The sequence below is a fragment of the Pseudomonas sp. LJDD11 genome (assembly GCF_024584215.1).
In the GTDB taxonomy this organism is placed as follows: domain Bacteria; phylum Pseudomonadota; class Gammaproteobacteria; order Pseudomonadales; family Pseudomonadaceae; genus Aquipseudomonas.
In genome coordinates, this window is record NZ_JANJFL010000002.1 from 267,193 (window position 1) to 322,683 (window position 55,491).

A 55,491-nucleotide genomic window follows, 5' to 3' on the forward strand; every position below is an offset into this window, starting at 1 on the left:
CTGGACTGTGCCGGTGGCTTTGGCGCAGTGATGATGGTTACCGCGACCTTCGGCATGGTCGCGGCGAGCAAGGCAGTGGACAAACTGGTAGCCGGGACCCGCCGGCCAGCGGAACGGGTCAAGCCAGCAAACTGTTGAAAAACTACCTGCGTTGCCATTGCTACGTTAAAAACAGGCTCACAATGCTCATTTACACCCGTAAACTCCGCTTGCTCGCCTGTTTTTGCCTTGCACTGCCTGCCTCGCCTACGTTTTTCAACGGCTTGCTCGCCGAAGCCGCTCAGGACTGAGCAGCCAGTTCGCGCATGCGTTGCAGCACGGCGTTCAGGCCGTTGCTGCGCGACGGCGATAATTGACGACCAAGCCCCAGGCTGTCGAACCATTGCGCCACATCGACCTGGCGCAACTGCTCGGCGGACAGGCCGTTGACCCGCACCAGCAGCAGTGCCAACAGGCCGCGCAACAGCCGCGCATCGCTGCTGGCGCGAAACTGCCAGCGGCCTTCAGCGGCGTCAGCGAGCAACCAGACCTGGCTTTCGCAGCCGTGTACCCGATGCTGTTCGGACTTTTCCGCTTCGCTCAGTGCGCTCAGGCGTTCACCCCACTGCATCAGCAACCGGGCGCGTTGCTCCCAGCCCTGTAACTGGCTGAAAGCTTGCTGCGCCGCGACGGCTTCTGAACCCAGCGTCATGCCAGCAGCTCCAGCGACTGGTCCAGAGCACTGAACAGGCGCAGCAGGTCGTCCGAGTCGTTGTACAGCCCCAGCGACACCCGAATCGCGCCGGGCAGGCCGAGGTGTTTGAGCAGCGGCATAGCGCAGTGATGGCCGGCGCGCACGGCGATGCCCTGTTCGGTGAGCAGGTGGGCCAGGTCGGCGTTATGCACGCCCTCGACCACAAAGCTGACCAACGCCAGTTCAGGCGCGCCCAGCACGCGGACCCGATCGCGCTGCTGCAGGCCTTCAAGCAGACGTTTGTGCAATTGCGCTTCGTGGTCGGCGACCGCTCGCTGGTCGAGGCTGTCCAGGTAATCGAGCGTCGCCCCCAGCCCGATCACGCTGGCGATGGGCGGGGTTCCGGCTTCAAAGCCCAGCGGCGCGGCGCGAAACTCGGCATGCCGGTAGTCGGCGGTCAGTACCATCTCGCCGCCGAACTGCCAGTGGGCCAGCTTGGGCAGCGCTTCGTTACCCGCGTAGATCACGCCCAGGCCTTCGGGGCCATACAGCTTGTGGCTGGAGAAAACGTAGAAGTCGCAGCCCAGCGCCTGCACATCGTGGCGACCATGCACCACCCCTTGCGCGCCATCGACCACCGTCAGCGCCCCTTGGGCACGGGCCAGGGCCAGCAGGCGTGGCAGCGGTTGCCAGGCACCGAGCACATTGGAGAACTGGCTGACGGCCAGCAGGCGAGTGTTCGGGCCGATCAGCGCGCTGGCCGCGTCGAGATCGATCAGGCCGTGCGCATCAAGTGGCAGGATCACCAGTTTCAGATTGCGCCGCTGGGCCAGTTGTTGCCAGGGCAACAGGTTGGCGTGGTGCTCCAGGGCGCTGATAGCAATCTCGTCACCGGCGCTGAACACGCCTTCCAGGCCGTAGGCCAGCAGGTTGAGTGCCGAGGTTGCGCCGTGGGTAAAGATGATCTGCCCGCTCTCAGCGGCATTGAGCCAGTGGCTGACCTTGCTGCGCGAGGCTTCGAAGGCCTGGGTCGCGTGGGCACCAGGCAGGTGCTGGGCACGGTGTACGTTGGCCGCACCGTTGCAGTAGTAATGCATCAAGGCATCGAGCAATGCCTGGGGTTTTTGCGTGGTGGCAGCGCTGTCCAGATAGGTCTGGCCTTGCCGCTGCAGGGCGTCGATGGCAGGAAAGTCGGCGCGCCAGGGAGAAATCAGGGGCATTGGTCCGTCCGGCTTGTCAGGCGGGGCCAGGCCGCGGGGTTGCCCGCGCACCTGGACCCGTACACGGCATCAGTTGTGAGCGTGCAGTGCTTCGTTCAGCTCGATGGCCGACTTGTGGGTTTTGCATTCCACAGCGCCGGTTTGCGAGTTGCGACGGAACAGCAGGTCGGTCTGGCCAGCCAGATCGCGGGCCTTGACGGTGCTGACCAGTTCGTTGTTCTCATCGAGCAGCGCGACTTTGGTACCGGCAGTGATGTACAGGCCGGCTTCAACGGTGTTGCGGTCGCCCAGCGGGATGCCGATACCGGCGTTGGCACCGATCAGGCAGCCTTCGCCAACGCTGATGATGATATTGCCGCCACCGGACAGGGTGCCCATGGTCGAGCAGCCGCCGCCCAGGTCCGAGCCCTTGCCGACGAACACGCCAGCCGATACACGGCCTTCGATCATGCCCGGGCCTTCAGTGCCGCCGTTGAAATTGACGAAGCCTTCGTGCATCACGGTGGTGCCTTCACCAATGTAGGCACCCAGGCGCACCCGGGCGCTGTCGGCGATACGCACGCCGGCCGGCACCACGTAGTCAGTCATTTTCGGGAATTTGTCGACCGAGAAGACTTCCAGCAGCTCGCCTTTGAGGCGCGCTTCGAGTTGCCGCTCGCCCAGCTCGCCCAGATCGACTGCACCGGCGTTGGTCCAGGCGACGTTTGGCAGCAGCGGGAAAATACCGGCCAGGCTCAGGCCGTGCGGCTTGACCAGACGGTGCGACAGCAGATGCAGCTTCAGGTAGGCCTCAGGGGTCGAGGTCAGTGCGGCGTCTTCGGCCAGCAGGGTGGCGACCAGCGGCTTGTGGCTCTCGGCCAGACGGGTCAGCAGTGCGGCTTGTGCAGCATCGACAGGCTTGACCGCTTCGGCCAGCTTCGACGCCAGGTCGGTGTTGAATGCGATGGCCTGGTTACCGCCGCTGTAGCCCAGCAGTGGCGCGACTGCCGCGACCAGCTCGGCCGATGGCTTGAGCAGCGGCTGAGCGTAGAAGACTTCCAGCCAGTTGCCTTGACGATTCTGGGTGCCGACACCGAAGGCCAGGCTGAACAGAGTAGTGGACATGCATATTCCTCTTGAGTGATCAGGGGGTTGCCAGCAGCTCGTGGGCTTACTGCAACGCCGCCGCATACAGTTCGGGTTTGAAGCCAATCAGGGTTCGCTCGCCGAGATCGAGCACCGGGCGCTTGATCATCGACGGTTGCGCCAGCATCAGCTCGATGGCCTTGTTCTGGTCGAGGTCGGCTTTTTGCGCCTCCTCGAGCTTGCGAAACGTCGTACCGGCGCGGTTGAGCACCACTTGCCAACCGTGTTCGTCACACCATTGGCTCAGGTGTTCGCGGTCGATGCCCTGGGTCTTGTAGTCGTGAAAATCATGGCTCACGGCGTGTTGTTCTAGCCATGTACGGGCTTTTTTCATCGTGTCGCAGGCCTTGATGCCGTAAATGCGTACGATCTTGCTGTCGTTGGCGGTATTGGCCATTGCCGAAACTTCCCATGCATCGCTGAAAACAGCCGGTGATTATGCCATGCCCACACGTGCTGTGCCCGGCCTGTCTCGATATCTGTCGGACAATCACAGACAGAGGGGGCATATTCAGATGCCGGATTAAGGTACGTAGCGTCAGCGTACTATGCCGTTGAAAATCTCCGTGGCCTTACCGTCTTTCTTGATCGTGAGTTTGTTGTTCTGCGCCAGGGAATCTACTGCTTCCGAGCAGCCATCGACTGTGACGCTGCCGTCCACTGATTCCGTTGCTGTGCTGAAGCTCACCGCGTAGGTAGTGGCAGGACAAGCCCGGCCGCCTTCTCCAGTGGAGATAACCAGCACGTAACGGTCAGGGCCGAAGGCATAAGCTTTCTCTACTGTGACATAGGTCGAGAACTCGGGCTCTTCGAGCACTTGTTCAAGGATATTCATCACTCCGGCGCGAGACTGATAGTTGATGGCATCGGCGCCAGTGGTGAATGGGCCCACCTGATCGCCGGAGATTAGCACCGGTTGATAGGTGACGCTGGGAGCAGCAGGAGCCAGGCTGGCCGAGGGGGCCGGTTTCGTTACGAGTCCTGTCGATGTGGTGGGGCTGGTGCACTGGCCGTTTTCGCAGATCCGGTCGCCCTTACAATCAGTGTCTTTACCGCATTGTAAGGGCGCTTGGGCTGGGTGGCTGATCTTCTCGACAGGTTTGTCGCAGGCACTGAGGCAGAGGGCCAGGATGGAGAATGCAAAGACGCGCTTCATTAGCGAATTCCTTTTCATGAATGATGGCGCGGTAGTATCGCCAAACCTCTTGTGAAAGTCTTGGCCATTACCTTACGGGTATCCAGCGCATATCGTCCGGCGTGCGGGTGACAACCCACGGCACATTGCATGCCGTGGGGCAGGGCAGGCGTGTCAGCGGGTTACAAACGCCCGAATCCGCTCAGCGGCTTCGATGCACTCGGCCAGTGGTGCGACCAGGGCCAGGCGCACGCGGCCGGCGCCGGGGTTGAAGCCGTCCACTTCACGCGACAGGTACGAACCTGGCACTACAGTGACGTGCTGTTCAGCGTACAGGTCGCGGCAGAATGCGGCGTCGTCCTGGCCGACGCTGGGCCACAGGTAGAAGCTGCCGTCCGGGCGTTGCACGTCCATCACCGGGCTTAGAATGTCGAGCACGGCGTCGAATTTCTCACGGTACAGGTCGCGGTTGCTGCGCACGTGGTCTTCGTCGTTCCAGGCTGCGATGCTGGCCAGTTGGGTTTGTACCGGCATGGCGCAGCCGTGGTAGGTGCGATACAGCAAGAAGGCCTTGAGGATCTCGGCGTCGCCGGCCACAAAGCCGGAGCGCAGGCCTGGCAGGTTGGAGCGCTTGGACAGGCTGTGAAACACCACGCAGCGCTTGAAATCCTGGCGGCCCAGTTCGGCGCAGGCACTCAGCAGGCCGGGTGGCGGGCTTTGCTCGTCGAAGTACAGCTCGCTGTAGCATTCGTCGGCGGCGATCACGAAGTCGTACTGGTCGGCCAGGGCGATCAGTTTTTTCAGGGTTTCGAGCGGAATCAGTGCACCGGTGGGGTTGCCCGGCGAGCACAGGAACAGGATCTGGCAGCGCTGCCAGATGTGCGGGGCCACCGCGTCGAAATCCGGGTTGAAGCCGTTGTCGTTCAGGCACGGCAGGTAATGCGGCTGAGCGCCGGCCAGAAACGCCGCACCTTCGTAGATCTGGTAGAACGGGTTGGGGCTGACCACCAGGCCATCGGCTTCGCGGTTGACCACGGTCTGGGTGAAGGCAAACAGCGCCTCACGGGTGCCGTTGACCGGCAGTACGTGGCGGGCCGGGTCGATCCAGCCGGCGGGCACGCCAAAGCGTCGTTCGCACCAGTGGCCGATGGCTTCACGCAAGGCCGGCAGGCCCAGGGTGGTCGGGTACACCGCCATCTGGTCGAGATTGTCAGCCAGCGCCTTGGCCACGAACGCCGGCGATTTGTGTTTGGGCTCGCCGATCGACAGGGCGATGGGGCGCTTGTCGGGGTTGGGCGTCACGCTGCCGAGCAGGGCACGCAGCTTTTCGAACGGGTAGGGCTGAAGCTGTTGCATGGCGTTGTTCATGAGGCAAATGTCTCAAGGTGCAAGGCGCCCTGAGCCGGGCGCCGTAAATGGATAAATTCAGATACTCAGGCGAAACCCGCCGTCCGGTTCGCTGTTGACGTTCAACTGTTCGACAATGGCTTCCTGCAGGCGGGCACACAGTTGCGGGTCGGACAACGGCTGGTTGTCGGCATCGGTGATGAAAAACACGTCTTCGACCCGCTCGCCCAGGGTGGCAATCTTGGCGTTCTGCAGCGACAGGTCGAACTCCAGGAAGATCTTGCCAATCCGTGCCAGCAGTCCGGGGCGATCCGGGGCCAGCAGTTCCAGCACTGTGACCGGGCGCTGGGCGTCGTTATGGATGGTGACCTGCGGAGCAAAGCTGAAGTGCTTGAGCTGGCGCGGCACCCGGCGCTTGATGATGGTCGGGTAGTCGTCCGGGTTGCGCAGGGTCTCGGTCAGGCCCTGGCGAATTTCTTCGATGCGCTGCGGATTGTCGCCAATCGAGCCGCCATCGCTGTCGAGCACGATGTAGGTGTCGAGGGTGAACTGGCTGCTGGAGGTGATGATCCGTGCGTCATGAATGTTGAGGTTCAACTGGGCCATGGCGGCCACCGTTACAGCGAAGAAATCGTGCTGGTCGGCGGCGTAGATGAAGATCTGCGTCGCGCCCTCGAATTCACGTTGGGTGGTTTCCTTGATCAGCACCAGCGGGCCGCCGTTGACTGGCTGTTGCAGGATCGCATCGCTGTGCCAGGCCACGTCACCGGCGGTATGGCGCAGAAAGTAATCATCGCCCAGCCCTGACCAGAGCTGTTCCACATCGTCCGGGTCGGTGCCATTGCGCACCAGAATGTCCAGGGCGGCGGTCTGGGTGCGGCGAATCTGCTCTTCACGGTCCACCGGGTTTTCCAGGCCGCGGCGCAGTGCACGCTTGGTCTCGGTATACAGCTGGCGCAACAGGCTGGCTCGCCACGAGTTCCAGAGGGTCGGGTTGGTGGCATTGATATCGGCCACGGTCAGTACATACAGGTAATCCAGATGCACTTCATCACCGACAAACAGGGCGAAGTCGTGAATCACCTGCGGGTCGGACAGGTCCTTGCGTTGCGCGGTCGTCGACATGACCAGGTGGTTGCTCACCAGCCAGACAATCAGCCGCGTGTCCCACACCGGTAGCTGGTGGCGGTGGCCGAAGACTTCGGCGTCGACGGCGCCGAGCTCCGAGTGATCGCCACCGCGGCCTTTGCCGATATCGTGGTACAGCCCGGCCAGGTAGATCAGCTCCGGCTTGGGCAGGCGGGCCATGATCTTGCTGGCCAGCGGGAATTTCTCCGACACCTCGGTGTACTGCAACTTGCGCAGGTGTTTGATGAGGTTGAGGGTGTGGGCATCGACGGTATAAATATGAAACAGATCGTGTTGCATTTGCCCGACGATATGCCCGAATTCCGGCAGGTACAGGCCGAGGATGCCGTAACGGTTCATGCGTCGCAGATTGCGGTGGATGCCCGTCTCGCATTTGAACAGCTCGATGAACAGGCTGGTATTGCGAATATCGTTGCGGAACTCGTCGTCGATCAGGTAGCGGTGCTCACGCAGCAGGCGGATGGTATTGGCCCGCACGCCTTTGATCTCGGGGTTTTGTGCCATCAGCACGAAAATCTCGATGATCGCAAAAGGGGTGCGCTTGAAGACATTCGGACGCGTAGCTTCTATATAGCCATCATGGAGCTGGAAGCGTGAGTTCAGTGGCTGGGTGTTGCCGTCATCCTCACAGAGGATGACTTCCTCGAAGTGCTGGATGATCAGGTCGCTCAACTGGGCGATGCTCATCACCACCCGGTAATACTTCTGCATGAAGTTTTCGACGGCACGCTTGGAGTCGGTGTCCTGGTAGCCAAGCAGCTCAGCAATGGAGCGTTGATGGTCGAACAGCAGACGGTCTTCGGCGCGTCCGGCCAGCATGTGCAGGGCGTAGCGCACCTTCCAGAGAAACTCCTGCGAGGAGGCCAGCAACTGGTTCTCGCTTTCCAGCAGAAAGCCGGCACCGGCCATGGCCTGCAGGTTCAGGGTGCCGTACTGGCGACGGGCGACCCAGAGGATGGTCTGGATATCGCGCAGGCCACCCGGTGAACCCTTGACGTTGGGTTCGAGGTTATATTCCGTGTCGTTGTACTTGTGGTGGCGGGCGCGCTGCTCAGCCCGTTTGGCGAGGAAGAAATCCTTGCTCGGCCACAGGTGACCGGTGCTGGTGGCTTCGAGCATGTGCTCGCGCAAGCGTTCCGGGCCTGCAATGGTGCGGCTTTCCATCAGGTTGGTGATGACCGTCAGGTCGGCTTTGGCTTCGCTGGCGCACTCTTGCACCGAGCGCACGCTTTGCCCGACTTCCAGGCCGATATCCCACAGCAGGGTCAGAAACCGCTCGATGGAGTCGCGAAAGACTTCGTGATCGTCCTTGTCGAGCAGGATCAGCAGGTCGATATCGGAATAGGGGTGCAGCTCGCCGCGCCCGTAGCCGCCCACCGCCAGCAGGGCGATGTCGGCCTGAGGTTGCCATTGGAACTGGCTCCAGGCCTGTTGCAGGATGTTATCGACGAACCAGGCGCGGTCCTCGATCAGGCGACGGATCTCGCGGCCTTCGCGAAAGCGTTGGTCAAGCACCTCGCGCGCCTGGCGAATGGCCTTCTTGAACGCTGCGATGGGGCTGGACTTGAGGGCCAGTTCAGCCTGGAACTGGCCGCGGTCGAACAATTCGGGATCCACCTGCGGCATGGGCGTGGCTTTCCTTCGGGTCAGTGGTTGTCAGCCAGCGTTGGTACGGGCGATGGTGTCGTCGCTGCGCAGGGTGAAGATCTCGTAACCGTCAGCGGTGACGACCAGAGTGTGTTCCCACTGTGCCGAGAGCTTGCGGTCCTTGGTGATCGCAGTCCAGCCGTCGCCGAGGATCTTGGTTTCGGCGCGGCCCTGATTGATCATCGGCTCGATGGTGAAGGTCATGCCTTCCTTGAGCTCCATGCCGGTGCCGGCCTGGCCATAATGCAGCACCTGTGGCTCCTCGTGAAAGACCTTGCCGATGCCGTGGCCGCAGAACTCACGGACCACCGAAAAGCCGTTCTTTTCAGCGTGCTTCTGGATGACTTCACCGATATCGCCCAGCCGGGCGCCAGGACGGACGACCTCGATGCCTTTATACAGGCACTCCTGAGTGACGCGTGACAGGCGTTCGGCCCACTCGGGCACCTGGCCGACATGGAACATCTTGCTGGTGTCACCGTAATAGCCATCCTTGATGACGGTGATGTCGATGTTCAGGATGTCGCCGTTCTTGAGCGGTTTGTCGGCCGGAATGCCGTGGCACACCACATGGTTGATCGAGGTGCAGATCGATTTGGGAAAGCCTTTGTAGTTCAGCGGTGCCGGAATCGCTTGCTGAACGTTGACGATGTAATCGTGGCAGATGCGGTCCAGTGCCTCGGTGGTGACGCCGGCCTTCACGTGGGGCTCGATCATTTCCAGTACTTCGGCGGCCAGGCGGCCCGCGATGCGCATCTTTTCGATGTCTTCGTGATTTTTAATGCTGACAGTCATTCGGGCGCTCTCGGTAATGCACAAAGCGCCGATTCTAACAGACCGCCGGGCCTCTGGTGGCGATCCCCGGCACCGGATACGCAGGGCGATCAATCAGCCTGTAATAACTGTGGGTTTTGTTTGTCAGCTTTATGTGATATAAAGTGCGCCGCTTTGCAGGGGCTGCCCCTGGAGCATAAACCCACACACGTGTCGACACGATGACCTGGGTGCCGTTGGCAAAGCCGCCGGTTGGTCATTGGGATGCGTGGAGGCCTAACCCGACTTATCAAGGAACTATCATGTCCCAAGTCAATATGCGCGATATGCTGAAGGCCGGTGTGCACTTCGGCCACCAGACCCGTTACTGGAACCCGAAAATGGGCAAGTACATTTTCGGCGCGCGCAACAAGATTCACATCATCAACCTGGAAAAAACCCTGCCGATGTTCAACGACGCCCTGTCGTTCGTAGAGCGTCTGGCTAACGGCAAGAACAAGATCCTGTTCGTCGGCACCAAGCGTTCCGTTGGCAAGATCGTTGCTGAAGAAGCAGCACGCTGCGGTTCGCCGTACGTCGATCACCGCTGGTTGGGCGGCATGCTGACCAACTTCAAAACCATTCGTCAGTCGATCAAGCGTCTGCGCGAACTGGAAGTCCAGGCTGAAGACGGTACCTTCGCCAAGCTGACCAAGAAAGAAGCCCTGATGCGCAGCCGTGATCTGGAAAAACTGGATCGCAGCCTGGGTGGTATCAAGGACATGGGCGGCCTGCCTGATGCCCTGTTCGTTATCGACGTTGATCACGAGCGCATTGCAATCACCGAAGCCAACAAGCTGGGCATCCCGGTCATCGGCGTTGTCGATACCAACAGCAGCCCGGAAGGCGTTGACTACGTGATCCCAGGTAACGATGACGCCATTCGCGCCATCCAGCTGTACATGGGTTCGATGGCTGATGCCGTCATCCGTGGTCGCAACAACGTTGCTGGCGGCACCGAAGTCTACGAAGAAGCTCCGGCTGCTGCTGTAGAAGGCTGAGTAACCAACGCCAGGCGTTGACTCAGTACGCAAAAAAGGGGCTTGGCCCCCTTTTTGCCCCCTCGGAAAACATCGGCTGGGCCCGGCCTGGCTATGTTGTGCATTGCTTGCGCCAAGGTTGCATCTGCTGCTGCCAAGATGGTTTTTCAAGAATTTGAACGCCCGTGACTTCGGGTGGTGTGGTTAAAACCTATCCAAGAGGATTTTGAAATGGCAGAGATTACTGCGGCGCTGGTCAAAGAACTGCGTGAGCGTACCGGCGAAGGCATGATGGATTGCAAAAAGGCCCTGACCAAGGCCGGCGGCGACATCGAAAAGGCAATCGACGACATGCGCGCTTCCGGTGCCATCAAGGCTGCCAAGAAAGCTGGCAACGTTGCTGCTGAAGGCGCTATCGCCATCAAGGACGACGGTAAGTCCGCTGTCCTGCTGGAAGTCAACTCGCAGACCGACTTCCTGGCCCTGCAGGAAGACTTCAAGGCATTCGTTACTGCCAGCGTCGAAAAAGCCTTCGCAGAGAAGCTGACCACTGTCGAGCCACTGATCGAAGCTCAAGAAGCTGACCGTCTGGTACTGGTCGGCAAGACTGGCGAAAACGTCAACATTCGCCGTCTGGTCCGTGTTGAAGGTGACGTGCTGGGTGCTTACCTGCACGGCAACAAGATCGGCGTGGTTGTGGTCCTCAAGGGCGGCGACAGCGAGCTGGCCAAAGACATCGCCATGCACGTTGCGGCGACCAACCCTGAGTTCCTGCTGCCTTCGGAAGTTTCGGCTGAAGCGATCGAGCGCGAGAAGGGTGTCTTCCTGCAACTGAACGAAGACAAGATCAAGGGCAAGCCTGAGAACATCGTTGAAAACATGATCAAAGGCCGTATCTCCAAGTTCCTGGCTGAAGCCAGCCTGGTCGAGCAGCCTTTCGTCAAGAACCCGGAAGTCAAGGTTGGCGAGCTGGCCAAGAAAGCCGGTGCCGAGATCGTTTCCTTCACTTACTTCAAAGTGGGTGACGGCATCGAGAAGCCGGTTGATAACTTCGCTGAAGAAGTTGCCGCTCAAGTGGCTGCCAGCAAGAAGTAAGACGGTTTTCAACTGTCGTACTGCAGGCTGAAAAAGAGGCTGCCCGCTCATGCGTGCGGCCTCTTTTTCAAAAGAAACAGAGGAATTTTTGCTTGCAGGCATGGTCTGCAAGGCAGCTTTTTCTGGCGCCCCGGTAGCGTCAGACTAAAGTTGACGCAGGTCTTCAGGCCTGTATGGATTTCATAATCAAGTAATGCCGCAGGAGAGATTCGCAATGGCTCAGCAGGGCAGTGGTCATCAGGCTCGCTATAAACGCATTCTACTCAAACTTAGCGGCGAAGCCCTGATGGGCTCCGAGGATTTCGGCATCGATCCCAAGGTGCTCGACCGCATGGCGCTGGAAGTCGGCCAACTGGTCGGCATCGGTGTTCAGGTAGGGTTGGTGATTGGTGGTGGCAACCTGTTCCGTGGTGCTGCGCTGAGCGCGGCCGGCATGGATCGGGTGACAGGCGATCACATGGGCATGCTTGCCACCGTGATGAACGCGCTGGCCATGCGTGACGCCCTGGAGCGCGCCAATATCACTGCCATCGTGATGTCTTCCATTTCCATGACCGGCGTGACCGATCACTATGATCGGCGCAAGGCCATGCGTCACTTGAACGCCAAGGAAGTGGTGATCTTCGCAGCCGGCACCGGCAATCCGTTCTTCACCACTGACTCGGCCGCGTGCCTGCGGGCCATCGAAATCGATGCCGACGTTGTGCTCAAGGCAACCAAGGTGGATGGCGTGTACACCGCTGATCCGTTCAAGGACCCTAATGCCGAGAAGTTCGATCACCTGTCTTACGATGAGGTGCTCGATCGCAAACTGGGTGTGATGGATCTGACTGCAATCTGCCTGTGCCGCGACCACAAGATGCCGTTGCGTGTCTTCAATATGAACAAGCCCGGCGCCCTGCTCAATATTGTGCAAGGTGGCGCTGAAGGAACCCTGATCGAGGAAGTTCGATAATGATCAACGACATCAAGAAAGATGCCCAGGAACGTATGGGTAAGTCGCTCGAAGCGCTGGGTCGTAACCTGGCTTCGATCCGCACTGGCCGTGCACACCCCAGCATCCTCGACAGCGTCAAGGTGACTGCCTGGGGCAGCGAGATGCCACTTAACCAGGTTGCCGCAATCAGCGTCGAAGACGCGCGTACCCTGAAGATTGTCGCTCACGACAAGAATCTCAGCGCGGCCATCGAGAAGGCCATCCTGACCTCCGATCTGGGGCTGAACCCTAGCAGTGCCGGTACCACCATTCGTGTACCGATGCCTGCCCTGACCGAAGAGACCCGCAAGGGTTACACCAAGCAGGCGCGTGGTGTGGCAGAAGACGCCAAGGTTGCAGTGCGCAACGTGCGTCGTGATGCTCTGGCTGACCTGAAGAAACTGTCCAAAGACAAGGAAATCAGCGAAGACGAAGAGCGTCGTGCCGCCGATGAGCTGCAAAAGCTCACCGACAAATATGTCGCGGAAGTCGACAAGGCACTGGAAGCCAAAGAAAAAGACCTGATGGCCGTTTGAGGTCGGGGTTTTTTAATGGAAAAGACCAAGCAGGCGGCACTGTCTTCAGTGCCGCGCCATGTCGCGATCATCATGGATGGCAACAATCGCTGGGCGAAAAAACGCCTGCTGCCCGGTGTCGCCGGCCACAAGGCTGGTGTGGATGCGGTGCGCGCCGTGATCGAGGTGTGTGCCGAGGCCGGGGTCGAAGTGTTGACCCTGTTTGCGTTCTCCAGCGAGAACTGGCAGCGCCCGGCCGATGAGGTGGGTGCGCTGATGGAGTTGTTCCTCACAGCGCTGCGTCGTGAGACCCGGCGCTTGAACGAGAACGAAATCAGCTTGCGGATCATTGGTGATCGCAGCCGTTTTCATCCAGAGTTGCAGGCGGCCATGCGTGAGGCCGAGCAGGCTACCGCCGGCAGCAATCGCTTTGTGCTGCAGGTCGCTGCCAACTACGGCGGCCAGTGGGACATTGCCCAGGCTGCGCAGCGGCTGGCGCGCGAAGTGCAGGCAGGTCATCTGAAGCCTGAGGACGTCACGCCCGAGCTGTTGCAATCTTGCCTGTCTACCGGCGATCTGCCGTTGCCCGATCTGTGCATTCGCACCGGTGGCGAGCACCGGATCAGCAATTTTCTGCTTTGGCAGCTGGCCTATGCCGAGCTGTACTTCTCCGACCTTTTTTGGCCGGACTTCAAACACGACGCCATGCGCACTGCGCTGGCCGATTTTGCTTCGCGCCAGCGCCGCTTTGGTAAAACCAGCGAGCAGGTCGAAGCCGGAGCCCGTGCCTGATGCTCAAACAACGGATCATCACTGCGCTTATTCTGCTGCCGATTGCCCTGTGTGGGTTCTTTCTGCTTAAAGGTGCCAATTTCGCGCTGTTCATTGGTGCGGTTGTGGTGCTGGGCGGTTGGGAGTGGGCCAGGCTGGCAGGGTTTGCCAGTCAGTCGATGCGTATCGGTTATGCCGCGGCGATCGCTGTGCTGCTGTTTCTGCTTTATCTGTTGCCGGGCCTGGCGCCTTGGGTGCTCACCGCTGCGGTCATATGGTGGCTGGTGGCAACCTGGCTGGTGCTCACCTACCCGGTGTCCAGCGAGCATTGGGCCAGTGCACTGTGCAAGCTGGCCATCGGCCTGGCAATTCTGCTGCCGGCCTGGCAAGGTCTGGTGCTGATCAAGCAGTGGCCGCTGGGTAACTGGTTGATCCTGTCGGTTATGGTGCTGGTATGGGCGGCAGACATTGGTGCCTATTTCACTGGCAAGGCGATCGGCAAACGCAAGCTGGCGCCAAAAGTCAGTCCTGGCAAGAGCTGGGAGGGTGTTTATGGTGGCCTGGCGGTCAGTCTGATGATCACCTTCGTAGTGGGTGTCATGCGTGACTGGTCATTCGGTGAGTTTGTCGCGGGCTTGGCCGCTGCGGCGGTTATCGTGCTGATTTCCGTTGTTGGTGATCTGACCGAAAGCATGTTCAAGCGTCAGTCCGGGATCAAGGACAGCAGCAATCTGCTGCCGGGTCATGGCGGTGTGCTGGACCGTATCGATAGCCTGACAGCCGCAGTGCCGGTGTTCGCGGTGCTGTTGTGGATCGCTGATTGGGGTGTGATGTGAGCAAGGTGCAACAGGTAACGGTGCTTGGCGCGACCGGTTCGATTGGTCTGAGCACGCTGGATGTCATTGCTCGCCACCCTGGGTTGTTCAAGGTTTTCGCGCTGAGCGGTTTCACGCGACTGGATGAGCTGTTGAAGTTGTGCGTGCGCCATCAGCCACGCTATGCAGTGGTGCCGACGTTTGAAGCTGCCGGACGCCTGCAGGCCGCGCTGATCGGTGCTGGCCTCGGAACCCGAGTGCTGCTGGGTGAGGATGGGCTCTGCGAAGTGGCTGCGCACCCTGAAGTCGATGCGGTCATGGCCGCTATCGTGGGGGCCGCCGGCTTGCGCCCGACCCTGGCGGCGGTGGAGGCAGGCAAAAAAGTGCTGCTGGCCAACAAGGAGGCGCTGGTGATGTCCGGCGCCTTGTTCATGGAGGCCGTGCGCCGCAGTGGTGCGCTGCTGCTGCCGATCGACAGTGAGCACAATGCAATTTTCCAGTGCCTGCCCGGTGACTTTTCTCGCGGGTTGGGCGCAGTGGGTGTCCGGCGGATCCTGCTGACCGCTTCCGGTGGGCCGTTCCGGCAGACCCCGCTTGAGCAATTGCAGGCAGTAACGCCTGAGCAGGCTTGCGCACATCCTGTCTGGTCGATGGGGCGCAAGATCTCGGTCGACTCGGCCACCATGATGAACAAGGGCCTCGAACTTATCGAGGCCTGCTGGCTGTTCGATGCCCGGCCCGACCAGGTCGAAGTGGTCATTCATCCGCAAAGCGTGGTTCACTCGCTGGTCGATTACGTGGATGGTTCGGTGCTGGCTCAACTGGGCAATCCGGACATGCGTACCCCCATCGCCAATGCGCTGGCCTGGCCTGCGCGTATCGATTCGGGTGTCGAGCCGCTGGATCTGTTTCGTATCGGTCAGTTGAATTTCGAAGCGCCGGATGAACAGCGCTTTCCCTGTCTGCGCCTGGCGCGCCAGGCGGCGGAGGCGGGCGGTAGTGCGCCGGCGTTACTCAATGCGGTCAATGAGGTGGCCGTGGCCGCGTTTCTCGATCGGCGCATTGGCTATCTGGATATCGCGAGTATGATTGAGTCGGTCCTGAATCAGGAGCCGGTGGTCCCGGTCAATGAGCTGGAGACTGTTTTCGCCATGGATGCCCGGGCGCGGACCTTGGCTGCGCACTGGCTGGAACGCAATGGGCGATGAAATTTTCGGACGCTTGGGGTTTTGTGCGGCATCAGGGGCAAGCGACAGGCTTGCGATGATTGACTCACTGGCCGGCAAGCCGGTCCCCGGAGAAAGTTGATGAGCGCTTTGTACATGATCCTGGGGACTCTGATCGCCCTGGGTGTGTTGGTGACCTTCCACGAGTTCGGCCATTTCTGGGTGGCGCGTCGTTGCGGGGTCAAGGTTCTGCGGTTCTCGGTTGGCTTTGGTACGCCGCTGGTGCGGTGGCATGATCGTCATGGCACCGAGTTCGTCGTGGCCGCCATTCCGCTGGGCGGTTATGTGAAGATGCTCGACGAGCGCGAAGGGCATGTGCCGCCCGAGCTTGCCGGGCAGTCGTTCAATCGCAAGACGGTCTATCAGCGCATCGCCATTGTCATCGCCGGTCCTGCGGCCAACTTCATTCTCGCCATCGTGTTTTTCTGGGCGCTGGCCATGCTGGGCAGCCAGCAGGTTCGACCGGTCGTCGGTTCGGTCGAGCAAGGCAGTATCGCTCAGCAGGCCGGTTTGCAGGCCGGCCAGGAAATCGTTGCGGTTGACGGCAAGGCGACCAGCGGTTGGGCGGCGGTGAACCTGCAGCTGGTGCGTCGTCTGGGTGAAACCGGCACTGTCGATCTCAAGGTGCGTGACGAAAGTTCAGCTACCGAGACTTCTCGTCAGTTGGTGCTCAACGATTGGCTCAAGGGCGCCGAGGAGCCGGACCCGATCCGCTCGCTGGGGATCCAGCCGTGGCGCCCGGTGCTGTCACCAGTGCTGGCCGAACTCGACTCCAAAGGGCCAGCGCAGGCAGCCGGTCTGAAAACCGGTGATCGCCTGGTGGCGTTGAACGAGCAGCCGGTCAGTGAGTGGCAACAGGTGGTCGACTGGGTGCGTGAGCGACCCGGTGCGCAGATTTCCGTGCGTATCGAGCGCGATGGTGTGCAACTGGATATTCCCGTCACGCTGGCGACCCGTGGCGAGGCTGCGGCCGCGACCGGCTACCTCGGTGCCGGTGTGAAAGGCGGTGAATGGCCCGCGCACATGCTGCGTGAAGTCAGCTACGGGCCGCTGGAAGCGGTGGCCGAAGGCTTCAAACGCACCTGGAACATGAGTGTGCTGACCCTCGAATCCTTGAAGAAAATGTTGTTCGGGGAGCTATCGGTAAAAAACTTGAGTGGACCGATAACCATTGCTAAAGTGGCGGGCGCTTCAGCCCAGTCGGGCGTGGGTGACTTCCTGAATTTCCTGGCGTATCTGAGCATAAGCCTGGGGGTTCTCAATTTGCTGCCCATTCCAGTGTTGGATGGGGGGCATTTGCTGTTCTACCTGATCGAGTGGGCGCGTGGTCGCCCGTTGTCGGAAAGGGTACAGGGTTGGGGCGTTCAGATCGGTATCAGTCTGGTGGTGGGCGTTATGCTGCTCGCGCTGGTCAACGATCTGGGCCGACTCTGAAGCTTCGTTCCGTTACGAATCTGCCGCATCAGCGGCAGCTTGTTTATTGCCAGTTGGAATAAAAGGACTTCATGAAACGTCTGCTGCTAACTGCGGCTCTTGCCGCACTGATGATTGCTGAAGTTCACGCCGAGTCCTTCACCATCTCCGATATTCGTGTCAATGGCCTGCAGCGGGTATCCGCCGGCAGCGTCTTTGGTGCGCTGCCATTGAACGTCGGCGAGCACGCAGACGATGGTCGTCTGGTCGAAGCCACTCGTGCGCTGTTCAAGACCGGGTTCTTCCAGGACATCCAGTTGGGCCGCGAGGGCAACGTCCTGGTCATTACTGTAGTCGAGCGTCCGTCGGTAGCCAGTATCGAGATCGAAGGCAACAAGGCCATTTCCACTGAAGACCTCACCAAAGGCCTCAAGCAGTCAGGCCTGGCTGAAGGCGAGATCTTCCAGCGCGCCACCCTTGAGGGCGTGCGTAACGAGCTGCAGCGTCAGTATGTTGCCCAGGGCCGCTACTCGGCTGAAGTGAAGGCCGAAGTCGTGCCGCAGCCGCGTAACCGCGTGGGCCTGAAGATCAACATCGACGAAGGCACCGTTGCCGCTATCCAGCACATCAACGTGGTGGGCAATACGGTGTTCCCCGATCAGGACCTGATCGACCTGTTCGAGCTCAAGACCACCAACTGGCTGTCGTTCTTCAAGAACGATGACAAGTACGCCCGTGAGAAACTCTCCGGCGACCTGGAGCGCCTGCGCTCCTACTACCTGGACCGCGGCTATATCAACATGGATATCGCCTCGACCCAGGTCTCGATCACGCCTGACAAAAAGAGCGTTTACATCACGGTCAACGTCAACGAAGGCGAAAAGTACAGCGTCAACTCGGTCAAGCTCAGTGGCGACCTCAAGGTGCCCGAGGATCAGGTCAAGTCGCTGATGCTGGTGCAGCCTGGCCAGGTGTTCTCGCGCAAGGTCATGACCACGACTTCCGAACTGATCACCCGGCGTCTGGGTAACGAAGGCTACACCTTCGCCAACGTCAACGGCGTGCCGACGCCAAATGATCAGGATCACACCGTCGATATCACTTTCGTGGTCGATCCCGGCAAGCGTGCCTACGTCAACCGCATCAACTTCCGCGGCAACACCAAGTCGGCCGACGAAGTGCTGCGCCGTGAAATGCGCCAGATGGAAGGCGGCTGGGCTTCGACTTATTTGATCGATCAGTCCAAAACCCGCCTGGATCGTCTGGGCTTCTTCAAGGAAGTCAACGTCGAGACCCCGGCCGTGCCGGGCACCGACGACCAGGTCGATGTGAACTACACCGTTGAAGAGCAGGCCTCCGGCTCGATTACCGCCAGCGTCGGTTTCGCCCAGAGCGCCGGTCTGATCCTCGGTGGCTCGATCAGCCAGAACAACTTCCTCGGTACCGGTAACAAGGTCAGCATCGGCCTGACCCGCAGCGAATACCAGAGCCGTTATAACTTCAGCTATGTCGATCCGTACTGGACGCCCGATGGTGTGAGCCTGGGCTACAACGCCTTTTATCGCAGCACCAACTACGATGACCTCGACGTCGACGTGGCAAGCTATGCGGTAGACAGCTACGGTGCCGGTATCAGCCTGGGTTACCCGATCAGCGAAACCTCGCGTCTGACCTATGGCCTGAACGTGCAACAGGACAAGATCAAGACCGGTACCTACACCGTTGAAGAGATTTTCGACTTCATCGACCGTGAGGGCAGCAGCTTCCTGAACTTCAAGGCGTCTGTCGGCTGGTCCGAATCGACCCTCAACAAAGGCGTGTTGCCGACCCGTGGTCACTCGCAAAGCCTGGTGCTTGAGTCGACCCTGCCAGGTAGCGACCTGTCGTTCTTCAAGCTTGACTACCGCGGCCAGTACTTCTATCCGATCAGCGACACCTACACCCTGCGTCTGCACACCGAGCTGGGTTATGGCGACGGTTACGGTTCGACCAGTGGCCTGCCGTTCTACGAGAACTACTACGCCGGTGGCTTCAACTCGGTACGTGGCTTCAAGGACAGCACCCTTGGTCCGCGCAGTACACCGAGCCGCGGTGAGGCCGATGGTGGTCGCCCAGGTACCATCGCCGACCCGGATCAGGATCCGCTGCCATTTGGTGGCAACGTGCTGGTGCAGGGCGGTGTGGAGCTGATGTTCCCGCTGCCGTTCATCAAGGACCAGCGCTCCTTGCGCACTTCGCTGTTCTGGGACGTGGGTAACGTCTTCGACAGCAACTGCGATTCCAGCCGCACCCGAAACGGTGAGCGAGTCGAGTGCAATAACGTCGACTTCTCCGGCATGGCCAGTTCTGTTGGTGTCGGTGTGACCTGGATTACCGCGCTTGGCCCGCTGAGCTTCGCGCTGGCGATGCCGATCAAAAAACCGGACAACGATTCCGAAACCCAAGTGTTCCAATTTTCCCTGGGTCAGACCTTCTAAGGGTCTGGCTCCCGAAAACGATAACGAATTCTGTAGGAGTGTATCGTGCGTAAGTTGACTCAATTGGTACTGCTGGCCACCGTTCTTGTTGCAACCCCGGCGTTGGCAGACATGAAAATTGCCGTGCTGAACTATCAGATGGCTCTGCTGGAATCCGATGCGGCGAAGAAGTACGCCGTGGATGCCGAGAAGAAATTTGGCCCTCAGTTCACCAAACTGAAAAGCCTGGAAACCAGTGCCAAGGGTATCCAGGACCGTCTGGTCAGCGGCGGCGACAAGATGGCCCAGCCTGAGCGCGAGCGTCTTGAGCTGGAATTCAAGCAAAAGGCCCGTGACTACCAGTTCCAGTCCAAGGAACTGAGCGAAGCCAAAGCCGTTGCTGACCGCGAAATGCTCAAGCAACTGAAGCCTAAGCTGGATCAGGCTGTTGAAGAGGTTATCAAGAAGGGCGGTTTTGACCTGGTGTTCGAGCGTGGCGCCGTGATCGACGTCAAGCCTCAATACGACGTGACCCGCCAGGTCATCGAGCGTATGAACCAGCTGAAGTAACCATGAGCGCCTCCATCAAACTCGGCCGTCTGGCCGAGTTCCTGGACGCCACCTTGCGTGGCGACGGGGACAAGGACATCGCCGGACTCGCCACTCTGCAAGAGGCGGGCCCTGAGCAGGTCAGCTTTCTGGCCAACCCGCAATATCGCAAGTTTCTCAATGAGACCCAGGCCGGTGCCGTGCTGCTCAAACCAGCTGATGCCGAAGGCTATGCCGGCGATGCGTTGCTGGTGCCGGATCCGTATCTGGCTTATGCGCGCATTTCGCACCTGTTCGACCCCAAGCCAAAAGCTGCTGCCGGGATTCACCCGACGGCGGTTGTCGCTGATGATGCGCAGGTCGATCCGAGTGCAAGTATCGGCGCTTTTGCGGTGATCGAGAGCGGCGTGCAGATCGGCGCGAATGTTACGGTCGGTGCCCAATGCTTCATCGGTGCACGCAGTGTGATTGGCGAGAGCGGCTGGCTGGCGCCACGTGTCACGCTGTATCACGATGTGCGCATTGGTCAGCGAGTGGTCATTCAGTCCGGTGCCGTGCTGGGCGGCGAAGGCTTCGGTTTTGCCAATCAGAAGGGCGTCTGGCAGAAAATTGCCCAGATCGGCGGGGTGGTCATTGGTGACGATGTGGAAATCGGCGTCAACACGGCCATTGATCGCGGTGCGCTGGCCGATACCCGCATCGGTAACGGTGTGAAACTGGATAACCAGATTCAGATTGCCCACAACGTGCAGGTCGGTGACCACACCGCGATGGCGGCTTGTGTCGGTATCTCTGGCAGCACCAGGATCGGCAAGCATTGCATGCTCGCCGGTGGTGTGGGTCTGGTCGGACATATCGAGATTTGCGACGGCGTGTTCATCACCGGCATGACCATGGTGACTCACTCGATCACCGAGCCTGGCTCCTATTCGTCAGGTACGGCCATGCAGCCGGCAGCGGAGTGGCGCAAGAGTGCGGCACGACTGCGCAAGCTCGATGATATGGCTCGTCGACTGCAGAAACTGGAAAAGATCGTCGAAACGGTGACCTGCGACGCCGCTGGATCATCTGAAGGCTGATATCTTTTTCCCATCAGGCGAGTGCGGCCGCTGGACCGCCTCCCTGAGTTGTAGAAGAGCGCCGCAGTTGTGTGCGCTCTCACTCTTTACTACAGGCTTCCCCTCGAAATGATGGACATCAACGAAATACGCGAATATCTGCCTCATCGTTACCCTTTCCTGTTGGTGGATCGCGTGGCGGAGCTGGATCTTGAGGGCAAGACCATTCGCGCCTACAAGAACGTCAGTGTCAACGAGCCGTTCTTCAATGGTCACTTTCCCCAGCATCCGATCATGCCGGGCGTATTGATCATCGAGGCCATGGCTCAGGCTGCGGGTATCCTGGGTTTCAAAATGCTTGACGCCAAACCTGCTGATGGCACTCTCTATTACTTCGTGGGTTCGGACAAACTGCGTTTTCGCCAGCCAGTGGTGCCGGGCGACCAGTTGACGCTTGAGGCCAAATTCGTCAGCCGCAAGCGCCAGATCTGGAAGTTCGAGTGCCAGGCCTCGGTCGACGGCAAGTCGGTTTGCTCCGCCGAAATCATCTGTGCGGAACGCGAACTATGAGTTTGATTGACTCTCGCGCAATCATCGATCCGACGGCCGTACTGGCCGACAACGTTGAAGTCGGCCCTTGGTCGATCATCGGGGCCGGTGTGGAAATTGGCGAGGGTACTGTGATCGGCCCCCACGTGATTGTGCGTGGGCCGACGCGCATCGGTCGTCACAACCGTATCTACCAGTTCTCTTCCGTTGGTGAGGACACCCCTGACCTCAAGTACAAGGGCGAAGACACGCGCCTGGTGATCGGTGATCACAACGTGATTCGTGAGGGTGTGACCATTCATCGCGGCACCATTCAGGACCGCGCAGAGACCACGCTGGGTGATCACAACCTGATCATGGCCTATGCGCATATCGGTCATGACAGCGTGATCGGCAACCACTGCATTCTGGTCAACAACACTGCCCTGGCCGGTCATGTGCATGTTGATGACTGGGCGATCCTGTCCGGTTATACGTTGGTGCATCAGTACTGTCACATTGGCGCACACAGTTTTTCCGGGATGGGTACTGCGATTGGCAAGGACGTGCCGGCGTTCGTCACCGTGTTCGGCAACCCCGCCGAGGCACGTAGCATGAACTTTGAAGGCATGCGTCGGCGTGGGTTTTCCGAAGAGGCCATTCTGGCCCTGCGCAAGGCCTACAAGACGGTCTACCGCCAGAGCCTGACGGTCGAACAGGCGATTGCCGAGCTGGCTGAGCCGGCTGCGGCGTTTCCTGAAGTCGCGATCTTTCTCCAGTCGATTCAATCGTCCACCCGCGGCATCACCCGCTGATCATGGCCAGTCCATTGCGTATCGCTCTGGTCGCGGGCGAGGCGTCCGGCGATATTCTGGGTTCCGGCCTGATGCGGGCCATCAAGGAGCGTCATCCGGATGCGACCTTCATCGGCGTTGGCGGGCCGCTCATGGAGGCCGAGGGCATGACCTCGTACTTTCCCATGGAGCGCTTGTCGGTCATGGGGCTGGTTGAGGTGCTGGGTCGCTTGCGCGAGCTGCTTGGGCGGCGCAAAGAGCTGATCCAGACGCTGATCGCCGAGCAACCGGATGTGTTCATTGGCATCGATGCGCCGGACTTTACCCTCACCATCGAACTGAAGCTGCGTCAGGCCGGGATCAAGACCGTGCACTACGTCAGCCCGTCGGTCTGGGCCTGGCGTCAGAAGCGCGTGCTGAAGATTCGTGAAGGCTGCGACCTGATGTTGACCCTGCTGCCCTTCGAGGCACGTTTCTACGAAGAAAAGGGCGTGCCGGTGCGCTTTGTCGGTCATCCGTTGGCCGATACCATCCCGCTTGAGGCTGACCGGGCTGCGGCGCGCGCCGAACTGGGCTTGGGTGACGGGCCGGTGGTGGCGTTGATGCCGGGCAGTCGGGGCGGCGAAGTCGGGCGCCTGGGCGCCTTGTTCTTCGATACCGCTGCGCGGCTGCTCGCTGAACGTCCTGATCTGCGTTTTGTCCTGCCTTGTGCCAGCCCGCAGCGTCGGGCGCAGGTCGAACAGTTGCTGCAAGGTCGTGATCTGCCGGTGACGCTGCTTAATGGCCGTTCTCATGTCGCTCTGGCCGCCTGTGACGCGGTGCTGATCGCGTCGGGCACTGCCACGCTCGAAGCGCTGCTGTACAAACGGCCGATGGTCGTGGCCTACCGCCTGGCTCCGCTGACTTTCTGGATTCTCAAGCGGCTGGTCAAGAGTCCTTACGTGTCGTTGCCCAACCTGTTGGCCGGTCGCCTGCTGGTTCCTGAGCTGTTACAGGATGCGGCAACTCCCGAGACGCTGGCTGGCCAGTTGCTGCCCCTGATCGACGCAGGGCTGGTGCAGACCGAAGGCTTTGACCAGATTCACCGCACCTTGCGCCGCGACGCCTCCAACCAGGCGGCACAAGCGGTGCTGGAACTGATAGGTCGTAACCCCGAGTGAGTGTGAACGCTATGCAGATGGGCCTTGATTTCACCCTGGTCGAAGAGCTGGTTGCCGGTGTCGATGAGGTGGGGCGTGGCCCGCTGTGTGGCCCGGTGGTCACCGCAGCGGTCATTCTGGATCCGGCGCGGCCGATCATTGGCCTTAACGACTCCAAGAAACTCACCCAGGCGCGCCGCGAACAGCTGTTCGACGAAATCTGCGAAAAGGCCCTCGCCTGGCATATCGCCCGCGCTGAGGTCGAGGAAATCGACCAGTTGAATATTCTCCATGCCACGATGCTGGCCATGCAACGCGCGGTCGAAGGGCTGAGCGTGACCCCGAAGCTGGCCTTGATCGATGGCAATCGCTGCCCGAAGCTGGCGGTGCCATCGGCGCCGGTGGTGCAGGGTGATGCCAAGGTGCCGGCCATTGCCGCGGCATCGATTCTCGCCAAGGTCAGTCGCGACCGGGAAATGGCCGCGCTGGAACTGATCTATCCCGGCTACGGGATGGGCGGGCACAAGGGCTACCCCACGCCTGTTCATCTGGAGGCGCTGGCGCGTCTGGGCCCTACGCCTATCCATCGGCGCTCGTTCGCACCGGTACGTGCTGCCTGGGAAGCGCGCGATGCCATAGCCCTGCAAGTGCCGGACGGTTTGCTTCAGCACTGACGTTTGCGTCTGGGCTGGGTACAATCCCGAGCTTCGTTTTACCTGTCTTCGCGCTATAGGATCTCCATGTCGGCTTCTTTCGTTCATCTGCGCCTGCACACCGAATACTCTCTGGTCGACGGTCTGGTGCGAGTCAAGCCACTGGTCAAAGCGTTGACCGGCATGAACATGCCTGCCGTTGCGGTCACTGACCAGAGCAACATGTGTTCGCTGGTCAAGTTCTACAAGGCCGCGCAAGGCGCGGGGATCAAGCCGATCTGCGGTGCCGACCTGTGGCTGGCCGGCAAGAACGCCGATGCGCCGCTCAGCCGTCTGAGCCTGCTGGTCATGAACCCGCAGGGCTATCGCAACCTTACCGAGCTGATCTCTCGCGGCTTCACCGAAGGGCAGAGCAACGGCCATGTCGTGGTTCAGCGCCAGTGGGTGGCTGAGGCCAGCGACGGCCTGATCGCCCTGTCGGCAGCCAAAGAGGGTGAGATCGGCATGGCGCTGCTCTCCGGTAATACTGATGAAGCCGATCAGTTGCTTAGCGAATGGATGGCGGTTTTTCCTGATCGGTTTTATATCGAGGTGCAGCGCACCAACCGGGTCAACGACGAAGAACACCTGCACGCTGCAGTGGCGCTGGCTGATAAACATGGCGCGCCGCTGGTGGCGACCAACGATGTACGCTTTATCAAGCAGTCAGACTTCGAGGCCCACGAGACCCGCGTGTGCATCGGAGAAGGCAGGGCGCTGGACGATCCGCGCCGTTCGCGCAATTACAGTGATCAGCAGTACCTCAAAAGCCCTGAGGAAATGGCCGAGCTGTTCAGCGATCTGCCCGAGGCCATTGAGAACACGGTCGAAATCGCCAAGCGCTGCAACATCGACGTCAAGCTGGGCACTCACTTTTTGCCCAACTTCCCGATTCCCGATGGCATGACCATCGATGAGTACTTTCGCAAGGTGTCGTTCGATGGCCTGGAAGAGCGTCTGGCCGTATTACTCCCGCCGGATTCTGAAAACTACCAGGCGCGCAAGCAGGTCTACATCGACCGGCTGAATTTCGAGCTGGACATCATCATCCAGATGGGCTTTCCCGGCTACTTCCTGATCGTTATGGACTTCATTCAGTGGGCCAAGAACAATGGTGTGCCGGTAGGTCCGGGCCGTGGTTCGGGTGCCGGCTCGCTGGTCGCCTACGTGCAGAAGATTACCGACCTCGACCCACTGGAATACGACCTGCTGTTCGAGCGGTTTCTTAACCCCGAGCGGGTTTCGATGCCCGACTTCGACGTCGACTTCTGCATGGACGGCCGCGACCGGGTAATCGACTATGTGGCCGAAAAATACGGCCGCAACGCAGTGAGCCAGATCATCACCTTCGGTTCGATGGCGGCCAAGGCGGTGGTGCGCGACGTGGCGCGGGTGCAGGGCAAGTCTTACGGCCTGGCTGACCGGCTGTCGAAGATGATCCCCTTCGAAGTCGGCATGACCCTGGAAAAGGCTTACGAGCAAGAAGAAATCTTGCGTGACTTCCTCAAGAACGATGAGGAAGGCGCAGAAATCTGGGAAATGGCGCTCAAGCTTGAGGGCGTGGTGCGTAACGTCGGCAAGCACGCCGGTGGCGTGGTCATCGCGCCAACCAAGCTGACCGACTTTGCGCCGATCTATTGTGATGAGGCCGGTGATGGCCTGGTAACCCAGTTCGACAAGGATGACGTCGAGTCGGCGGGCCTGGTGAAGTTCGACTTCCTTGGCCTGCGTACGCTGACCATCATCGACTGGGCGCTGGACACCATCAACCGCGACCGGCGCCGCGATGGCGAAGAGCCGCTCGATATTGCATTCATCCCGCTGGACGACAAGCCGACCTACGAGCTGCTGCAGCGCGCCGAGACCACGGCGGTGTTCCAGCTCGAGTCGCGGGGTATGAAAGAGCTGATCAAAAAGCTCAAGCCCGACTGCCTCGAAGACTTGATCGCACTGGTGGCGCTGTTCCGTCCGGGACCTTTGCAGTCCGGCATGGTTGACGACTTCATCAACCGCAAGCACGGCCGCGCCGAGCTGGCCTACCCGCACCCTGACTACCAGTACGAAGGCCTGCAGCCGGTGCTGGCACCGACCTACGGCATCATTCTGTATCAGGAACAGGTGATGCAGATCGCTCAGGTCATGGCTGGCTACACCCTCGGTGGCGCCGACATGTTGCGCCGCGCCATGGGTAAGAAAAAGCCCGAGGAAATGGCCAAGCAGCGCGGCGGTTTCATCGAGGGTTGCGCGGCGAACAATATCGACGCCGACCTGGCGGGTAACATTTTCGACCTGGTAGAGAAGTTTGCCGGTTACGGCTTCAACAAATCCCACTCGGCCGCCTATGGCCTGGTCTCTTACCAGACCGCCTGGCTGAAGATGCACTACCCGGCGCCATTCATGGCCGCGGTGCTGTCGGCCGATATGCACAACACCGACAAGGTCGTGACCCTGATCGAGGAAGTGCGCAGCATGAAGCTGCGCCTCGATGCGCCGGATGTGAACATCTCCGAATTCAAGTTCACCGTCAGCGACGATGGGCGCATTCTCTACGGCCTTGGGGCGATCAAGGGCGTGGGCGAGGGGCCGGTCGAGGCGATTACCGAGGCGCGCAAGGACGGGCCGTTCAAGGATCTGTTCGATTTCTGTGCGCGGGTCGACCTCAAACGGGTCAACAAGCGCACGCTCGACGGCTTGATTCGCAGTGGTGCGCTGGATCGTCTGGGTCCGTATTTCGAGCTTGAGCCCAAGGCCTATCAGGCCAATATCGACCGTAATCGTTCGTTGCTGCTGGCGGCCCTGGAGGAAGCCATCCAGGCCGCCGAGCAGACCGCACGCAGTCGTGACAGCGGTCACTCGGACCTGTTTGGCGGGTTGTTCGAGGCCGAAGACGCCGATGTCTACGCCAACCATCGCAAGGCCCGCGAGATCACTCTCAAGGAGCGTTTGCGTGGCGAGAAAGAGACCCTGGGTCTGTACCTGACCGGCCACCCTATCGATGAGTATGAGGGCGAGATTCGCCGCTTTGCTCGCCAGCGCATCATTGATCTGAAGCCTGCGCGCGATACCCAGACGGTAGCCGGCCTGGTGATTGCTTTGCGGGTCATGAAGAACAAGAAGGGTGACAAGATGGGATTCATCACCCTGGACGACCGGTCGGCGCGTATTGAGGCCTCCTTGTTCGCCGATGCCTTCCACTCGGCGCAGTCGTTATTGCAGACTGATGCTATCGTGGTGGTCGAAGGTGAAGTGAGTCACGACGATTTCTCCGGTGGCCTGCGGTTACGGGCAAAGCGGGTCATGAGTATCGAAGATGCGCGCACCGGCCTTGCTGAAAGCCTGCGCCTGACCGTAAGTGCCGAGGCACTCAAGGGTGACCGTCTGCGTTGGCTGGGCGAGCTGTGCAAGCGCCATCGCGGTGCCTGTCCTGTGACCCTCGATTACACCGGGCTGGACGCCAGAGCGGTTCTGCAGTTCGGCGAAAGTTGGCGAATTGACCCTGCTGACAACCTGATTCAGGCGCTGCGTGACCAGTTCGGACGCGAGAACGTCTTTCTCCAGTATCGTTAAACGCTTAAAATCCAGAATTTTTAATCTCGACCTGAATGCGCCTCTTCCGTAAGGTGGGGCGCTAACGGATCAACCGGCCGGCCTCTTGGCCGTCGACCCAAGACGGATGCCTATGAACCCGAATTTTCTCGATTTCGAACAGCCTATCGCTGACTTGCAAGCCAAGATCGAAGAGCTGCGCCTGGTAGGCAATGACAACTCGCTGAACATCAGCGACGAAATCTCCCGGCTGCAGGACAAGAGCAAAACGCTCACCGAAAGCATTTTCAGCAACCTGACCAGTTGGCAGATTGCCCGGATGGCACGTCATCCGCGCCGTCCTTACACCCTGGACTACATCGAGCACATCTTTACCGAGTTCGATGAGCTGCATGGCGATCGGCACTTCTCCGATGATGCCGCCATCGTTGGTGGTGTTGCGCGTCTGGATGACCAGCCGGTGATGGTGATCGGTCACCAGAAAGGCCGTGAAGTGCGTGAGAAGGTGCGCCGCAATTTCGGCATGCCGCGCCCTGAAGGCTATCGCAAAGCGTGCCGCCTGATGGAAATGGCCGAGCGCTTCAAAATGCCGATCGTGACCTTCATCGATACCCCTGGTGCTTACCCGGGCATCGATGCTGAAGAGCGCAACCAAAGCGAAGCCATTGCCTGGAACCTGCGTGTCATGGCCCGCCTGAAAACCCCGATCATCGCCACCGTGATCGGTGAGGGTGGCTCGGGCGGCGCATTGGCCATCGGTGTCTGCGACCAGCTGAACATGTTGCAATATTCGACCTACGCGGTGATCTCGCCGGAAGGCTGTGCGTCGATCCTGTGGAAAACCGCCGAGAAGGCCCCGGACGCCGCTGAGGCCATGGGCATCACTGCCGAGCGCCTCAAGGGCCTGGGCATTGTCGATAAGGTGATCAAGGAGCCACTGGGTGGCGCGCACCGCGATCCGGTGCTGGTTTCGGCGACTATTCGTGAAGAGCTGCTCGGCCAGCTGTCCATGCTGAAGAAGCTCGACACCGACGCGCTGCTGGCTCGTCGCTATGAGCGTCTGATGAGCTACGGCGTCTGACATGCTGCTGGTCGGCCATGGCGTCACGCCTGGCCGGCCGGTTTCTTGCCATGAACGATATTGAGCTGCGCGCCGCGCTCGCCAGCGCGCTGACTGACGCAAGCCAGGCACCGGCCTTGCTCGTCGCTTTCTCCGGTGGTCTTGACTCCACTGTCCTGCTGCATCTGCTGACCGATCTGCGCCAGCGCCAATCCCTCCCCGAGCTTCACGCCATTCATGTTCATCACGGCCTGCAGGCCGTAGCTGACACTTGGCCGCAACATTGTCATGAGGTCTGCGCGGCGTTGGACGTGCCACTTAGTGTCACGCACGTGCAGGTGGCTTCAGGCGCGAGTCTGGAGCAGGCGGCGCGTCAGGCGCGTTATGCGGTATTTGCCGATGTGCTGGGGGCAGAGCAGTGGTTGCTCAGTGCCCAGCACCGTGATGACCAGGCTGAAACCTTACTGTTGCGGTTATTGCGCGGTGCCGGCGTGCGCGGTCTGGCGGCCATGGCGCCGCGACGCAGGCTTGGTCAGGGGTATCTGGTGCGGCCCTTGCTGGAGGTACCGCGCGCTGCTCTTGAGGCGTATGCCCGGCGTCACGGGCTGCGCTGGATCGAGGATCCAAGCAATCAGAATGTGCAGTTTGCGCGCAACTTGCTACGCGGACAGGTGTTGCCGTTGTTGCGCTCGCGCTGGCCGCAGGCGGCTGCCAGCCTGGCGCGCAGTGCTGCGCATCTGGCTGAGGCGCAGCAGTTGCTCGGTGAGCTGGCAGAGCAGGATCTGCAGCGTGCTCGTTTGCCGAGTGGGTTTGACTGGCTTGGCCTGCCAAGTCTGGCGCTGATGCCGCTGAGCGGTTTGTCTGCGGCGCGGCAACGCAATGCCCTGCGTCATTGGCTGGCGCCGCTGAGCCGGCTGCCCGACACCGATCACTGGGCCGGCTGGGAAGACTTGCGTGATGCCAGTGCCGCGGCGCATCCGCTGTGGCGTCTGGCTGACGGAGAGCTGCACCGGGCCGCTGGCCATCTGTGGTGGCTGGCCGGTGACTGGCTGCGCCCTGCGGTTGGCGTCATGGCCTGGGATGATCCCCGGCAGCCATTGGTATTGCCTGGTAACGGCCGGTTACGCTTTGACGGCGCAGCGCCGTCGGGAGTATTGCAGGTACGCTATCGCCAAGGCGGCGAGGTGATGCAGTTGGCCGGGCGCGGGCAGCGTGACCTCAAGCGCCTGCTCAACGAGCGCGGCGTGCCGGGTTTTGCGCGCAGCCGTCTGCCGCTGGTGTTTCAGGGCGATCAGTTGCTGGCAGTTGCCAACCTCGCGGGGCTTGATTGTCCGCTGCCCGGCGCAGGCAAACTGATCTGGTGCGCACCGACGAGCGACCAATGTTTGAGATAAAAAGGCCTTTCCGGTAGACTACGCTCCCTTCTTGATACAGCTTGTGTCAGTCGATTCTGAACGACACCAGTTGCCGGTTTTACCTCCAGTGTTTGCTGGGCAATCTTCAAAGTGTGGCGCTATGCAAAGGACAGGACAGGCTTATGCTCGGTCGTTCTTCAACGCAGCAGTTTTCGGAGTGCACCATGTACCCTGTCGGTAACCGGGGGCTTCGGCCTTCCTTCGCTTTCCCCGGCGGCTCTGACCGCTTTAACGCAGACTTCTAGGGTTTTTCATGACGCGCTACATCTTCGTCACGGGCGGTGTTGTTTCTTCATTGGGGAAAGGCATTGCCTCTGCATCTTTGGCGGCCATCCTGGAGGCGCGGGGACTTAAGGTCACCATGCTCAAACTGGACCCGTACATCAACGTCGATCCGGGCACCATGAGCCCGTTCCAGCACGGTGAAGTGTTCGTTACCCACGACGGCGCCGAAACCGACCTGGACCTGGGTCACTACGAGCGGTTCATCCGCACCACGATGACCCAGAACAACAACTTCACCACCGGTCGTGTGTACGAGCACGTGCTGCGCAAAGAGCGCCGTGGTGATTATCTGGGTGCGACCATCCAGGTCATTCCGCACATCACCGACGAAATCAAGCGCCGCATCATCAAGGGTGCTGCCGACGCTGATGTGGCGTTGGTCGAGATCGGCGGTACCGTGGGCGACATCGAGTCGCAACCGTTTCTCGAAGCTATCCGCCAGTTGCGTTTCGAAGTCGGCGCCAAGCGCGCGATGCTGATGCACCTGACTCTGGTTCCGTACATCGCTACCGCTGGCGAGACCAAGACCAAGCCTACCCAGCACTCGGTCAAGGAACTGCGCTCGATCGGCCTGCAGCCAGACGTTCTGGTATGCCGTTCCGATCACCCGATCGATGTCTCGTCGCGTCGCAAGATCGCCCAGTTCACCAACGTTGAAGAGCGTGCGGTGATCGGTCTGGAAGACGCCGATACCATCTACAAAATCCCGGGCATCCTGCACTCCCAGGGGCTGGACGATTTCGTCGTCGAGCGCTTCGGCCTGCAGTGCGGTGGCGCGGACTTGTCCGAGTGGGACGCGGTGGTCGACGCCAAGCTCAACCCTGAGCACGAAGTCACCATCGCCATGGTCGGTAAATACATGGAGCTGCTCGACGCCTACAAGTCGTTGATCGAAGCCATGAGCCACGCCGGTATCACCAACCGCACCAAGGTGAACCTGCGCTACATCGACTCCGAAGACATTGAAAACCAGGGCACTGGCCTGCTCGAAGGGGTGGATGCCATTCTGGTGCCGGGCGGCTTTGGTCTGCGCGGCGTGGAAGGCAAGATCACCGCCGTACAGTACGCCCGTGAAAACAAGGTGCCGTACCTGGGTATCTGCCTGGGCATGCAAGTGGCGGTCATCGAGTTCGCCCGTAACGTGCTGGGCTGGAAAGACGCCAACTCCACCGAGTTCGACCGCACCGTCGAGCATCCGGTGGTTGGCCTGATCACCGAGTGGGAAGACGCCACTGGTGCGGTCGAGACCCGCACCGAAAGCTCCGACCTGGGCGGCACCATGCGTCTGGGTGCCCAGGAATGCCAGTTGCAAGCCGGTTCCAAGGTCCATGACTGCTATGCCAAGGATGTGATCGTCGAGCGTCACCGTCACCGTTACGAGGTCAACAACAACCTGCTGCCGCAACTGATTGAGGCTGGCCTGCAGGTTTCGGGTCGCTCCGGTGACGGCGCGCTGGTTGAAGTGGTCGAGGCACCGGATCATCCATGGTTCGTCGCTTGCCAGTTCCACCCTGAGTTCACCTCGACGCCACGTGACGGCCATCCGTTGTTCAGCGGCTTCGTCAAGGCCGCGCTGGCTCAACATCAGAAGAACGCCTGATTCGGGATACCAAGTACATGGCTCAGAAAACCATCCGCGTCGGTTCCATCGAGATTGCCAACGACAAGCCTATGGTGTTGTTTGGCGGCATGAACGTGCTCGAGTCCCGTGACCTGGCCATGCAGATCTGTGAAGAGTACGTGCGGGTGACCGAGAAACTCGGCATCCCGTACGTGTTCAAGGCCAGTTTCGACAAGGCCAATCGTTCGTCGGTCAACTCGTACCGTGGCCCTGGCCTGGAAGAAGGCCTGCGCATCTTCGAAGAGATCAAGCGCACCTTCAACGTACCGCTCATCACTGACGTGCACGAGCCGCATCAAGCGGCTCCTGTCGCCGAGGTCTGCGACATCATCCAGTTGCCTGCTTTCCTGTCGCGCCAGACCGATCTGGTCGTGGCGATGGCGAAGACTGGCGCGGTGATCAACATCAAGAAGGCCCAGTTCCTCGCGCCTCAGGAAATGAAACACATCCTGACCAAATGTGAAGAAGCGGGTAACGAGCAACTGATTCTCTGCGAGCGCGGTTCGAGCTTCGGCTATAACAACCTGGTCGTGGACATGCTCGGCTTCGGCATCATGAAGCAGTTCCAATACCCGGTGTTCTTCGACGTGACCCATGCCCTGCAAATGCCGGGCGGTCGCAGCGATTCCGCCGGCGGCCGTCGCGCCCAGGTTCTGGAACTGGCCAAGGCCGGTTTGTCTCAGGGCCTGGCGGGGCTGTTTCTGGAAGCCCACCCGGATCCGGATCAGGCCAAGTGTGATGGTCCATGTGCCTTGCGCCTGAACAAGCTTGAGCCGTTCCTCACCCAGCTCAAGGCGCTTGACGATCTGGTGAAAAGTTTCGCCTCTGTCGAAACCGCCTGATAGCGGTTTCCGGTAAAGTGCCGTGCCCGGTGGTCTTGCCTGTCAAGACGCCGGGCCACCATCGGGCCTGACTGTTTTTCGCCCGCTGTGTATCGTTTTTACTGCTGTGTCGTTCTCGTCTATCCCGGAGTGTTTACAACAATGGCAAAAATCGTCGACATCAAAGGTCGTGAAGTTCTCGACTCCCGTGGCAACCCCACCGTGGAAGCAGATGTACTGCTCGACAACGGCATCATCGGTTCGGCCTGTGCGCCGTCCGGTGCCTCAACCGGCTCGCGTGAAGCGCTTGAGCTGCGTGATGGCGACAAGAGCCGTTACCTGGGCAAAGGCGTTCTGAAAGCCGTTGCCAATATCAATGGTCCGATCCGCGACCTGCTGCTGGGCAAAGATCCGGTAGACCAGAAAGCTCTGGATCGCGCCATGATTGAGCTGGACGGTACTGAGAACAAAGCCACCCTGGGTGCCAACGCCATCCTCGCGGTGTCCCTGGCTGCTGCCAAGGCCGCTGCCCAGGATCAGGACCTGCCGCTTTACGCGCACATCGCCAACCTCAACGGCACGCCGGGTCAGTACTCGCTGCCGGTGCCGATGATGAACATCATCAACGGTGGTGAGCACGCTGATAACAACGTCGATATCCAGGAATTCATGGTTCAGCCGGTTGGCGCCAAGACCTTCTCCGACGCGCTGCGCATCGGCACCGAGATTTTCCATCACCTCAAAGCCGTGCTGAAGGCTCGTGGCCTGAACACTGCCGTCGGTGACGAAGGTGGTTTCGCCCCTAACCTGACGTCCAACGAAGACGCCCTGAGCGCCATCGCCGAAGCCGTTGAAAAAGCCGGCTACAAGCTGGGCACCGACGTGACCCTGGCACTGGACTGCGCGGCCAGCGAGTTTTATGAAGGCGGCAAGTACAACCTGTCCGGTGAAGGCAAGTCGTTCGACGCCGAAGGTTTTGCTGACTACCTCAAAGGTCTGACTGAACGTTTCCCGATCATTTCCATCGAAGACGGTCTGGACGAGTCTGACTGGGCTGGCTGGAAGATCCTGACTGACAAGATCGGTGCCAAGGTGCAACTGGTTGGCGACGACCTGTTCGTGACCAACACCAAGATCCTCAAGGAAGGCATCGAGAAGGGTATCGGTAACTCGATCCTGATCAAGTTCAACCAGATCGGCACGCTGACCGAAACCCTGGAAGCCATCCAGATGGCCAAGGCCGCCGGTTACACCGCAGTGATCTCGCACCGCTCCGGTGAAACCGAAGACTCGACCATTGCCGACCTGGCCGTGGGCACTGCTGCTGGCCAGATCAAGACCGGCTCGCTGTGCCGCTCCGACCGCGTTTCGAAGTACAACCAGCTGCTGCGCATCGAAGAGCAACTGGGTTCCAAGGCTGTGTACCGCGGTCGTGCAGAGTTTCGCGGTTGAGCCATAAGTGTTAAAACGGCAAGACCCGCAGGCAACCTGTGCGGGCCTTGGCCAACGTTGTAATGTATTGAGCCTGGCATCTGTCAGGCTCAATGCTGTTTGTCGCATGTGGGCACCTCTAAAAACTAGCTGCGTTGCCATCGCTGCGTTAAAAACAGGCTCACAATGCTCATTTACAACCCGTAAACTCCGCTTGCTTGCCTGTTTTTGCCTTTCGCTGGCTGCCTCACCTACGTTTCTAGAGGCACCCATGTGTTGGCTCTGCCGTCTTCTTACCGGGTAACTGATATTTCAATGCGCAGTCCTTACTGGTTGTTTCTTGTCCTTCTGCTGTTGCTGGGCGGTCTGCAATATCGACTTTGGGTGGGTAATGGCAGCCTTGCGCAAGTCGCCAGCCTGACCAAACAGATTGAAGAGCAGCGGGCCGAGAATGAAAGCCTGCTGGAGCGCAACCGGGTTCTGGACGCGGAGGTCATGGAGTTGAAGAAGGGCCTGGAAACCGTCGAAGAGCGTGCCCGTCACGAGCTTGGCATGGTCAAGGACGGCGAAACCCTCTATCAACTGGCTCGCTGAGTAAGCTGATGACTAGCGTATTGCCTGCCTTCTGGGCAGTTATTCCTGCAGCGGGTGTGGGTGCCCGCATGGCAGCTGACCGTCCCAAGCAGTACCTGCAATTGGGCGCTCTGACTATTGTTGAACACAGCCTGCTGTGTTTTCTCGATCATCCTCGCCTCAAGGGGCTGGTGATCAGCCTGGCGGCGGATGATCCCTACTGGCCGGCCTTGCCCTGCGCGCTGGATTCACGCGTCCAGCGTGTCGATGGCGGCAAGGAACGGGCCGATTCGGTGCTCAATGCGTTGTTGCATCTGCATGCGCAGGGTGCTGACGATGACGATTGGGTGTTGGTGCATGATGCGGCGCGGCCTAATCTGTCGCGTGGCGACCTGGATAACTTGCTGTCGGTACTGGCCGATGACCCGGTGGGTGGTCTGTTGGCGGTGCCAGCGCGCGATACGCTTAAGCGCGCTGATGACCAGGGGCGGGTGACGGAAACCGTGGACCGCAGTTTGATCTGGCAGGCGTATACGCCGCAGATGTTTCGCCTGGGCACTTTGCATCGGGCTTTGGCTGACAGCCTGGTGGCTCACGCTGCAATTACCGATGAAGCTTCGGCTATTGAGTGGGCCGGGCAGGCGCCGCGGTTGGTCGAGGGGCGGTCGGACAATATCAAGGTCACGCGGCCGGAAGATCTGGAGTGGTTGCGGCAGCGGCGCTCGTTTGGTGGGGCTTGAAAGAGCCTTGAGCGGTGTACATTCGCCGCTGCGGTGGTGGGTGTTAGTCACCTTTGCGCTTTTACAGCGGGTCACTTTTGCCTAGCGCGCGTTTGGCTTGAGCTCGTTGCCGTTGCCGTTGCCGTTGCCGTTGCCGTTGATTTTGATCTTCGAGCCGAGATGGCATAGGCGACGCCGAACGCGACGATTGGCGCAGGCCAAGACCGGAGCAAGCGGTTTGGTTCCTTTGTCAAGACAAAGGAACTCGCCCAGCAGGGCGAAACCTGCAGCCCAGCCACCGCTAGGCAAGATTTTCCATCTCTTTAAATGCCAAATGTTAATTCGCGGCTAAAGCCGCTCCTACTGACCCCCGCCCACATATTCTTTACGCTGCGCCAACCCCTGCTTGAGGTAATCCACCAGCTTGCGCACTTTCGGCGACAGGTGGCGTTGCTGCGGATACAGCGCCCACACCGCGGTATTGGGCGGCTGGTGCGCTTCAAGTAGCGACACCAGCGCACCGCTTTGCAAGTGCTCCAGCACGTAATAGTCCGGCAACTGACACAACCCCATGCCATTCAAGGCGGCGTCCAGCACCGCCTGACCGCTGTTGCAACGCCAGTTACCCTGGATCCGTTGTGAAAACTCCCGACCGTTGTATTGCAGCAGCCAGGTGTCGCTGCTGCCGATCAGGCAGTTATGGCGGTTGAGCTCCGACAGGCTGTGCGGTCGGCCATAGCGCTCCAGGTAGGACGGTGAAGCGCACAGATACATGCGTCGCGGTGCCAGGCGTGCAGCCACCAGTCGTGAATCCTGCAAGCGCCCGAGGCGGATCGCCAGGTCCAGGCCCTCGTGAACCAGATCCAGCGTGTCGTTGGACAATTCGATATCAATGCGTAACTGCGGATACTGCTCCATGAAGCGTGTCACCAACGGTGCGATGAAGCGCTCGCCGTAAGCAACGGCGCAGGTCATGCGCAGCAAGCCCTTGGGCTCGCTGGTCAAGTCACTCACCGCGCGCAAGGCTTCCTCGCGGCCGTCCTGCAAGCGCTGGCAGTGCTGCAAAAATGTCTGGCCGGCTTCGGTCAGCGCCACGCGCCGGGTGCTGCGATACAGCAAGCGGGTTTGCAGGCGCTCTTCCAGGCGCACGATCTGCCGACTGATGTGTGACGACGAGACGCCCATGCGCTGTGCGGCGGCGGTGAACTGCCCGCATTCGGCAACCGCAACGAATTCGTCCATTCCTTCCCAACCGCTGGCGAACATTGATTATCCCTGTATGGCAATAATGTTTTGCTTTGGTCCGATTATTCACCACAGCAGCCTGTAATACACTGCTGAAATCATTTTTTACCCTTCAAGCCCATAAAGCCTCCAAAGGAGAACCGCATGATCAAGTCGCGTGCCGCTGTAGCTTTCGCCCCTAACGAACCTCTGCGTATCGTTGAAGTCGATGTCCAGCCGCCTCGTGCTGGCGAAGTGCTGGTGCGTGTCGTGGCCAGCGGCGTCTGCCACACCGATGCCTACACCCTGTCGGGTCAGGACTCTGAAGGCATCTTCCCGTGCATTCTCGGTCACGAGGGTGGCGGTATCGTTGAGGCGGTGGGTGAGGGTGTCACCTCGCTGCAGGTGGGCGATCACGTCATTCCGCTGTACACCGCCGAGTGCGGCAAGTGCAAGTTTTGCACCTCCGGCAAGACCAACCTGTGCCAGGCGGTGCGTGCCACTCAGGGCAAGGGCCTGATGCCTGACGGCACTACCCGGTTCAGCTACAACGGCGAGCCGGTCTACCACTACATGGGCTGCTCGACGTTCTCCGAGTACACCGTGCTGCCGGAAATCTCCCTGGCCAAAATCCCCAAGGAGGCGCCGCTGGAGAAGGTCTGCCTGCTGGGTTGCGGCGTGACCACCGGTATCGGTGCGGTGCTCAACACCGCCAAGGTCAAGGAAGGCGACACCGTAGCCATCTTCGGTCTGGGCGGCATCGGTCTGGCGGCGATCATCGGCGCCAAGATGGCCAAGGCCTCGCGCATCATCGCCATCGACATCAACCCGGCCAAGTTCGACATCGCCCGTGAGCTGGGAGCCACCGATTTCGTCAATCCAAAGGATCACGAGCGTCCGATCCAGGAAGTCATCGTCGAGCTGACCGATGGCGGCGTGGATTACTCCTTCGAGTGCGTCGGCAACGTCAACCTGATGCGCGCCGCGCTGGAATGCTGCCACAAGGGCTGGGGCGAGTCGGTGATCATCGGTGTTGCCGGCGCTGGCCAGGAAATCTCCACCCGTCCGTTCCAGTTGGTGACCGGTCGGGTATGGCGTGGTTCGGCCTTCGGTGGCGTGAAAGGCCGTACCGAGTTGCCGTCCTATGTGCAGAAGTCGGAAACCGGCGAAATCCCGCTGGACAAGTTCATCACCCACACCATGGGCCTGGACGAGATCAACCATGCGTTTGAACTGATGCATGAAGGCAAGAGCATCCGTTCCGTCGTCCACTTCTAAGAGCGCTGCAAGTTTCAAGCAGCAAGTGGAGTTCGCTCTTGCTTGCCGCTTGTAGCTTGAGGTTTATAGCTGGAGGCTCCATGAGTCTGGAAAATATCTCCTGCCAGAAAAGCTTCGGCGGCTGGCACAAGCGTTACAAGCATCACTCCAAGGCGCTGGGCTGCGACATGGTGTTCGCGGTCTATCTGCCGCCGCAGGCCGAACAGGGTGGCAAGCTGCCGGTTCTATACTGGCTGTCGGGGCTGACCTGCACTGACGAGAACTTCATGCAGAAAGCCGGTGCCCAGCGCCTGGCCGCCGAGCTGGGGTTGATCATCGTGGCGCCGGATACCAGTCCGCGCGGGCCGGATGTTGCCGGTGACCCGGATGGGGCCTGGGATTTCGGTCTGGGCGCCGGTTTTTATCTCAACGCCACCGAGCAGCCATATGCCCGGCACTACCGGATGTACGATTACGTGGTCGATGAACTGCCCGCGTTGATCGAAGAGCATTTTCCGGCTTCCCAGGCCCGTGGTATCAGCGGCCACTCAATGGGTGGTCACGGTGCGCTGGTCTGCGCGCTGCGCAATCCGGGTCGCTACCAGTCGGTCTCGGCCTTTTCACCGATCAGCAACCCGGTGGATTGCCCGTGGGGGCAGAAGGCCTTTTCGCGTTACCTGGGCGAAGACCGCTCGCGCTGGCGCGAGTGGGATGCCAGCCTGCTGTTGGCCCAGGCCACGCAGAAGCTGCCAATCCTGGTCGACCAGGGCGACCGTGATGATTTCCTGGTCAACCAGCTCAAGCCCGAGGCGCTGGTACAGGCTGCCAAGGCCGCCGGACATCCGCTGAACCTGCGCATGCAGCCTGGCTATGACCATAGCTACTACTTCATCGCCAGCTTCATCGAAGAACACCTGCGCCATCACGCGACGGCCCTCAAAGCCTACTGACAGGCCGCCCCAAGGTCTGCCAAAGCAGGTAGAATCTCGCCCTGACTTTTATCGGGGCGTTTTTCTATGCGTATAGGCCATGGCTACGATGTGCACCGTTTCGCCGAAGGCGATTTCATTACCTTGGGCGGCGTGCGGATAGCACACGGTTTCGGCCTGTTGGCACATTCCGATGGCGATGTCCTGCTCCACGCCCTGAGCGATGCTCTGCTGGGTGCAGCAGCGCTGGGCGATATCGGCAAGCACTTCCCGGATACCGACCCGCAGTTCAAGGGCGCCGACAGCCGCGTGCTGCTGCGTCATGTGATCAAGCTGGTCGGGGAGAAGGGCTGGAAGGTCGCCAATGTCGACGCCACCATCGTTGCCCAGGCGCCCAAGATGGCCCCGCATATCCAGGCCATGCGCGAGCTGATTGCCCAGGACTTGCAGGTCGATCTCGATCAGGTCAACGTCAAGGCCACTACCACGGAAAAACTCGGCTTCGTCGGCCGTGAAGAAGGCATCGCGGTGCATGCCGTCGCGTTGTTGTTGCGCGCATGACCGAACTCGAACTGCTTGGCCCGCGGGCTTATGGCGATGCGCTGGGCACCGCGCAACTCAAGGCGGTGGCCGAAGATTTCCAGGTCGATGAAGTGCTGGACATCCCGTTGTCTGGCGATGGCGAACACCTGTGGCTGTGGGTCGAGAAGCGTGAGCTGAACACCGAGGACGCTGCGCGTCGTCTGGCGCGGGCTGCGGGCGTGCCGTTGCGCACGGTCAGTTATGCCGGCCTCAAGGATCGCCAGGCGCTGACCCGCCAGTGGTTCAGTATCCAGTTGCCGGGCAAGGCTGACCCTGATCTGGCTGGCGCAGAGGATGCCAGCCTGGCGATCCTCAAGCGCGGCCGGCATCGGCGCAAATTACAGCGCGGTGCCCACTCGGCCAACGGTTTCACCTTGCGTCTGACTGCGCTCAATGCCGACAAGGTGGCCTTGGACAAACGTTTGCAGGCCATTGCCGCGCAGGGTATTCCCAACTACTTCGGTGCCCAGCGCTTTGGTCACGACGGCGGCAATTTGCCGCACGCTCGTGAATATGCCGAGCGCATGGCGTTGCCCGAGCAACGCGCGGTACGCTCGCGGCTGTTGTCGACGGCGCGCAGTTATCTGTTCAACCGGGTACTGGCCGCACGGGTCGCCGACGGCAGCTGGAACCGCGCCCAGGTCGGCGACTTGCTGGCATTCACTGACAGCCGCAGCTTTTTCCCGGCCGGGCCTGAGGAATGCAACGACCCGCGGCTGGCGATTCTCGACCTGCACCCGACCGGCCCGCAGTGGGGCGAGGGTAATTCACCTGCGGCGGCGGCCACGGCGGAACTCGAGAATGGCGTGGCTGCGCAGGAGCCGGCATTGCGTGACTGGCTGGTAAGGGCGGGAATGGAACACGAGCGTCGCATCCTGCGACTGCCCATCGGTCGTCTGACGTGGCATTATCCCGAGCCTGACATTCTGCAACTGGAATTCGTCCTGCCGCCTGGATGTTTCGCGACCGTACTGGTCCGCGAACTTGTCGATCTGGTGCCGGTGGGGCTTACGGATAACCCATGCGTATTCTGATTTCTAACGATGACGGGGTCGCCGCGCCCGGTCTGGCAGCGTTGTATGCAGCGCTGTCGGATTATGCCGAGTGCGTGGTGATCGCCCCTGACCAGGACAAGAGCGGTGCCAGCAGTTCGCTGACCCTCGATCGTCCACTGCACCCGCAGGTGCTGGCCAACGGCTTTATCAGCGTCAACGGCACCCCGACCGACTGCGTCCATCTGGGCCTTAATGGTCTGTTGCCGGACGAACCGGATATGGTGGTGTCCGGGATCAATCTGGGCGCCAACCTGGGCGACGATGTGCTGTATTCGGGGACTGTGGCCGCTGCGCTGGAAGGCCGGTTTCTGCAACGCCCGAGCATCGCCTTTTCGTTTTTGTCGCGTCAGCCGGACAACCTGGCCACGGCGGCGCATTACGCGCGCCTGCTGGTCGAAGCGCACGAGCAGCTCGATCTGCCTGCGCGTACGGTGCTGAATGTGAACGTGCCCAATCTGCCGCTGGACCGGATACGCGGTATCCAGTTGACCCGCCTGGGGCATCGCGCCCGTGCGGCTGCGCCGGTCAAGGTGGTCGACCCGCGCGGCCGCGCCGGCTACTGGATTGCAGCCGCCGGAGATGCGGAGGACGGCGGTGCCGGGACTGATTTTCATGCCGTGATGCAGGGCTATGTGTCGATCACGCCATTGCAGCTTGATCGCACCTATCGGGATGGTTTCGACAGCCTGAACGTCTGGCTGGAGGGGCTGCGTTGAATTCAAGGGATGATCTGCTGCGCCGTGGTATCGGCATGACCTCGCAACGCACCCGCGAGCGTCTGATCCAGCGTCTGTACGAAGAGGGGCTGAGCAACTCCCGGGTACTGGATGTAATCCTCAAGACGCCCCGGCATCTGTTTGTCGATGAGGCCCTGGCGCACCGCGCCTATGAAGATACGGCTTTGCCGATCGGCCATAACCAGACCATCTCCCAGCCATACATGGTGGCGCGCATGAGCGAGTTGCTGCTGGAGGCTGGCCCGTTGGACAAGGTGCTGGAGATTGGCACCGGTTCGGGCTACCAGACGGCGGTATTGGCGCAACTGGTTGAACGGGTGTTTTCTGTCGAGCGGATCAAGGTCCTGCAGGACCGTGCCAAAGAGCGTCTGGTCGAGCTGAATCTGCGCAATGTGGTGTTCCGCTGGGGGGATGGCTGGGAAGGCTGGCCGCCGCTGGCGCCCTACAACGGCATCATCGTGACTGCAGTGGCCGCTGATGTGCCTCAGGCGCTGCTCGATCAATTGGCGCCTGGTGGGAGGATGGTCATCCCGGTTGGGGCGGGTGAGGTTCAGCAACTGATGCTGATCATCCGTGAGGAACACGGCTTTTCCCGACACGTACTGGGTTCGGTGCGCTTTGTGCCGTTACTCAATGGACCGCTGGCGTGAGTGGTCGCAGTGAATTCTGCCCGCGCTTACCGGTCTATCCAGCACCCCGGATGTGGCAAGGTGGCACTAGCGAGCGGTGGCTGTGCACCAGAGGCTAGCGTTCGTAATGGTTACACTGGCGGTTCAGTGGTGTTGCGACACAATTGAAGTCTTTCCAATTCAGTCACCAGTAAAGGGAGTGGCGGGTGAGTCATAGGGGCATTCGACAGCTTGGTTCTTCCACAGGTTTTCAGCATCTGCTGCTGGGCGTTGTGCTCAGTGTTGTGCTGGTTGGCTGTGCCAGCTCGCCTTCGGGCGGCGTGAGCGTCGTCGATCGCAACGGTAATGCCGTCGCGCAACGGGCGCCGGTCACCAAGGGGCAATACGTGGTCAAGCGCGGTGATACCCTGTTTTCCATTGCCTTCCGCTATGGCTGGGACTGGAAGGCTCTGGCGGTGCGCAATGGAATCCCCGAGCCTTTCACCATTCGTCCGGGTCAGACAATCCGTTTTGACGGGCGCTCCGACCCGGCTCCAGTCGTGACGACCCGTGCTCCGGTGGTGACTTCCAGTTCCACCACCAGCAGTGGTTCAGGCTCTGTAAAAACCACGGTCATTTCCAAGCCGGTGGCTGTCACGCCAGTGGTCATTGCGCCTGCGGCAACCACTCCGGGCGGTGTTGCCGAGCGTTCGCCGAGCGGCTGGACATGGCCGGCCAGTGGCGTGTTGATAGGCAAATTTTCATCAAACGGTAGTTTGAATAAAGGAATTGATATCGCCGGGGATTTGGGACAGCCTGTTTTGGCAGCGTCTGATGGATCTGTTGTTTACGCCGGAAGTGGATTACGGGGCTACGGCGAATTGATCATCATCAAACACAGCGATACCTACGTCAGCGCCTACGGTCACAACCGCAGGCTCTTGGTACGGGAAGGACAACAAGTCAAGGCAGGGCAGACAATTGCCGAGATGGGGTCAACGGGAACTGACCGGGTGAAGCTGCACTTTGAGATTCGCCGTCAAGGAAAGCCTGTGGACCCTCTGCAATTTTTGCCGCGCCGTTGAGTGTTGCCAGCCTGTTCCTGACGTAATTAGGAACAGGCTCAAGTGTTGCCACGGAGATCAGGCGACGCTGGAGCTTGAGGTCGAACTCACCAAAGGACTATAACAATGGCTCTTAGCAACGGGGCGCCGGAGTTTGACATCGATGATGAAGTGCTCCTCATGGACGCTGGCATTGTCCTGGAGCAGGTGTCGGACGAGAAGCAGCCGTCTACTGCAGTCTCGGCTCGCACCAAGGCCAAAACTTCCTCGTCGCTCAAACAGCATAAGTACATCGATTACACCCGGGCGTTGGACGCCACCCAGCTGTATCTGAACGAGATCGGTTTCTCTCCCTTGCTGTCCCCGGAAGAAGAAGTCCATTTTGCACGCCTGTCGCAAAAGGGTGATCCGGCCGGCCGCAAGCGCATGATCGAGAGCAACCTGCGGCTGGTGGTCAAGATTGCCCGGCGGTACGTCAACCGCGGTCTGTCTCTGCTTGATCTGATCGAAGAAGGTAACCTGGGGCTGATCAGGGCGGTTGAGAAGTTTGATCCCGAACGCGGCTTCCGGTTCTCGACCTATGCGACCTGGTGGATTCGCCAGACCATCGAGCGGGCGATCATGAATCAGACGCGGACCATCCGTCTGCCGATTCATGTGGTCAAGGAGCTGAACGTCTATCTTCGTGCCGCGCGCGAGTTGACCCAGAAGCTCGATCACGAGCCTTCCCCGGAAGAGATCGCCAACCTGCTGGAAAAGCCGGTCAGCGAAGTCAAGCGCATGCTCGGGCTCAACGAGCGGGTGTCCTCTGTGGACGTCTCGCTGGGGCCTGATTCGGACAAGACCCTGCTCGACACCCTCACCGATGATCGGCCAACCGACCCGTTTGAACTGCTGCAGGACGATGACCTTTCCCAGAGCATCGACCAGTGGTTGTCAGAACTGACCGAGAAGCAACGTGAGGTGGTGATCCGCCGCTTCGGTCTGCGTGGTCATGAAAGCAGTACCCTGGAGGATGTGGGGCTGGAGATCGGCCTTACCCGAGAGCGGGTGCGGCAGATTCAGGTCGAGGGGCTCAAGCGTCTGCGCGAGATTCTGGAAAAGAACGGTCTCTCCAGCGAATCCCTGTTCCGCTAGGCTGGCGAGCGAAAAAGCCGATATCAACCAACCCGATGTTGATATCGGCTTTTTCATATCTGCATATTCTTATGACATATTGCTGACAATAGCGTTTATATGTCTGCATTTTTATCCTGTAACCAACACTTTCAGCGACTGATGACTGGGCGTGTAATCCATTGCTTACCCATGTTGTAAGTCGTTGTAGTCCTGGGTTGCAGATTATTAGCTATAGAGTATTGGGAAGTTTCCCATCCTGTTGATTTGAATGGGGTTTCAGGTTTCTGGCGTGAAGCTTCGCCGGTTGTTTCCGGTTTTCAGGGCATTGCCCTGAGCGAAAAAATCACTAGTATCTGAACTGTGCCAACGGAGTGGCGCAGGCGCTCAAGGAAGAACACCTCAAGGACATCGCAGGATGCGATTCATCAGGATGATGAAAAGGATCAAATGGACCATGGAAAAAATGTGGGCGGTCATACCGCCCCTTTTTTTGCCTGCCCGAAAGTGTCGGCAGGCGCTGCGCGAATGGCCCGCGCAGAACCCTGGAATCAACGCTCCAGATCGGCGATCTTGCCGGTCTTGCCGTCCCACTCGGCAGCATCCGGCAAAGCGTCCTTGCGTTCGGTGATGCTTGGCCAGATTTCTGCCAGTTCGGCGTTGATCTCGATGAAGTTCTCCATGCCAGCCGGGATCTCGTCTTCCGAGAAGATGGCCTGGGCCGGGCATTCAGGCTCGCACAGTGCGCAATCGATGCACTCATCCGGGTGAATCACCAGGAAGTTCGGGCCTTCGTAGAAGCAGTCCACCGGACAGACTTCTACGCAGTCGGTGTACTTGCACTTGATGCAGTTGTCGGTGACGACGAAGGTCATTTCTAATTTTCTCCTCAGGCGGCGGCAGCATCGCTGTGTCAGCCAGCGATACCGGGCTCGGGAATGACACCGGGCCGAATGAAAGCACGTGCAGGTAAGCGGCCTTAAGGCAGGTTGGTTGAATCCGCCTGCCGCTTGACCTTGGTTCGCTGCGTGTTCACGCGGCTCATATGACTGCTCGACCAGATTCAAACTGAGAGCATCCCAAAACCGCGCAGGATTCTAACAGCTTGTTACGCTTCGCGTCATAGTCGAGTTTGCAATGAATACAATAAGTCCAGAGCCTGACGCGGAGTCAGGTCATCGGGCTTGATCCGCCCCAGTTCTTCAAGTACCGGATGGGGCAGGCTGGCGAACAGGTCGTTTTGCACGGGGGCTGCAGGTTTTCCGGCTTTGGCCTTGGGCAGGTCGTGGGGCAGGCTGGTGGTTTCCAGGCGTTGCAGATGCTCTTTGGCACGGCTGATGACCCGCGCCGGAACGCCGGCCAGCTGGGCCACGGCAAGGCCATAGCTCTGGCTGGCAGGGCCTGGCAGCACCCGGTGCAGGAACACGATCCGTTCGTTGTGTTCGGTGGCATTGAGATGTACGTTGCTGACCAGCGGCTCGCTCTCGGGCAGCACGGTCAACTCGAAGTAGTGGGTCGCGAACAGCGTATAGGCGCGCAATTGGGCGAGACATTCTGCCGCAGCCCAGGCCAGCGACAATCCGTCGAATGTGCTGGTGCCACGACCGACTTCGTCCATCAACACCAGGCTGCGGTCAGTGGCATTGTGCAGGATATTGGCCGTCTCGCTCATCTCGACCATGAAGGTCGAACGGCCGCCGGCCAGGTCGTCACTGGAGCCAATCCGGGTGAAGATCCGGTCGACCAGCGACAGCTCGCAAGCCGCAGCCGGGACGAAGCTGCCGATATGGGCCAGCAAGACAATCAGCGCGGTCTGACGCATGTAGGTCGACTTACCGCCCATGTTGGGACCGGTGATCACCAGCATGCGCGTGTTGTCGTCCAGTGCCAGGTCGTTGGCCACGAAGGGGCTGGACAACACCTGCTCGACCACCGGGTGGCGGCCTTGCTCGATCTTCATGCACGGTTGCGCGACGAAGTCCGGGCAGTTGAGGTCCAGATTGAGGGCCCGTTCTGCGAGGTTGCTCAGGACGTCCAGCTCGGCCAGGGCCGCTGCGGTGTCCTGTAACGGTGCAAGATGGCCGATCAGGTCTTCAAGCAGGGTTTCGTAGAGGATCTTCTCCCTGGCCAGGGCGCGGCTTTTGGCCGACAACGCCTTGTCTTCGAACTCCTTGAGTTCCGGGGTTATGAAGCGTTCGGCGCCCTTGAGGGTCTGGCGCCGAATGTAGTCGGCCGGTGCCTGTTCGGCCTGCTTGCTAGGCAGCTCGATGAAGTAGCCATGGACACGGTTATAGCCGACCTTGAGGTTGGCCAGGCCGGTGCGGGCCTTCTCTCGGGCTTCAAGGTCAATAAGGAACTGTCCGGCGTTCTCGCTCAGCGATTGCAGCTCGTCCAGCTCGGCATCGTAGCCGGTCTTGAGCACGCCGCCGTCGCGGATCACCGCGGGCGGGTTATCGATAATTGCGCGTTGCAGCAGGTCTGCCAGTTCCGGGTAAGTGCCGGCGGTTTCCGCCAGTTTTTGCAGGTGCGGCGCCTCCAGATCGGCCATCGCCTGTTGCAGGTCGGGCAGGGCGCTCAGCGCATCGCGCAATCGAGCCAGATCACGAGGGCGCGCATTGCGCAGGCCGATCCGCGCCAGTATGCGTTCAATATCACCGATTTCCTTAAGCTGCGGTTGCAGGTTTTCGAAGCGGTAGCGGTCCAGGAAGCAGGCGATCGCGCTCTGGCGGGCCTGGATCACGCCAAGGTCGCGCAGCGGGCGGTTCAGCCAGCGAATCAGCATGCGGGTCGCCATCGGTGTCTGGCAGCGGTCCATGACCGACAGCAGCGTGTTGTCGCGCCCGCCTGCCAGGTTGGTGTCCAGTTCCAGGTTGCGCCGGCTGGCACCATCGAGAATCACTGTATCGTCCATGCGCTCGTGGCGCAGGCTGCGCAGGTGAGGCAGGGCGGTACGCTGGGTTTCTTTGGCATAACCGAGCAGGCAGCCGGCAGCGCCGATGGCCAGGGTCAGGGTTTCGCAGCCAAACCCCTTGAGGTCCTGAGTACCGAACTGTTGGCACAGGCTCTTGTGCGCTGTGTCACGCTCAAAGTCCCAAGGCGCGCGGCGTCTGGCGCCACGGCGTTTTTCTGCCGGCAGGCCCTGTGGCCAGTCGTCGGGGATCAGCAACTCGACCGGGTTGATCCTTTCCAGTTCGGCCAGCAGGTTCTCCCAGCCCTTGATCTCCTGGACGCTGAACAGACCGCTGGTGATGTCCATCACCGCCAGGCCGAACAAGCGCTCATCGCCGAGCAGGGCGGCCAGCAGGTTGTCACGGCGCTCATCGAGGAGCGCCTCATCACTGATCGTACCGGGAGTGATGATGCGAACCACCTGGCGTTCTACCGGTCCCTTACTGGTGGCCGGGTCGCCGATCTGCTCGCAGATCACCACCGACTCACCGAGTTTGACCAGTTTGGCCAGGTAACCTTCGAGCGAGTGGAAGGGAATGCCGCACATGGGGATGCTTTGACCTGCCGACTGACCGCGGGCGGTGAGGGTGATATCCAGCAGCTTGGCGGCTTTTTTCGCATCTTCGTAGAAGATTTCGTAGAAGTCGCCCATGCGATAGAACATGAGTTGGTCTGGATGCTGGTTTTTCAGTTTCCAGTACTGCTGCATCATCGGGGTGTGGGAGCTGATATCTGAAATTGCTTTATTCATCAGTGGGTTAGGCGATAGTCGTCAAATTTTTGTGGCAAATTTGGGGCATTTGCGAATTGCCTCAATCGAGGAAGGAAATTCACTTGCCAATTATCGAATGAGCGTAACACATAGCCTACTCGATCGACTGCCTGACGTGGGGGAGGCGGCAGTCGCGGGCTGCCACCCCGGAATATTTACCGAAGGAATCAAGTATGATTCTTGAATGGCTTATTGCCACTACCTTGTATGGCTCAGAGGGTGCTATCGTAATGAAGCCCGTTTGTGTAATGACGGGTTGCTTATCAGGATGATTTAGCAAAATTCATACCAAAAGTGAGTCGGAATAATTATGGTTAACAGACCGTGGCAAACTGAAGTTTTGAGGCTTTCGTTCTTGAATATGCCCCAAGACCTTTTGGAGTCACCCATCAGATGGTCTACGTTGACGTCTTCCGAACCTGAGACTGTGACTGAAAAGCCTACGCAGGGGGTTAGAACCGAAGAGGGGCCATGGTGCAATGGCGTTCTTACACTGACTAAACAGCTTGGCCGTTTAGATGTGGTTTATTCGGTTGATATGCAAGAATCTCCCTTTCCTGATGCAGGGAGATTTTCTGATGTACTTCAGTTTCTTGAAGAGCTATATCCGAAGTTTAATTCTTTAAGTGCGCCGCGAGTTGGTTTCGGTGGAGTGGTGTTCTTGCCCGTAGCTGATCGTGGTGAAGGATACGAGAGGCTCAAAGAGTTTTTGCCGTTTCTTTCCATCGAAGACGATATGAGAGATCTGTATCTACAGGTTAATCGTCAGAGGGATTCTGATATAGATGTTAAGATTAATAATATTTCGAAGTGGTCCTCAGTTGAGATTAAGGTCCTAGAGATTCGGAGTGATGGAGCCTCGGGTGAGGTTGGATCCGCTAATGCGGTTCGTTTAGAGTTTGATATTAATACCGCTGACGGTATGAATATTCCGGACGGTGTATCTAATGAGTTGGTTCTTCGGTATTTAACTTCGCAATCGAAAGCCCTAATGATGGACGGTGCGATATGATTCATCCTTCAGTGGTGGAAGGCACTCTTCGAGTGTATTTTCCTACTTCCGGTGCTGTTGGTTCGGTTCCTGATGCTGCTAGGCCTGGCCCAATGACAATGGTGGATTCTTGTGCCGGAGAGTTGTTGGCGAATGTCATTCCGCGCAAGGCTGTAGAGTTGATCAACAATCATGCGTCCTCGGTCATGGATGAAGATTCGGCGAGGCATAGTAACCTTGTCCGTGGCTGGGCTTCAAAGTGTTGCAAAGTTAACTTTGTAAAGGAGCGTGCTTTCGTTCCTGAAAAAAAAGTGCCGGGTTCATTTGTTGGATGGACGTCAGGCGTTGTTTATTTGTCTTCTGAGGCTTTAAGTGCAACTGAGCTCTCTGCGAATATTGCAAGTATCCGTAATCATTTGCATTATATTACAGGAGGAGTTCCGCAGGCCGCTGCTAGCACATCGCTTGCTTCTCCATCCATTCAGGCTAGATTGCATCTGACAAAAATGAAGTCTTATGAGCGTGGCCAGTCTAGGCGTAAGGCTCTTGACTACATGTATGACTTTTTAGAAGATGCATTCGAAGAGAAAAATTTATCAATGCTAGACGCGTTGCTTGAGGGGGCTTCTGTTGAGTTTTTAGATAGTACTCTGTCGGTGAGTCTTTTAAGGGCCACGTCAAGGGCGAAAAAATCTTTGGTTAACTGGAGACTTTATAAATTCAAGGTGATTGAGTCACTTCAAGAAGACCCGAGTCGCGGTGTTTTGTTGAGAGGCATTGATTAGGTTTTGAAGGTGAGATGGGATGTTTAATATAAAGGATGATACGGCCTTGCCGCTTTCTGTGCTTATATCTGGTGATGAAGAGCAGAGGCATGTAGGATTTTATATAAGAGACAATGCTGATCCTGAGTTGATTCACTTGGCTTGGCATCTTAAGCTGTGCAATCACACAGCTGCTTATTATAGTAGCCGTATAGGTAGCTTTTCAATTCTCGAGTGCGAGAACTTCTCTGAGCATCAGATTGAAGATCTTGTCAGTTTTGTTAAAACTGTATGGAGAAAAAATCAAAACCTTGTGCAGTATGGTATTGGTTCAAATGGGTTCTCTAATTTTTTTGATTCTGATCATTCTGCAAATAGGGAGCTCGGTGAAGGGCTGACATGTGCAACATTTGTAATGACTGTATTTGCTTCCCAGCATTTTCCTATAATTGATGAGCTAAGTTGGAGTGCGCGAGAGTCCGATAAGCAGTGGCAGGAAGATGTTTTGGAAAAGTTAGTCTGTCACGACTCTGGACTTCGTGAGCATGTTGCGGCGCAGAGGCAGTATGTGGGCGAGTCCTTTAGGTTTCGTCCTGAGGAAGTCGCGGCATGTGCTTCTCTCTATCAGAGATCGCCAGTTAGTTTTGATGAGGCTGTTCGAGGTGGAGAGCAACTTCTTGAATTGGCGAGAACTGTAGGCTTTTTGAAGCCAGACTTGAGCGCTACCAAGGTCGTTTAGAAATGGCTGTTGAATTTGAGGCCGGTTTTGCATAGGCCTCATATCGCACGCTCTAGCCCGCTTCAGTCACGGCCACTGGCTTGGATATTGTGCCAGATGCGCTGTAGCTCGGATGGCGACTCGTCATCCATCCACTTCGCATAGACCTCAACCAACATGGTGAAATCTTTGTGGCCCATCTGTTTTGCAACGAATGCAAGGTTCCCACGGGCGGTCAAGCACCAACATGCATAGGTATGTCTGGTCTGGTATGGGCGCCTGGGCCGTATCCCGGATCTGCGCTGGATGTTTGCCCACTTGGTATTCCATGATGTAGGCACGAACCATGGATTTATCCATTTTTTCCTAGCTTGTGTGCTTGGAGTTAGCAGAGGTGTTACTACGGTTTCTTGCCACTCGTGCCGGTTATGGTAGATGCGGATCGTCTGTTGGCTGGTTTCCTCAGCATATGTGATCAGGACGCGGCAGGCTTCTATTGCAGGTGGCATCAGCATCACTGTCCTGGGTTTGCCGGTTTTGGGTACCTTGAATGTCTTAGCAGCAGTGATTGAACGGGTTATAGCAATCGTCCCAGCGTGGAGGTCCACATCCTCAATAGCCAGTGCGCAAAGCTCACCCGGGCGTATGCCGGTATATACGGCGAGCGTTATCGCTGCCTTATCCTGTGGATGCAGGCAGCCTTTGTTCAATAGTAGTTCAAACTCTGTCCGGGTCAGCGGATCAGGGTCTTTGTCGCTCATGGCGAATCTGGTGCAGGCGGCAGCCAGACCTGCTTTGCAATAGCCGTTGCTCTCGCACCAAGTGAGAAACCCGGCGAAGGTGGCCAGGTAGTGATTCGTCGTCGATGGGGCGCGGGTTTCGATGAGCTGAATCCTGAGCGTCTGAATGTCTTCCGGCAGAAGGATGCCGGCCAGCCGGTCTTTGCCCACCAGTTCTGTGCAGATGTCCAACGCATACCCGTACCGATCTTCGGTCATGGGTGTTATGTCGACGGCTTTGATGGGCTTGTAGCGCTCCAGCAGGGCTTCCAGACGTTCGTCCTTCGCGCTGCTGTAGTTCCCGGCGTGCTTGGAGTTCGGGAAATGTCGCGCGTAGTCGAACTTCCCTGTTCTGATCTCATGAAGAATTGCCGCCCTGAGTAGGGCGGCATGTTTGATATTGGCTTTGGTGACAGGGAGGCCGAGCGATTCACGGCAGCGAATCCGGCGCCACATGAAGGCTATCCGCAGATTGCCGCCGTGAACCTCAATGCCTTTGTGCTTTGCCAGTTCGGCCTCTACGCCGCTTCCTGGGGTGCGCTCTCGGCCCACTTGTCGTACTCCGTCATGTTGATAGCAATCCGTCCATCGGGCGCTTTTCGCCAGAGCCGGCCTTGTGGCCAAGTGCCATCTTTCACCTTGTGCCTAATAGCGTCTTCGGAGTACCCGGTAAGCTCAGAGGCGCGCCTGATCATTACCCAGCGTGGAATGCTCATGATTCTTGTCCTGCTCTGTTGGCCAGCAGGCCGTCGATGTGCTCGCGGACATCGACGTTGTCCGAAAACACATGGCGGACGTTGTCGATCAGCGTCTTGAGGTCGTCACGTTCCCAGAGGATGCGCTGAGCAGCCTTGATGCTGTCGTAGTCGCCGTGGACGATGAGTTGGCCGGAGCCGTTGCCTACGCCCATGGATGTGCTGGTGATAGCCTGCAGTCGCTTGACCTCGGCCTGAAGCTTTTCAGCTCGTGCGAGTGCGGGCACGCCTGCGATGGTCTTGTCGAAGTTATCGATCTTGCGCCGGAAGATGTCGCGCTCTTCGCGCATATTGATCAGATCGGTCTGGAGTTTGGCGACGTGGGCATCAAAGTCATCGGCCATGACCACCCAAGGCCTCAACATCGCTTTCGAAACGCCTTCGATTCCGGGGATGAAGCCTTTCAGTTGCCACCGATGCACCTCCCTGTCGAGCGCCGGCGGCTGGCCAGTCATACGCCGCTCTATCATCCGCCGGGCCGGCTCGTGTTCGGGCCAGTCGGCTTCAATCACTACAGCGTCTTCAATGGGTGACACGCCTGTAGCGCTCAGGTAGTTGAGCAGCCCGTGGATCTTATTGTCTGGAAAGGGAGCTCCCTGAGCGGAGCGCAGGTGCTTCAGCTTGACGACGATGTAGCGATCCTCACGTTGGAATTCAGTCATGCTGCCTCTCCGGCCTGGTGGTGGTTGAAGATTTGGGCTACTGCCGCACGGACTACGGCGATGCGCAGGCGTGAGACTGCAATTGGCTCAGCCAGGCCGCGCAGTAGCACGTATGCCGACTCCCGGATCGATGGCCGCTCGTTCTGGAAGTGGATCAGACGGTCTCGGGCTACCAAGGCGCTGCGGTGGGTCCGTACCAGGCGTTCACCGTAGACCCGTTCAAGCTCAATCAGTGGGGTGTCCAGCAGCAGCTGGCCGCCGACGTGGTACGCCACGACGTACTTCTGCTCAGCTTTGAAGTGCGTTATGTCAGCGAATGGCACGCGAATGACGTTACGGCAGTGGAGCGCTTGGACGAAGTCGGCGTGAATCAGTTCATGTGTGTTCATGCGGCCTCCCGTGCCGCTTGAGTTGCAGCAGCGGTCAAGCGGCTGTTCAATGCTTCAAGCTTTCCGTGTAGGGTCCGGGCCTTGCGCGCCATGGGTGAGGCTCCCTTGATCGGCGCCCAAGTGCGTTCGGCGAGTTCCACCGTGTTTGCCACTTGGATCATCAGGCCGATGTCCTGCGGGCTGACCGTTACGGCCATGGCCTGGTCTGTTTGTAGCTGCGCGATCAAAAGTCTGTCGCGTTCGAGCTCTTCGCTCATCATGTCCAGCCGGCACCAAGCGGCAGTGGTGGCGCGCTGCTGAGCTTGCATCAGAGGTTCATGAACTTTCGCGGCAAGTGCAGTCCCAGCGTTGAAGCCGCGACGGTGTGCTGTGGTAATGGCGCGGAACAGGCTGTATCCGAGCAGTGCGGCGCCCAGGACATAAAGGCTAAGCGTGATGACGATTTCATTTTGCATACGCTGATACTCTTGTGGCCGCCGGTCTCATGCCCGGCGGCAGGTGGTTAGGCTGCCTTGTCGGCAATGCTGTCGAGGTACGTGGCCAGGTCGTTCAGGTACACGACAGGCTGGCCTTGGCGGGTGCCGCCGGTGCGCGTGACCTTCAAGGCGATCTTTCCCTTGTTGATCCGCTGGAGCAGGGCGCGGTCGTTGCTCAGGTGCGAGAAGTAACGCTCCCGCACGGCGCTCAGGGTTGGGCATGGAGTTGCGAACTCGCCGCGCAACAGTTCAAGCGTCTTGCTCACTGACGATCCTCCCCAGCCCCCGCCAGGTGGGGCCGGGCTAGCTGCAATCGGATCAGCTCTGCCAGCCCCGCTGCCGACTTGCCTACCGCAGTGGCGACCAGACGGCCTTTGTCATCAGCGACGACAGCCCCGTATGGCGTCTCAGGGCTTTGCGTCGGTGTCACGTATGCCGTCAGGCCTTCATGCACTGCTGCGTCGACCAGGCGGAACACTTCAGCCAATTCGGTAGTCACCGGCGGCAAGCCTTCGAGCATGGCCAGCGCTTCGCTGGTGGCCCCTATCAGCGTTGCGCGGCTGACGATGGTGGGGTGGTTCAGGTACATCGGAACCAGTTTCAGAGCTCCGATGGTGTGGGTGATTACAGTCTGTTGGGTCATGCTGCACCGTCCTTGGACTTGTCTGTGATCGTGATGCCGAGTTGCTTTGCGACCCACGAGACACCTGCTTCGGTGACCATGACCACCGAGTAGTGGGTGTAGGTTCGGATAGCGGGATTCCATCGGCTGCGAGGATCTGCGAACAGATTCCCTTGCCCCACGTGCCGGGCGGCGAGATCGCCTGTTTGGGTCAGGATCCCGCGTTTACGGAGTTCCTGCCGCAGGGTGCGAGGCTTGATGCCCAGCACCGCTGCGGTTGCGTCGAGATTCCGATTCATTGATGGCCTCAGGCAGCGTGTTGTGCTTGAGCGCGCACGGCCGCGATGAGGCGATCCAGTTGCGTGAACAAGTCGGCCAAGTCCGCGTCGTTGTTGATCACGACGTCACAGGGCTGCACTGCAACTCCCAGCTCGCTGACGTGCGGGTTGACCGCTGATGTGTCAGGGCGCTGGACATGAACGATCAAGCCGCCGCGTTTGCGCACGAAGTCGGCTTCGTTCTCGAACCGCACATCGCTGATCACGAAGCCAGGTGCTTCGGGGTGCAGCTCGGCCAGGTTGCCGAGGTTCTGTTCTGCAAGGTCAAGCCAGATTGAGGCGCTGATCATGTCGCGGCCCCATTCAGTGCCGAGCAACTGCATCAGTTGACGGGGAGAGCGCCCGAGCCAGTCGATAGGCTGTTCTTTGCCGGGGCCTTCGATGTCTTCGATGCTCAGATTGAACATCGCCGCGATGCCTTCCTTGAGCGGTGTCATGAACGCGTAGGTTTCGAAGCTGTGCTCGGTGGCCAGGTGGCTGGCAGCGGTGGACTTGCCGGTGCGGGCAAAGCCGGTGAGGCCGATGAGGATCTGTTTCATGCTGCGTCACCTCCCCATGGGTTGGTGGCCGGTGCAGCAACAGCGGTACGGCGCTTGGGGCTGACGAGAACGACCAGGCCGGTGCTGGCCTGGATCGCTGCGATGGTGAGGGGATTGGCTGCTGCCGGGTGTATGAACACCTGGCACTTGTTACGGGTAGTGGAGGTATGCATGGCTTGTACTCGTGGAGAGAGATTACAAGCGGCAGGCTACTGGATAATTTGTAATAAGGTCAACAGTCAAATTTGTAAAATGATTGTTGGCCATAAAAAAGCCCGCATTGCGGGCCTGGTTCGGTTGTCTTTGCTATCTCATGACGGAGTACCAAAATACTCGTCCCAGAATTAGGATATTTTCGCTATCGATCTTTTCGTTTGAGTATTCTTCATCTGGGTGGTCGTCTCGGTTGAAGCTTCGCAACCTGATGCCTGCTCCTCCTGGGAGTCGGTACACGAGCTTTACTCTAAGGTGCTCATTGTGGCTGATCGCATAGATATCCCCATCCTTGATGCCGGTTTTCCCCTGGTCAACTCCCACGGTGCTTCCGTGCGGCAGAACAGGTTCCATGCTGTTTCCGG

Annotated in this window: 56 protein-coding genes (2 of these 56 cut by a window edge); 35 read left to right on the forward strand and 21 right to left on the reverse strand. The window is 59.3% G+C overall.

Annotation, left to right across the window (positions count from 1 at the left end; genetic code table 11):
- Positions 1 to 138, forward strand: partial view of a tRNA cyclic N6-threonylcarbamoyladenosine(37) synthase TcdA gene (tcdA, locus tag NRB16_RS03765; RefSeq protein WP_257105497.1) — the 3' portion only. Its footprint begins 678 nt before the window's first position; only the last 138 of its 816 coding nucleotides appear in the window; its start codon lies beyond the left edge, outside the window; the stop codon is at positions 136 to 138.
- Positions 139 to 280: 142 nt separating this feature from the next.
- Here the strand turns inward: tcdA and NRB16_RS03770 are convergent, their stop codons facing one another.
- From NRB16_RS03770 to map, 8 genes are all read right to left on the reverse strand, one after another.
- Entirely contained in the window at positions 281 to 691 is a 411-nt protein-coding gene (locus NRB16_RS03770; protein ID WP_045488651.1) for a SufE family protein, read from the reverse strand.
- Positions 688 to 1,893 (reverse strand): aminotransferase class V-fold PLP-dependent enzyme, encoded by a 1,206-nt coding sequence (locus tag NRB16_RS03775; protein ID WP_253138923.1) that lies wholly within the window; start codon positions 1,891 to 1,893, stop codon positions 688 to 690. The genes NRB16_RS03770 and NRB16_RS03775 overlap by 4 nt, the downstream gene beginning before the upstream one ends.
- 69 nt (positions 1,894 to 1,962) lie before the next feature.
- Positions 1,963 to 2,997: a 2,3,4,5-tetrahydropyridine-2,6-dicarboxylate N-succinyltransferase gene (gene dapD, locus NRB16_RS03780; protein WP_045488656.1), complete on the reverse strand. Its 1,035-nt coding sequence runs from the start codon at positions 2,995 to 2,997 to the stop codon at positions 1,963 to 1,965.
- A gap of 46 nt (positions 2,998 to 3,043) precedes the next feature.
- Positions 3,044 to 3,415, reverse strand: coding sequence for an ArsC family reductase (locus NRB16_RS03785; RefSeq protein WP_045488659.1), 372 nt, complete (start codon positions 3,413 to 3,415; stop codon positions 3,044 to 3,046).
- A 141-nt stretch (positions 3,416 to 3,556) separates the two neighbouring features.
- Positions 3,557 to 4,174: a hypothetical protein gene (locus NRB16_RS03790; RefSeq protein WP_045488661.1), complete on the reverse strand. Its 618-nt coding sequence runs from the start codon at positions 4,172 to 4,174 to the stop codon at positions 3,557 to 3,559.
- A gap of 153 nt (positions 4,175 to 4,327) precedes the next feature.
- Positions 4,328 to 5,521, reverse strand: a complete 1,194-nt coding sequence (gene dapC, locus NRB16_RS03795; RefSeq protein ID WP_257105498.1) for a succinyldiaminopimelate transaminase — start codon at positions 5,519 to 5,521, stop codon at positions 4,328 to 4,330.
- A gap of 57 nt (positions 5,522 to 5,578) precedes the next feature.
- Positions 5,579 to 8,275: a [protein-PII] uridylyltransferase gene (locus tag NRB16_RS03800; protein ID WP_257105499.1), complete on the reverse strand. Its 2,697-nt coding sequence runs from the start codon at positions 8,273 to 8,275 to the stop codon at positions 5,579 to 5,581.
- 30 nt (positions 8,276 to 8,305) lie between these two features.
- The gene (gene map / locus NRB16_RS03805) at positions 8,306 to 9,091 is read right to left on the reverse strand and encodes a type I methionyl aminopeptidase (protein WP_045488666.1); all 786 of its coding nucleotides are present in this window, start codon (positions 9,089 to 9,091) and stop codon (positions 8,306 to 8,308) included.
- Positions 9,092 to 9,372: 281 nt separating this feature from the next.
- Here map and rpsB point away from each other — a divergent pair, with 281 nt between their 5' ends.
- The 23 genes from rpsB to ispD all read left to right on the forward strand — a co-directional run bounded on the left by rpsB (position 9,373) and on the right by ispD (position 35,608).
- The gene (gene rpsB / locus NRB16_RS03810; protein WP_045488668.1) at positions 9,373 to 10,110 is read left to right on the forward strand and encodes a 30S ribosomal protein S2; all 738 of its coding nucleotides are present in this window, start codon (positions 9,373 to 9,375) and stop codon (positions 10,108 to 10,110) included.
- A gap of 210 nt (positions 10,111 to 10,320) precedes the next feature.
- Complete coding sequence (tsf, locus tag NRB16_RS03815) at positions 10,321 to 11,184, forward strand: translation elongation factor Ts (RefSeq protein ID WP_253138916.1); 864 nt, start codon at positions 10,321 to 10,323, stop codon at positions 11,182 to 11,184.
- A gap of 214 nt (positions 11,185 to 11,398) precedes the next feature.
- Positions 11,399 to 12,139 (forward strand): UMP kinase, encoded by a 741-nt coding sequence (gene pyrH, locus NRB16_RS03820; protein ID WP_045488672.1) that lies wholly within the window; start codon positions 11,399 to 11,401, stop codon positions 12,137 to 12,139.
- Entirely contained in the window at positions 12,139 to 12,696 is a 558-nt protein-coding gene (frr, locus tag NRB16_RS03825; protein ID WP_045488684.1) for a ribosome recycling factor, read from the forward strand. The genes pyrH and frr overlap by 1 nt, the downstream gene beginning before the upstream one ends.
- Positions 12,697 to 12,711: 15 nt before the next feature.
- Entirely contained in the window at positions 12,712 to 13,467 is a 756-nt protein-coding gene (gene uppS, locus NRB16_RS03830) for a polyprenyl diphosphate synthase (protein ID WP_045488687.1), read from the forward strand.
- Complete coding sequence (locus NRB16_RS03835) at positions 13,467 to 14,282, forward strand: phosphatidate cytidylyltransferase (protein ID WP_253138914.1); 816 nt, start codon at positions 13,467 to 13,469, stop codon at positions 14,280 to 14,282. The genes uppS and NRB16_RS03835 overlap by 1 nt, the downstream gene beginning before the upstream one ends.
- Entirely contained in the window at positions 14,279 to 15,469 is a 1,191-nt protein-coding gene (gene ispC / locus NRB16_RS03840) for a 1-deoxy-D-xylulose-5-phosphate reductoisomerase (protein WP_045488693.1), read from the forward strand. The genes NRB16_RS03835 and ispC overlap by 4 nt, the downstream gene beginning before the upstream one ends.
- A 99-nt stretch (positions 15,470 to 15,568) precedes the next feature.
- A complete protein-coding gene (gene rseP / locus NRB16_RS03845) occupies positions 15,569 to 16,921 on the forward strand; it encodes a sigma E protease regulator RseP (protein WP_045488695.1) in 1,353 nt (450 codons plus the stop codon).
- A 71-nt stretch (positions 16,922 to 16,992) separates the two neighbouring features.
- Positions 16,993 to 19,377, forward strand: coding sequence for an outer membrane protein assembly factor BamA (gene bamA, locus NRB16_RS03850; RefSeq protein WP_253138912.1), 2,385 nt, complete (start codon positions 16,993 to 16,995; stop codon positions 19,375 to 19,377).
- Positions 19,378 to 19,422: 45 nt separating this feature from the next.
- Positions 19,423 to 19,926 (forward strand): OmpH family outer membrane protein, encoded by a 504-nt coding sequence (locus NRB16_RS03855; RefSeq protein ID WP_045488698.1) that lies wholly within the window; start codon positions 19,423 to 19,425, stop codon positions 19,924 to 19,926.
- 2 nt (positions 19,927 to 19,928) lie between these two features.
- Positions 19,929 to 20,984 (forward strand): UDP-3-O-(3-hydroxymyristoyl)glucosamine N-acyltransferase, encoded by a 1,056-nt coding sequence (gene lpxD, locus NRB16_RS03860; RefSeq protein WP_257105500.1) that lies wholly within the window; start codon positions 19,929 to 19,931, stop codon positions 20,982 to 20,984.
- Between the two features lie 108 nt (positions 20,985 to 21,092).
- Positions 21,093 to 21,533, forward strand: coding sequence for a 3-hydroxyacyl-ACP dehydratase FabZ (gene fabZ / locus NRB16_RS03865; protein WP_045488704.1), 441 nt, complete (start codon positions 21,093 to 21,095; stop codon positions 21,531 to 21,533).
- Positions 21,530 to 22,306, forward strand: coding sequence for an acyl-ACP--UDP-N-acetylglucosamine O-acyltransferase (gene lpxA / locus NRB16_RS03870; RefSeq protein WP_045488706.1), 777 nt, complete (start codon positions 21,530 to 21,532; stop codon positions 22,304 to 22,306). The genes fabZ and lpxA overlap by 4 nt, the downstream gene beginning before the upstream one ends.
- 2 nt (positions 22,307 to 22,308) lie before the next feature.
- Positions 22,309 to 23,445, forward strand: coding sequence for a lipid-A-disaccharide synthase (lpxB, locus tag NRB16_RS03875; RefSeq protein ID WP_257105501.1), 1,137 nt, complete (start codon positions 22,309 to 22,311; stop codon positions 23,443 to 23,445).
- Positions 23,446 to 23,456: 11 nt separating this feature from the next.
- Positions 23,457 to 24,098 (forward strand): ribonuclease HII, encoded by a 642-nt coding sequence (gene rnhB, locus NRB16_RS03880; RefSeq protein WP_045488710.1) that lies wholly within the window; start codon positions 23,457 to 23,459, stop codon positions 24,096 to 24,098.
- Between the two features lie 66 nt (positions 24,099 to 24,164).
- Positions 24,165 to 27,683 carry a DNA polymerase III subunit alpha gene (dnaE, locus tag NRB16_RS03885; RefSeq protein ID WP_045488713.1) on the forward strand — a complete coding sequence of 1,173 codons (3,519 nt, stop codon included), beginning with the start codon at positions 24,165 to 24,167 and terminating at the stop codon, positions 27,681 to 27,683.
- Between the two features lie 112 nt (positions 27,684 to 27,795).
- Positions 27,796 to 28,743, forward strand: a complete 948-nt coding sequence (accA, locus tag NRB16_RS03890; protein ID WP_045488716.1) for an acetyl-CoA carboxylase carboxyl transferase subunit alpha — start codon at positions 27,796 to 27,798, stop codon at positions 28,741 to 28,743.
- 50 nt (positions 28,744 to 28,793) lie between these two features.
- Positions 28,794 to 30,116 (forward strand): tRNA lysidine(34) synthetase TilS, encoded by a 1,323-nt coding sequence (gene tilS / locus NRB16_RS03895; RefSeq protein ID WP_257105502.1) that lies wholly within the window; start codon positions 28,794 to 28,796, stop codon positions 30,114 to 30,116.
- 274 nt (positions 30,117 to 30,390) lie between these two features.
- On the forward strand, positions 30,391 to 32,022 hold the full coding sequence (locus NRB16_RS03900; protein WP_045488719.1) for a CTP synthase: 1,632 nt from the start codon (positions 30,391 to 30,393) through the stop codon (positions 32,020 to 32,022).
- A gap of 17 nt (positions 32,023 to 32,039) precedes the next feature.
- On the forward strand, positions 32,040 to 32,885 hold the full coding sequence (kdsA, locus tag NRB16_RS03905) for a 3-deoxy-8-phosphooctulonate synthase (RefSeq protein WP_045488722.1): 846 nt from the start codon (positions 32,040 to 32,042) through the stop codon (positions 32,883 to 32,885).
- 141 nt (positions 32,886 to 33,026) lie between these two features.
- Positions 33,027 to 34,316, forward strand: a complete 1,290-nt coding sequence (gene eno, locus NRB16_RS03910; protein ID WP_045488724.1) for a phosphopyruvate hydratase — start codon at positions 33,027 to 33,029, stop codon at positions 34,314 to 34,316.
- Positions 34,317 to 34,610: 294 nt separating this feature from the next.
- Entirely contained in the window at positions 34,611 to 34,889 is a 279-nt protein-coding gene (gene ftsB / locus NRB16_RS03915; protein ID WP_045488725.1) for a cell division protein FtsB, read from the forward strand.
- A gap of 8 nt (positions 34,890 to 34,897) precedes the next feature.
- Positions 34,898 to 35,608, forward strand: a complete 711-nt coding sequence (ispD, locus tag NRB16_RS03920) for a 2-C-methyl-D-erythritol 4-phosphate cytidylyltransferase (RefSeq protein ID WP_045488726.1) — start codon at positions 34,898 to 34,900, stop codon at positions 35,606 to 35,608.
- Positions 35,609 to 35,947: 339 nt separating this feature from the next.
- Here the strand turns inward: ispD and NRB16_RS03925 are convergent, their stop codons facing one another.
- On the reverse strand, positions 35,948 to 36,853 hold the full coding sequence (locus tag NRB16_RS03925; RefSeq protein WP_257105503.1) for a LysR substrate-binding domain-containing protein: 906 nt from the start codon (positions 36,851 to 36,853) through the stop codon (positions 35,948 to 35,950).
- Between the two features lie 123 nt (positions 36,854 to 36,976).
- On the opposite strand from NRB16_RS03925, the gene NRB16_RS03930 reads away from it, so the two are divergent.
- The 8 genes from NRB16_RS03930 to rpoS all read left to right on the forward strand — a co-directional run bounded on the left by NRB16_RS03930 (position 36,977) and on the right by rpoS (position 44,180).
- Positions 36,977 to 38,089, forward strand: a complete 1,113-nt coding sequence (locus tag NRB16_RS03930) for an S-(hydroxymethyl)glutathione dehydrogenase/class III alcohol dehydrogenase (protein WP_045488731.1) — start codon at positions 36,977 to 36,979, stop codon at positions 38,087 to 38,089.
- A gap of 80 nt (positions 38,090 to 38,169) precedes the next feature.
- Complete coding sequence (fghA, locus tag NRB16_RS03935) at positions 38,170 to 39,018, forward strand: S-formylglutathione hydrolase (protein ID WP_257105504.1); 849 nt, start codon at positions 38,170 to 38,172, stop codon at positions 39,016 to 39,018.
- Positions 39,019 to 39,084: 66 nt separating this feature from the next.
- Positions 39,085 to 39,558, forward strand: coding sequence for a 2-C-methyl-D-erythritol 2,4-cyclodiphosphate synthase (ispF, locus tag NRB16_RS03940; RefSeq protein WP_045488736.1), 474 nt, complete (start codon positions 39,085 to 39,087; stop codon positions 39,556 to 39,558).
- Positions 39,555 to 40,613 carry a tRNA pseudouridine(13) synthase TruD gene (truD, locus tag NRB16_RS03945; RefSeq protein ID WP_045488739.1) on the forward strand — a complete coding sequence of 353 codons (1,059 nt, stop codon included), beginning with the start codon at positions 39,555 to 39,557 and terminating at the stop codon, positions 40,611 to 40,613. The genes ispF and truD overlap by 4 nt, the downstream gene beginning before the upstream one ends.
- The gene (gene surE / locus NRB16_RS03950; RefSeq protein WP_045488742.1) at positions 40,601 to 41,350 is read left to right on the forward strand and encodes a 5'/3'-nucleotidase SurE; all 750 of its coding nucleotides are present in this window, start codon (positions 40,601 to 40,603) and stop codon (positions 41,348 to 41,350) included. The genes truD and surE overlap by 13 nt, the downstream gene beginning before the upstream one ends.
- A 35-nt stretch (positions 41,351 to 41,385) precedes the next feature.
- A complete protein-coding gene (locus tag NRB16_RS03955; RefSeq protein ID WP_045494436.1) occupies positions 41,386 to 42,021 on the forward strand; it encodes a protein-L-isoaspartate(D-aspartate) O-methyltransferase in 636 nt (211 codons plus the stop codon).
- 185 nt (positions 42,022 to 42,206) lie between these two features.
- Complete coding sequence (locus tag NRB16_RS03960; RefSeq protein ID WP_257105505.1) at positions 42,207 to 43,064, forward strand: peptidoglycan DD-metalloendopeptidase family protein; 858 nt, start codon at positions 42,207 to 42,209, stop codon at positions 43,062 to 43,064.
- 105 nt (positions 43,065 to 43,169) lie between these two features.
- Entirely contained in the window at positions 43,170 to 44,180 is a 1,011-nt protein-coding gene (gene rpoS, locus NRB16_RS03965; RefSeq protein ID WP_045488748.1) for an RNA polymerase sigma factor RpoS, read from the forward strand.
- A 530-nt stretch (positions 44,181 to 44,710) separates the two neighbouring features.
- On the opposite strand, the gene fdxA is transcribed toward rpoS, so the two are convergent.
- Complete coding sequence (gene fdxA / locus NRB16_RS03970) at positions 44,711 to 45,034, reverse strand: ferredoxin FdxA (RefSeq protein WP_045488752.1); 324 nt, start codon at positions 45,032 to 45,034, stop codon at positions 44,711 to 44,713.
- A 245-nt stretch (positions 45,035 to 45,279) separates the two neighbouring features.
- Positions 45,280 to 47,847, reverse strand: a complete 2,568-nt coding sequence (gene mutS, locus NRB16_RS03975) for a DNA mismatch repair protein MutS (RefSeq protein WP_257105587.1) — start codon at positions 47,845 to 47,847, stop codon at positions 45,280 to 45,282.
- Positions 47,848 to 48,235: 388 nt separating this feature from the next.
- On the opposite strand from mutS, the gene NRB16_RS03980 reads away from it, so the two are divergent.
- Genes NRB16_RS03980 through NRB16_RS03990 form a run of 3 tightly spaced genes read left to right on the forward strand, consistent with a single transcriptional unit; the run spans position 48,236 to position 50,374 of the window.
- Positions 48,236 to 48,892 (forward strand): hypothetical protein, encoded by a 657-nt coding sequence (locus NRB16_RS03980; protein ID WP_257105506.1) that lies wholly within the window; start codon positions 48,236 to 48,238, stop codon positions 48,890 to 48,892.
- Positions 48,889 to 49,656 carry a hypothetical protein gene (locus NRB16_RS03985; protein WP_257105507.1) on the forward strand — a complete coding sequence of 256 codons (768 nt, stop codon included), beginning with the start codon at positions 48,889 to 48,891 and terminating at the stop codon, positions 49,654 to 49,656. Before NRB16_RS03980 ends, NRB16_RS03985 begins: the two co-directional genes overlap by 4 nt.
- A 19-nt stretch (positions 49,657 to 49,675) precedes the next feature.
- The gene (locus NRB16_RS03990) at positions 49,676 to 50,374 is read left to right on the forward strand and encodes a hypothetical protein (RefSeq protein WP_257105508.1); all 699 of its coding nucleotides are present in this window, start codon (positions 49,676 to 49,678) and stop codon (positions 50,372 to 50,374) included.
- Positions 50,375 to 50,436: 62 nt separating this feature from the next.
- Here NRB16_RS03990 and NRB16_RS03995 read toward each other — a convergent pair whose 3' ends face one another.
- The 10 genes from NRB16_RS03995 to NRB16_RS04040 all read right to left on the reverse strand — a co-directional run.
- A complete protein-coding gene (locus NRB16_RS03995) occupies positions 50,437 to 51,684 on the reverse strand; it encodes a site-specific integrase (protein ID WP_257105509.1) in 1,248 nt (415 codons plus the stop codon).
- Between the two features lie 160 nt (positions 51,685 to 51,844).
- The gene (locus tag NRB16_RS04000; protein WP_257105510.1) at positions 51,845 to 52,549 is read right to left on the reverse strand and encodes a hypothetical protein; all 705 of its coding nucleotides are present in this window, start codon (positions 52,547 to 52,549) and stop codon (positions 51,845 to 51,847) included.
- Entirely contained in the window at positions 52,546 to 52,938 is a 393-nt protein-coding gene (locus NRB16_RS04005; RefSeq protein ID WP_257105511.1) for a LytTR family DNA-binding domain-containing protein, read from the reverse strand. The genes NRB16_RS04000 and NRB16_RS04005 overlap by 4 nt, the downstream gene beginning before the upstream one ends.
- Positions 52,935 to 53,393 (reverse strand): hypothetical protein, encoded by a 459-nt coding sequence (locus NRB16_RS04010; RefSeq protein ID WP_257105512.1) that lies wholly within the window; start codon positions 53,391 to 53,393, stop codon positions 52,935 to 52,937. Before NRB16_RS04010 ends, NRB16_RS04005 begins: the two co-directional genes overlap by 4 nt.
- Before the next feature lie 47 nt (positions 53,394 to 53,440).
- Complete coding sequence (locus NRB16_RS04015) at positions 53,441 to 53,680, reverse strand: pyocin activator PrtN family protein (RefSeq protein ID WP_257105513.1); 240 nt, start codon at positions 53,678 to 53,680, stop codon at positions 53,441 to 53,443.
- The gene (locus NRB16_RS04020) at positions 53,677 to 54,057 is read right to left on the reverse strand and encodes a hypothetical protein (protein ID WP_257105514.1); all 381 of its coding nucleotides are present in this window, start codon (positions 54,055 to 54,057) and stop codon (positions 53,677 to 53,679) included. Before NRB16_RS04020 ends, NRB16_RS04015 begins: the two co-directional genes overlap by 4 nt.
- A complete protein-coding gene (locus NRB16_RS04025; protein ID WP_257105515.1) occupies positions 54,054 to 54,335 on the reverse strand; it encodes a phage antirepressor KilAC domain-containing protein in 282 nt (93 codons plus the stop codon). The genes NRB16_RS04020 and NRB16_RS04025 overlap by 4 nt, the downstream gene beginning before the upstream one ends.
- Before the next feature lie 8 nt (positions 54,336 to 54,343).
- Positions 54,344 to 54,913, reverse strand: a complete 570-nt coding sequence (locus NRB16_RS04030; RefSeq protein WP_257105516.1) for a deoxynucleotide monophosphate kinase — start codon at positions 54,911 to 54,913, stop codon at positions 54,344 to 54,346.
- Complete coding sequence (locus NRB16_RS04035; protein ID WP_257105517.1) at positions 54,910 to 55,086, reverse strand: hypothetical protein; 177 nt, start codon at positions 55,084 to 55,086, stop codon at positions 54,910 to 54,912. Before NRB16_RS04035 ends, NRB16_RS04030 begins: the two co-directional genes overlap by 4 nt.
- Before the next feature lie 133 nt (positions 55,087 to 55,219).
- Positions 55,220 to 55,491: the 3' portion of a S24 family peptidase gene (locus NRB16_RS04040; protein ID WP_257105518.1), read on the reverse strand. It continues 526 nt past the right edge of the window; the window shows 272 of its 798 coding nt (coding positions 527-798); its start codon lies beyond the right edge, outside the window; it ends in the stop codon at positions 55,220 to 55,222.

Excerpts from the sequence above, each read along its gene's own strand:
- NRB16_RS03770 (WP_045488651.1), bottom strand. The coding sequence starts at position 691 with ATGACGCTGGGTTCAGAAGCCGTCGCGGCGCAGCAAGCTTTCAGCCAG.
- NRB16_RS03775 (WP_253138923.1), bottom strand. The coding sequence starts at position 1,893 with ATGCCCCTGATTTCTCCCTGGCGCGCCGACTTTCCTGCCATCGACGCC.
- dapD (WP_045488656.1), bottom strand. The coding sequence starts at position 2,997 with ATGTCCACTACTCTGTTCAGCCTGGCCTTCGGTGTCGGCACCCAGAAT.
- NRB16_RS03785 (WP_045488659.1), bottom strand. The coding sequence starts at position 3,415 with ATGGCCAATACCGCCAACGACAGCAAGATCGTACGCATTTACGGCATC.
- NRB16_RS03790 (WP_045488661.1), bottom strand. The coding sequence starts at position 4,174 with ATGAAGCGCGTCTTTGCATTCTCCATCCTGGCCCTCTGCCTCAGTGCC.
- dapC (WP_257105498.1), bottom strand. The coding sequence starts at position 5,521 with ATGAACAACGCCATGCAACAGCTTCAGCCCTACCCGTTCGAAAAGCTG.
- NRB16_RS03800 (WP_257105499.1), bottom strand. The coding sequence starts at position 8,275 with ATGCCGCAGGTGGATCCCGAATTGTTCGACCGCGGCCAGTTCCAGGCT.
- map (WP_045488666.1), bottom strand. The coding sequence starts at position 9,091 with ATGACTGTCAGCATTAAAAATCACGAAGACATCGAAAAGATGCGCATC.
- rpsB (WP_045488668.1), top strand. The coding sequence starts at position 9,373 with ATGTCCCAAGTCAATATGCGCGATATGCTGAAGGCCGGTGTGCACTTC.
- tsf (WP_253138916.1), top strand. The coding sequence starts at position 10,321 with ATGGCAGAGATTACTGCGGCGCTGGTCAAAGAACTGCGTGAGCGTACC.
- pyrH (WP_045488672.1), top strand. The coding sequence starts at position 11,399 with ATGGCTCAGCAGGGCAGTGGTCATCAGGCTCGCTATAAACGCATTCTA.
- frr (WP_045488684.1), top strand. The coding sequence starts at position 12,139 with ATGATCAACGACATCAAGAAAGATGCCCAGGAACGTATGGGTAAGTCG.
- uppS (WP_045488687.1), top strand. The coding sequence starts at position 12,712 with ATGGAAAAGACCAAGCAGGCGGCACTGTCTTCAGTGCCGCGCCATGTC.
- NRB16_RS03835 (WP_253138914.1), top strand. The coding sequence starts at position 13,467 with ATGCTCAAACAACGGATCATCACTGCGCTTATTCTGCTGCCGATTGCC.
- rseP (WP_045488695.1), top strand. The coding sequence starts at position 15,569 with ATGAGCGCTTTGTACATGATCCTGGGGACTCTGATCGCCCTGGGTGTG.
- bamA (WP_253138912.1), top strand. The coding sequence starts at position 16,993 with ATGAAACGTCTGCTGCTAACTGCGGCTCTTGCCGCACTGATGATTGCT.
- lpxD (WP_257105500.1), top strand. The coding sequence starts at position 19,929 with ATGAGCGCCTCCATCAAACTCGGCCGTCTGGCCGAGTTCCTGGACGCC.
- fabZ (WP_045488704.1), top strand. The coding sequence starts at position 21,093 with ATGATGGACATCAACGAAATACGCGAATATCTGCCTCATCGTTACCCT.
- lpxA (WP_045488706.1), top strand. The coding sequence starts at position 21,530 with ATGAGTTTGATTGACTCTCGCGCAATCATCGATCCGACGGCCGTACTG.
- lpxB (WP_257105501.1), top strand. The coding sequence starts at position 22,309 with ATGGCCAGTCCATTGCGTATCGCTCTGGTCGCGGGCGAGGCGTCCGGC.
- rnhB (WP_045488710.1), top strand. The coding sequence starts at position 23,457 with ATGCAGATGGGCCTTGATTTCACCCTGGTCGAAGAGCTGGTTGCCGGT.
- dnaE (WP_045488713.1), top strand. The coding sequence starts at position 24,165 with ATGTCGGCTTCTTTCGTTCATCTGCGCCTGCACACCGAATACTCTCTG.
- accA (WP_045488716.1), top strand. The coding sequence starts at position 27,796 with ATGAACCCGAATTTTCTCGATTTCGAACAGCCTATCGCTGACTTGCAA.
- tilS (WP_257105502.1), top strand. The coding sequence starts at position 28,794 with ATGAACGATATTGAGCTGCGCGCCGCGCTCGCCAGCGCGCTGACTGAC.
- NRB16_RS03900 (WP_045488719.1), top strand. The coding sequence starts at position 30,391 with ATGACGCGCTACATCTTCGTCACGGGCGGTGTTGTTTCTTCATTGGGG.
- kdsA (WP_045488722.1), top strand. The coding sequence starts at position 32,040 with ATGGCTCAGAAAACCATCCGCGTCGGTTCCATCGAGATTGCCAACGAC.
- eno (WP_045488724.1), top strand. The coding sequence starts at position 33,027 with ATGGCAAAAATCGTCGACATCAAAGGTCGTGAAGTTCTCGACTCCCGT.
- ftsB (WP_045488725.1), top strand. The coding sequence starts at position 34,611 with ATGCGCAGTCCTTACTGGTTGTTTCTTGTCCTTCTGCTGTTGCTGGGC.
- ispD (WP_045488726.1), top strand. The coding sequence starts at position 34,898 with ATGACTAGCGTATTGCCTGCCTTCTGGGCAGTTATTCCTGCAGCGGGT.
- NRB16_RS03925 (WP_257105503.1), bottom strand. The coding sequence starts at position 36,853 with ATGTTCGCCAGCGGTTGGGAAGGAATGGACGAATTCGTTGCGGTTGCC.
- NRB16_RS03930 (WP_045488731.1), top strand. The coding sequence starts at position 36,977 with ATGATCAAGTCGCGTGCCGCTGTAGCTTTCGCCCCTAACGAACCTCTG.
- fghA (WP_257105504.1), top strand. The coding sequence starts at position 38,170 with ATGAGTCTGGAAAATATCTCCTGCCAGAAAAGCTTCGGCGGCTGGCAC.
- ispF (WP_045488736.1), top strand. The coding sequence starts at position 39,085 with ATGCGTATAGGCCATGGCTACGATGTGCACCGTTTCGCCGAAGGCGAT.
- truD (WP_045488739.1), top strand. The coding sequence starts at position 39,555 with ATGACCGAACTCGAACTGCTTGGCCCGCGGGCTTATGGCGATGCGCTG.
- surE (WP_045488742.1), top strand. The coding sequence starts at position 40,601 with ATGCGTATTCTGATTTCTAACGATGACGGGGTCGCCGCGCCCGGTCTG.
- NRB16_RS03955 (WP_045494436.1), top strand. The coding sequence starts at position 41,386 with ATGACCTCGCAACGCACCCGCGAGCGTCTGATCCAGCGTCTGTACGAA.
- rpoS (WP_045488748.1), top strand. The coding sequence starts at position 43,170 with ATGGCTCTTAGCAACGGGGCGCCGGAGTTTGACATCGATGATGAAGTG.
- fdxA (WP_045488752.1), bottom strand. The coding sequence starts at position 45,034 with ATGACCTTCGTCGTCACCGACAACTGCATCAAGTGCAAGTACACCGAC.
- NRB16_RS03985 (WP_257105507.1), top strand. The coding sequence starts at position 48,889 with ATGATTCATCCTTCAGTGGTGGAAGGCACTCTTCGAGTGTATTTTCCT.
- NRB16_RS03990 (WP_257105508.1), top strand. The coding sequence starts at position 49,676 with ATGTTTAATATAAAGGATGATACGGCCTTGCCGCTTTCTGTGCTTATA.
- NRB16_RS04000 (WP_257105510.1), bottom strand. The coding sequence starts at position 52,549 with ATGACTGAATTCCAACGTGAGGATCGCTACATCGTCGTCAAGCTGAAG.
- NRB16_RS04005 (WP_257105511.1), bottom strand. The coding sequence starts at position 52,938 with ATGAACACACATGAACTGATTCACGCCGACTTCGTCCAAGCGCTCCAC.
- NRB16_RS04010 (WP_257105512.1), bottom strand. The coding sequence starts at position 53,393 with ATGCAAAATGAAATCGTCATCACGCTTAGCCTTTATGTCCTGGGCGCC.
- NRB16_RS04020 (WP_257105514.1), bottom strand. The coding sequence starts at position 54,057 with ATGACCCAACAGACTGTAATCACCCACACCATCGGAGCTCTGAAACTG.
- NRB16_RS04025 (WP_257105515.1), bottom strand. The coding sequence starts at position 54,335 with ATGAATCGGAATCTCGACGCAACCGCAGCGGTGCTGGGCATCAAGCCT.
- NRB16_RS04030 (WP_257105516.1), bottom strand. The coding sequence starts at position 54,913 with ATGAAACAGATCCTCATCGGCCTCACCGGCTTTGCCCGCACCGGCAAG.
- NRB16_RS04035 (WP_257105517.1), bottom strand. The coding sequence starts at position 55,086 with ATGCATACCTCCACTACCCGTAACAAGTGCCAGGTGTTCATACACCCG.